The organism is Paenibacillus sp. GM2FR (genome assembly GCF_002803325.1).
In the GTDB taxonomy this organism is placed as follows: domain Bacteria; phylum Bacillota; class Bacilli; order Paenibacillales; family Paenibacillaceae; genus Paenibacillus_AQ; species Paenibacillus_AQ lautus.
The window spans coordinates 57,672-115,342 of the sequence record NZ_MKZM01000008.1; the positions used below are offsets into that span (position 1 = coordinate 57,672).

The following is a 57,671-nucleotide window of genomic DNA, read 5'->3' on the forward strand; positions in this document are numbered from 1 at the left end:
GTGGTGCCGCAGTGTTTAACGGTGAGAACTACGAGTTCAAAGGCTTTCTGGACAATGATGAAACCACGGGCCGCAATATGATGCAAGGAACGGTTAAAACAGCATCATTGGAACTTGTTGTTCAAGGCAAGCAGCTCGTTTATGAGGTCAGGGAATTCAACCGGATCGTTCGCGTTCATCTGGATGACCGGGGACTTCCTGAGTTTCATGTTGAAATTTCGGTCAGAGGCAATATTGGGGAATCAGAGCTGGATGAGAATGAAAACCTACGCGAATTAAACGGAGAAATCAAACGCAAGGCAGAGCAACGGATCAAGCAAATTGCCATGGACGTTATTCTTAAGGCGCAGAACGATTATAAAACCGACTTCCTGGGATTTTGGAAAAAATGCCAAGAGCGTGAATATGGCACATGGATGCGTTATAAGAATGACTGGGACCGTGGTCGAAATATATTTTCGCAATGCAAGATTCATGTGAACGTTGACGCAAAAGTCAGAACCATTGGAACCATTACCGGTACCGAATAGAAAAGAGGGGAAATGATGGACCTTCGCTACGATCTTTTGTTAAATCCGCTTGTAATAATATGCTCGCTGCTGCTCATCATTGTTCCTTTCACCCTGTTCAAAATAAATCAGTATTTGCATAAATATGGTGACCCGCCCTGGAAGCAACCAAAGAAACCGGATTAAAAGTCAATGTTTTAATCAAGAGTGGTCTTTTTTTGGAGAGCTCATTTTTGGTAGAGAAGTGAACGTGATTGAGTCAGGTTCCATATGGAAATAATGATGAGACCATAGACCATATTGGAGGAGCAAGACATGAGGCTTATCCGCAATAAGCGAATTACATACGGATGGCTGATACTGACGATTTTAATTGCCGTTTTGACGCTGCGTCTTGGATGGGTACAACTCGTGATGAAGCATCAGCGGGTTCCCGGCAGCCGGCATACGATGGTAGAGGCATCGCTGATACAGAGGGAGCGGGGCATTGTACTGGATTCCGGTCGCGGACATTTTACGGATCGGAACGGAAAACCGCTCACGGGCAAACTCATCTGGGCAGCCGTGTTGTTTCCTGCTGGCGAGAAGGAACTGAAGAATTCCCATAAACAGTTAGTGAAGCTGGCCCGTATACTGGGAACGAATAAGGATCATTTGATACAGACTTGGGGCAAGTTAAAGGAGCCAGAATTGTGGCATGGAGACAACTCCCTCATTCCTCGTTCCTTAACCAAAGATCAGATAACGCAGATTCAAGAACTTGAACTACCTAAACTCAAGGTTCTTCCTTATGAGCAGCGGTACGGCCATCGCCAATCGGGAATGCAGTGGCTTGGTTTTGTGTCCGGTCAGCGTAAGGAAAGCCTGTTCTTTGACGATGATCCGGAGGTTACCGGAACCAGTGGATTGGAGAAAACGATGGATTCATTGATACGGGGACAAGGGCCGACTATCGTCTATTTTCCGGTTAACAGCACCAATGAAGTCATTCAGGATATCAAGCCGATGGTGAAGGCGCCTGACAATCGGTACTATCCGTTACGGGTAACCACCACGATTGATATCGATATTCAACAAGGGATTGAGGCCATAACGGAGAAAGCGGGCATGAAAGAAGGGGCGGTTGTTGTACTGGATGCCCGAAATGCGGACATCGTGGCCATGGTTTCCAGACCCTTCTACGATCCGGAGCAGATTCACCCGAAGGATGGTCAGTGGGAGAACCGCGGGTTGAAAGCAGCCACGCCAGGGTCCATCTTCAAGTTAGTCACGGCTGCAGCCATACTTGACAATGGGTTAAGCTCTGAAGGTGAACACTTCCATTGTGATGGCGAATACGGTAAGTTCGGAATGTCCTGCTGGAAAAAGGGAGGGCATGGAACGATTGATCTTCGTGAAGGCTTCGCGGAGTCATGCAACGTCGTATTTGCTGTACTTGCGGAGAGATTATCTGCTCAGCAAATGGCGGAGGCGGCCTCCGCGCTGGGTTTCGGGCAAACGGTAGGTTGGAAATCCCAGCAGTTTCTGGGGCTCCGTTCCTTCGCGCCATTGGATCATGAAGAGAAGGGCACGGTGTTTTCCAGTTCTGTGGACGCCTCTGATGCAGGTGTCAGGGTTCAGACAGGCATAGGCCAAAGAGACGCTGCCGTATCCCCGCTGCAAGCTGCTAATGCGATAGTAACGCTCCTTCATGGCGGGGTGAAGACCAAGCCCCGTATTTTACAGCAGATCCGGTATGCTAACGGCCAGTTGCTTCAAGATACGGATCCGCTAAAGGAGCAAACATCAGGAAAGGGGATTTCCCGTGAAACCTCTTCCATCCTGCTCGAGTGGATGAAGGATGTTGTCGAAGAGGGAACTGGCAGCTCATTAAAAAATCGCAAATGGACTCTTGCCGGTAAATCCGGAACGGCTCAGGTAACAGTAAAAGGCCGTCCCCGAAACAACCAGTGGTTTGTCGGGTACGGCCCAGTGGAAAAGCCACGTTATGCCGTGGCTGTATTGGTTGAGAATCGGAGCCCGAACAGCAGCAATCAGGCAACCGACGTATTCGGTCAGGTTTCCGATTTCTTGGCTTCCGTTGAATCGGCCTCCGGCTCTGCGTAAGAGCGGGACATGTCCCAAGGGGACACATCGAATTCTTCGCTCGGCAGCCGGATCCACTGCTTCAGATATCCTTGGGTAAGCAATTCCTTGATGAGAATCAGCAGGATGGGAGCCAGGATCAAACCGGCAACTCCAAAAATGGACAGCGAGATCATCATGAAGGACAGCATCAGAAATGCAGAGGATACGCCGATCGAGTTTCCTGTAATTTTTGGCTCAAGCAGCTGTCTGGAAATCACAACTACGGCAAGCAGTACGATCAAGCCAATGGCAAGCCCGGTGTTGCCGACGATGAACAAATAGGTAATCCACGGAATAAGAATAACGGGAACACCCAGCAGCGGCAGTACATCGAACACAGCGCAGATGAGCGCAACGGACAAGGAATTTCCCGTACCTAATATTAAGAGTCCTATGTATACAATGACAAAGGTAATGCTGACCAGCTTCATCTGGGCTTTTAAATACGAGCCAATCGCCTTGAATACATTTTCCTTGAGGAAAACAAAAGCCGTCTTGAGGGTCTTTGGCGTCTTGTCTTTGGCAATTCTCCGCCAGCTGCCGATCTCAATGCTCAGGAAGAAGGCAAGGATGATCGCAACCCCGAAATTCGCGATGAACGAGGAGAACGACCCCATAAAGCCAACGACATAATGGAAGAACGACTCGGCTGCACCCTGGGCAAAAGTGGTAATGTCCTGAAAATAACCGTTCAGACGGTCGGTCAGATCCGGTGGCAGCGCGTCGAGCTTGGATTGGAGAAACATCAGGCTCTCTGAGAAATGCTTCTGGATCGTTTTGGTATAACCCGGCAAATTATCCTGCAGATTCATGAACTGCGATACGATGAGCGCCCCGGCTCCGAACAGGATGCCCAGGATAACGAGCAGGAAGAGCAGAACGGATATCGCGGCGGCAAACGGTTTTGGCAACCCCCTGCGGTGCAAGAATTTGGAGAAAGGCTCGATAATCAGGAAAACGAGGAAAGATAAAAACACCGGAGCCGCAATTTGGTACAGCTTGCTGAATATGAACATGATCAGGTAAACCGTAAGCACGATTAAACCTATATCGAAGGCGGTTCTCCAATATTTTTTATACAAGGGAAGCATAGTGGGATATCGGCTCCTTTATACTTTATTAATTGATATCATTGTACACGATTTGTGAAAAAAAAGCCTATTTCTTTAAGTGCTATGCTAAAATAATAATAGTGGGTTCATTAGAAAAAGAAATAAAAAGCGGGGAGTAAGCATGCAAACATTACTGCTATGGTTGTTTTACCTTTCATCTTTTTATGCATTCATTCCCGGCATCTTGACCCGGATATTTGGTTTCCGAGTATTTCGCAGGGGAACAGGCTCGAACGACTTCGCCTTAACCTTTGATGATGGTCCTGATCCGTTCTATACACCAAGACTGCTGGATCTTTTGAAGCAGTATAATATGAAGGCGACGTTTTTCCTGGTGGGTTCTCATGCCGAGAAACATCCAGAGGTTGTAAAACGCATTCATAGTGAAGGTCATCTGATCGGGATTCACAACTATGTTCACAAGAGCAATTGGTTCATGCGGCCGGTCACCGTCCGTAAACAAGTCAAGCGCACGGATGATATTATTTACTCCATCACCGGTGAACGTTCGAGTTATTACAGACCGCCATGGGGAATCGTGAATTTATTCGATTTTGCCAAGAATACCGGCTGCCGCATTATCCTATGGTCGTCGATGTTTAATGATTGGCGGAGCAAGATTGGCGCCGACAAGCTAACGCAGCGAATGCTTGCCAAGCTTAGCGGTGGCGAGGTCATGCTCCTTCATGACTGCGGCACGACGATGGGGGCGAACCCCGATGCACCAGAGCAAATGCTGATCGCGTTGGAACGTGTTCTCAAAGTCGCAGAGCAGAAGGGAATGAGAAGCATCCGAATCGACGACATGATGGCGAAGGAAAGCAAAGCGAAAGCGAAGAAGCTGTCTCCTCTCAAGCGTATGATCGTCTCGTTGTGGCTTTTGTGGGAAAAAGGATTTCATGCGGTATTTGCACTCGAAACGGTTACTCCGGCAGATCCGATGCTGCATTTCCGGAAGCGTGCTTTTACCGGTAAAACGGTTGTGATGGAAGATGGCAGCCGGCTTGAAAAGGGAGACCAGGTGCTGGAGCTCCATTTTGATAACAAAAAATTGTTCGAGATCGGCAGCCGCTCCCGTTCGGAAGTACAGCTCGCCATCAAAATGATTCGTGCCGTGCAGAAAGACCTGCCTTCTATGGCTAATATGGTATTGGAACGGCCCGAGTACAAGGATATCAAGGGATTGTATGCTGTAACTATGATTTCACGGGGACCGGAGCAATTCGGATTCCTTGTCATGGATTTACCGCGGGGACTGTTTGCCAGCTCGTCCAGACTTTATCTGAAACTGCTGCTTAGCGTCATCCACCCGAAAGGGCAGGCCCGTCTTAAAGAGGGCAGTCATATTATGGAGCCGAAGATGCTCATGATGCCGGTGGATGTTCTGATCGGGCGTTATGCTGAGAAGAAGAGTCAGCTTCAGCCTCCATCCGAGGAGCAGCAGGAAATACAACAGGAACATGTGGGTGACCTGGCGGTTGCCAGTGCATCGCAGGGCATGTAGTTCATCGAACCGATTTGTTTACTGTCATTATGTATGGATTATCTCTAAGATGTAATTTGGATATAAAAAAGGGGTTATCCTCGCAGGCTTACCAATGCCTGCGAGGGATAACCCCTTTGCTTTGTATGAGTTAGATTTTCAATACGCCGCCTGAGCTGGCGTTCGTCACAAGCTTCGAGTAGCGAGCGAGATAACCGGTCTTTACCTTCGGTTCGAAGTCAACCCATTTGCTGCGGCGTACAGCCATTTCCTCATCGGAAACGTCCAGCAATTGTATGGTCCGGTTATTCAGGTCAAGCTCAATGATATCTCCGTCTTCAACGAAAGCGATAGGTCCGCCTTCTGCCGCTTCCGGCGAGATATGCCCGATGCTGATGCCACGGGAAGCACCGGAGAAGCGTCCGTCTGTGATCAGACCGACTTTAGCTCCAAGCCCCATACCTGCGATCTGGGAGGTCGGCGCCAGCATTTCCGGCATGCCCGGTCCGCCCTTCGGCCCTTCATAACGAATGACAACCACATGACCTTCCTTGACCTTCCCGTTAGCTATACCGCTAAGCGCTTCATCCTGCGAGTTAAAGCAGATGGCAGGCCCTTTATGGTATCCGCCAACCGATGGATCAACGGCACCGACTTTGATGATCGAGCCTTCTGGAGCCAGATTACCATACAGTACTGCGAGACCACCGCGCTCGGAATACGGGGAATCGATCGGATGGATGACGTTCTGATCCTGGATTTCACAGCCCGCTACGTTCTCGGCCAGCGTCTTGCCTGTTACGGTGATGCAATCCCCATGCAGTGCGCCCGGCTTCTTGAGAAGCTCATGCAGAACCGCGCTCACACCGCCCGCCAAGTGTACGTCTTCAATAAAGTAATCCGAAGCTGGAGCCAGCTTGGAGATGTGAGGAACGCGGTCAGCAACTTCATTGATCCGCTCCAGCGGGTAATCGAGACCGGCTTCTTGAGCGAGAGCCAGCGTATGAAGCACCGTGTTGGTGGAGCCGCCCATCGCCATATCCAGCGCAAACGCGTTGTCGATCGCTTCAACGGTAACGATATCACGCGGCTTGAGGTCCATTTTTACGAGCTCCATCAATTGTTTGGCGGATTGTCTAACGAATTCTTTGCGCTCTTCGGCGATGGCAAGAATGGTACCATTGCCTGGGAGAGCCAGACCGAGCGCCTCGGCGAGACAGTTCATGGAGTTGGCGGTAAACATGCCGGAGCAGGATCCGCAGGTTGGACAACCGAATTGTTCCAATTCCAGGAGCTCATCATCATTGATTTTGCCGACCTGGTGAGCGCCCACGCCTTCAAATACGGAGGTCAGGGACAATTTACGGCCTTTGCTGTCCACGCCGGCTTTCATCGGTCCGCCGCTGACAAACACCGTCGGAATATTAACGCGCAGGGCACCCATCAGCATGCCGGGCGTAATTTTGTCACAGTTCGGGATACATACCATACCGTCGAACCAGTGAGCGGATACGACGGTTTCCAAGGAGTCCGCTATGATCTCGCGGCTTGGCAGCGAGTAGCGCATGCCGATATGTCCCATGGCAATTCCGTCATCCACGCCGATGGTGTTGAATTCGAACGGAACGCCGCCGGCCTCACGGATCGCTTCCTTCACGATTTTACCGAATTCCTGTAGATGCACATGACCTGGAACGATGTCGATGTAAGAGTTACATACGGCGATAAACGGTTTGCCGAAATCCTCTTCCTTAACGCCTGCTGCACGCAGAAGGCTGCGGTGCGGCGCGCGGTCAAAGCCTTTTTTGATCATGTCTGAACGCATTTTTTTGGTTGTCATGATGTCGATTTCCCCCCAGATCTATTATAAAATTGTTACGCTTTAGCGCGGTCTTCCGGCAAAGCAGCCGGGTACCTGTAAACAGCGAATAGGTTTTAAATGAGTCTATCACAAAAAGGTAGGTTTTTCTACATGATATTAATAGGAAGCGATGGAAAGAAGCCTGTCGCGATGGCATGTAAAGAGCCTGCTCCCCTAGGGCGGGAACAGGCTTCTTTTTGAGTGATGATGCTATTTCTTGCCGCCTTTGCGGCCAATTTCCTGATAGAATTCACGATTATGATTCCGCGAGGTAGCTTCGCCGCCCTTTTGACCGATCTCCTGGTAAAACTCGCGGCTATGGTTCTTGGACGTCGCTTTGCCGCCTTTTTTGCCGATTTCCTGGTAGAATTCTCGGCTATGCTTTTTCGCGGTCGCTTCGCCGCCAAGACGTCCTGCTTCTTCGCGGGTCATCTTTCGATTGCTGCTGTTTGCCATCACAAATCACTCCTTTACCGTCGTATTTGCTATGCGTATATGTTACTTACCACGGCTTATTTGTCATGAATCAAAACATTCGACTAAAGATTGGTAAATTTCCATATCGGATCGATTTCTGAATCCCAGCGTTAATTCCGTTTAAATCAGAGTTTATTTCATGGTTTAATAAGAGTATGATCAAGAATAGGATAGGGAGGTTTTTTACATTGCCGTTTGTTCAAGTGAAGGGACGAACCGTTCCCTGCAAAGGGATTTTGTTTGATAAAGACGGAACGCTGCTCCATTTCATGGCGCTGTGGGGAGGATGGGCCGATTATGTGCTCAAATTCATGGAGGAACGGCTGGAATTAATGGGAGCCGGCTTCACGCTGCCGAAAGAGCAGGTGCTGGGCACAAATCATGATGCTAACGGGCGGGTGTCGGGTTACGATGTTCAGGGTCCGCTCGCCATGGGCACCGTGGAGGAGACAAACGGGCTGCTAGCCTGGCAGCTGTATGCTGCGGGAATGCCCTGGAACGAGGCAATTATGCAGGTCCATCAAATTACGAAAAATGCCATGTATGAAGTTCGTCAGCAGAAGCCGGCATTCCCGATGCCGGGGCTTGAGAATTTTCTGAAGAAGTGTAGCTTGGCTTCCGTGAAGATGGCCGTGGTTACTTCGGATGATACTTCAAATGCCGTGGAGCAGTTGGAGTGGATGGGGCTTCACTCTTCCTTTACGGCCATTTTGGGAAGAGATCAGGTTCGAAACGGCAAGCCGCACCCGGAAATGACGGAGACTGCATGCCGACTGCTTGGGATTATGCCCGAGGAAGCGGTGGTGATCGGTGACAGCAACGCGGATATGCAAATGGCGAAGCAAGCAGGCGCCGCTCTGGCTGTGGGTTTATTGACAGATGAAGGGGAACCTGTACATCTGACAGATGCCGATGTCGTCATATCCGATTATAATGAATTAGACGTGCACAGGTAGACGTGTTATTTTAAGGGCTGTACGGAGGTGTAAAAGAGTGGAGAACAGGGAAAAAATCGAGCAGTTGGCAACATGGATCGAAGCGAGCGACTACATTGTTTTTTTCGGGGGAGCCGGTACCTCCACGGAGAGCGGGATTCCTGACTTCCGTTCGGCAGCCGGACTATACCAGAGCGAGCACCAATCTCCGTATCCGCCGGAGGTCATGCTCAGCCACACTTTTTTCATGAAGCATCCGGAAGTGTTCTACGACTTTTACCGAAGCAAGATGCTTCACCCGCATGCACAGCCGAACGGCTGTCACCGTCTATTGTCGAGACTGGAACATGACGGTAAGCTGAAGGCGGTGATTACGCAAAATATCGACGGTTTGCATCAGACCGCAGGATGTTCCGAGGTGTTGGAGCTTCATGGCTCTGTGCATCGCAATTATTGCATGGATTGCTCCAGGCACTACAGCCTGCAGGATATTCTGGACATCAAGGAAACCGTCCCGCGCTGCAAGGATTGCGGAGGGCTGGTGAGGCCGGATGTTGTACTGTATGAAGAGGAATTGGACCAGAACATCATCATGCGCTCGATTCAGGAAATATCGACGGCGGATTTATTGATTATTGGCGGGACTTCCCTGACGGTACACCCCGCTGCGAGTTTGATATCCTATTTTCATGGAAGCAAGGTAGCTTTGCTGAATGCAGATCCAACCCCTTACGATCACCGGGCAGGCCTCTTGATTGCGGATCGGATCGGTCAGGTCATGACGCAGGTGGATAAGCTGATCCGTACGTAACGGCGACAGCGGAGGCGTGCTGCTGCATCTATGTCTGTAATCGTTTTCTTGTCAAAGGACGTTCAAACACGTTAAGATGGAATTTAGCAATGGACCTATCACTTAGAGAGGCAGGGATTGCAAGTGACCTATGTGGCTAGTGAAGACCGCTATGAAGGAATGAAGTATAACCGCGTGGGGCGATCCGGATTGAAACTTCCGGCGATCTCCCTTGGATTATGGCATAATTTCGGTGGTGTCGACTCGTATGAAAACGGGCGTAATATGATTACGCGCTCCTTCGATCTGGGCATTACCCACTTCGATCTGGCGAACAATTACGGACCGCCTGCAGGCTCTGCCGAAGAGACGTTCGGTAAAGTTCTCTCAAGGGATCTTAAGGCTTACCGTGATGAAATCGTCATTTCGTCCAAAGCGGGCTATTATATGTGGCCGGGACCCTACGGTGACTTCGGGTCGCGCAAATATCTGGTAGCAAGTCTCGATCAGAGCTTGAAACGAATGGGCCTGGACTACGTCGATATTTTCTATCATCATCGGATGGATCCGGAAACGCCGCTGGAGGAAACCATGGCAGCCCTGGATCATCTTGTTCGTTCAGGCAAGGCGCTTTATGTTGGAGTATCCAATTATTCGCCGGAGAAGACGCGGGAAGCGATATCGATTCTGAAAAGCCTGGGAACTCCGCTGCTCATCCATCAACCAAGCTATTCCATGCTGGATCGCTGGGTGGAGAACGGATTACTGGATTGTCTGGAAGAGAACGGGGTCGGAAGCATCGCATTCACTCCGCTTGCTCAAGGACTCCTCACCAACAAGTATTTGAACGGCGTGCCTGGCGATTCACGCGCCGCAAGCGCATCCGTATTCTTGAACGAAAGCAATATCACGCCCGAGGTGCTGCGCAAGATCAGAGCTTTGAACCAAATCGCCCAAGCGCGGAACCAGAGTCTCGCCCAATTTGCCCTCGCCTGGGTCCTCCGTGGCGGCAGGGTGACATCTGCTTTGATCGGGGCAAGCAAGGTGAGCCAGATCGAAGACAATGTGGCTGCCTTGAACAACCTGGAGTTCTCGAAGGAAGAACTGGATCGCATTGAAGCGATCCTGAAAACGGAAAACGCCTCTTCTGCAGAGGGGTAGATCATGTACCACTAATGAATGGATGCTGAACAGAACATCATAGATACCAACATACATGAATGGAGCGCCTCAGGATGATTACAGACCTGACAGGCGCTCCTTTTTCGTTTAGATCTATCGGGCAGACGATATCGTTAAGTATGTGCGGATGATGAGAGGATATCCTTGCGGTATCGCGTCGGGGATCGGCCGACGAGACGCTTGAACTGACGCGAGAAATAGAGCGGATCGGTGAGCCCGACGGATGCGGAAACCTGCTCGATGGACAAGTCGGGACGTTCGCGCAGCAGCCGCTTGGATTGGTCGATTCTTAATTTAAGCAGATACGTAATCGGAGTCATGCCCGTTTCCTGCTTGAAGATGCGCGACAGGTACGCGCGGTTGTAGCCCAGGCTTGCGCACATTTGTTCAATCGAGACGGGATGAGCGTATTGAGAAGCCATGTAATTGATCATCTGCTTCACCGTACGCTGAACCTGCGGTTCTGCCAGCGTTAAACGGGACGGCCGATCACTCCGATTCATGATCTCAGCCCAGATTAAATGCAGATAACCGATGGCAGCGATATGGGAGCTTTCTTCCCTGGATTGAAAATGGCTTTGAATGAGAGACACATAGCCGGGAATCGGATTGTTCTCCATGAGATGGAGAACAGGCTTATCTTGTGTGAGTCCCGAATGGTATACGCCTTCGCCGGCGTGTTCTCCATCAAAGGCGACCCACCGGTAACGCCAGGGATGGCTCGCATCGGATACATAACTGACAATTTGGCCGGGATGGATCAGGAAGCAGTCGCCGGGGCCGAGCTGATACCTGTCGGTTTCGGTTCGAAATACGCCATGTCCCGACTCGATGATATGCAATAAGTAATGATCGTATATTTTCGGCCCCAATGCATGTTCCGGCCGGGTCTGGCTCTCGCCGGCGAATCGGACGTGGAGCGAACCGCTGCCTTGCTGCGCAGGATTGGAAGCAACAGAATAGGTTGGTTTCATCATTCATTTTCCTTTACAATAAGTTTGGGAAAAAGAGGAACTGCGGGGACATCGTTGATTTTATAAATTCATTGTACCCCCAGAAGTCACATAAATCCATATGTAACGCACAAGATTTCATTATCGGTTAACGAGATTTCCATTATACTGAAGACAGTAAAACTACCATATGTACAGGATGGAGTGATGGGCAGTGACGACGCAACAGCTTATGGAAAGATTTATGGACAAGCACGGTGAGAGCCAGCATAAGGTTCGCATATTTAACGCACCCGGACGCGTGAATCTGATCGGGGAACACTTGGATTACAACGGGGGTTATGTGCTTCCGGCAGCCTTGGAGTTTGGCACAACCTTGATTATCAGACCGCGTGACGATAACAAGGTGAGCTTTTCATCCACCAATATCCCCTATGAACTAACAATCAGCCTGGGTGAGGATTATGGCTACAAAAGCGATCAATGGACGGATTACCCGGTCGGCGTCATAACGGAGCTGAATAAAATCGGCTGCACTCTTAGCAGCGGCTACGACCTGCTCTACCATGGGGATATCCCGAACGGCGCGGGCCTCTCGTCCTCGGCGTCCATCGAAGTGGTCACGGCTTACGCCTTCTTGAAAATGGAAGGCAAGGAGACGGATACGGTGGAGATCGCGAAGCTTTCGCAGCGGGTGGAGAACTTGTTCGTCGGCGTCAACTCCGGCATTATGGATCAATTCGCCGTAGCCAACGGCAAGCAGGATCATGCCATTCTGTTAATGTGCGATACGCTGGAGTATGAGCTGGTGCCTTTCCGGACCGGAGCATACAAAATCGTGATTTCGAATACCAACAAACGGCGCGGACTCGTCGATTCCAAATACAATGAACGCCGCAGCGAGTGCGACCGCGCTTTGGAAATTTTGCAGAAGGAGCTGCCGGCGTTATCGTATCTCGCTCAACTGAATCCGGATCAATTCGTAACCTTGCAGGACAGCATCCGCGATGAAACGGTCCGAAGACGCGCCCAGCATGTCGTCGAGGAAAACCAGCGTGTGCATGATTCCGTGGAGGCCTTGAAGAACGGTGATCTGGAAGCATTCGGACAATACATGAACCAGTCCCATGACTCTTTGCGTTATCTGTACGAAGTTACGGGCGACGAGTTGGATGCGCTGGTGGAAGAAGCTCAGCGGATTCCGGGTACGATCGGTTCCAGAATGACCGGAGCCGGCTTTGGCGGCTGCACGGTATCCCTCGTACACGAGGACGCGGTGGAACGTTTCATCGCGGAAGTGGGACAGCAGTACGAAGCCAGAACGGGACTGAAGCCGGACTTCTACGTATGCGGCGTAGGTCAAGGCGTACATGAAGTGAAGGAGGGCGAATAATATGGCTATTTTAGTGACTGGCGGAGCGGGTTACATCGGTTCTCACACCGTAGCGGAGCTCTTGGAGCAAGGGGAAGAAGTTGTTGTGATCGACAGCCTGGAGACGGGACATCGCGAAGCGCTGCTGGGCGGAAAGCTGTATGTCGGCGATCTGCGCGACAAGGCGCTGCTGAAGCAGTTGTTCTCGGAAAATGAGATTGATGCCGTTATCCATTTTGCCGCGAATTCTCTGGTTGGCGAGAGCATGAAAGATCCGGTGAAATATTACGATAACAACGTATACGGGACGCTGTGCCTGCTGGAAGCCATGAATGAAGCGGGCGTGCGTAAGATCGTCTTCTCGTCAACGGCCGCAACCTACGGCGAGCCTGAGAAGGTGCCGATCGAGGAAACGGACCGGACCCAGCCGACGAACGTGTACGGGGAAACCAAGCTGATGATGGAACGGATGATGTCCTGGTTCGATACCGTGCTTGGGGTGAAGTATGTATCCCTTCGTTACTTTAACGCAGCCGGCTCGCATGCCAGCGGAAAGATCGGCGAGGATCATCGGCCGGAGAGCCATCTGATCCCGCTTGTTCTGCAAACCGCTTTGAAGCAGCGCCCAAGCATCTCGGTGTTTGGCGACGATTACGCAACGCCTGACGGCACGTGTGTCCGTGATTACATTCATGTCAGCGATCTGGCAAATGCGCATCTGCGCGCGGTTGATTACCTCCGCCGCGGGGAATCCAGCAATGTGTTTAATCTCGGGAACGGGCTCGGGTTCTCGGTGAAGGAAGTAATCGAGACATCGAAGCAGGTGACGGGTGCCGATATTCCGGTTGTCATGGAAGCTCGCCGTGCAGGTGACCCTGCGGTATTGGTGGCGTCATCGGATAAAGCGCGAACGGTTCTCGGATGGACGCCATCCAGAACGACGCTTGAGGAGATTATCGAGAGCGCATGGAAGTGGCACAGCAGCCGTCCGGACGGTTACGGTGACAATTAATCCAAGGGGGACGATGAACATGAATGCTGCAACATCAAGTACTCCCGAATCCAAGCAGGTCCTTCATGCGATAGAAATGCTGGTGCGATTTGCGCTTCATAAAGGCCTGATCCAGGCAGCGGATGCGGATTACAGCCGCAATCTGCTGCTGGAGGATTTCGGATTCAGCGAACCGTACGGTGACGAAGTGAACGACCTAATACCGGATGGGCCTCAGGCTATGCTCGATATCCTGATTGATTACGGTGCGGCGCATGGCATGATCCCGGAAAATACAGATACGTACCGGGACTTGCTGGACGCCAAAATCATGGGCCGTCTCATGGCAAGACCTTCGGAAGTGACCGCTCGGTTCCGGACGGTTGAGCATGAGCAGGGGATCGTCGAGGCTACCCGACAATTTTACAATTTGTGCATCGATTCCAACTATATTCGGATGGATCGCGTAGCCAAAAACGAATACTGGCGGCATGCCAGCGCGTACGGCGATATTGAGATTACCATCAATCTATCCAAGCCGGAGAAGAGCCCGAAGGAAATCGCCATGGCCAAACTGCTGCCTCCGCCGATCTATCCGAAGTGCCAGCTCTGCCGGGAGAATGTGGGTTATGCAGGCAGGGTCAATCACCCGGCGCGGCAGAACCTGCGCATTATTCCGCTGGAGTTGAACGGTGAGCCATGGTTCTTCCAATATTCTCCATATGTTTACTATAACGAGCACTGCATTGTATTCCATCATGACCATGTACCGATGAAGCTGACCAAAGCGACGCTTGCCCGCCTTTTGAGCTTCGTCGATGCTTACCCGCACTACTTTCTCGGCTCGAATGCGGATCTTCCGATTGTCGGGGGCTCGATTCTCACGCACGATCATTTTCAAGGGGGACGACATACCTTCCCGATTCAGAAAGCGCCGAAGGTGGCCGGATTTGCGCATGGGGATTACCCGGACGTATCCGTGGCCATCGTGAAGTGGCCGATGTCGGTTATCCGGCTATCCTCTAAGGACCGGGAATGCCTACTTGAATGCGCGAACAGTATATACGAGGGGTGGAAAATCTACAGTGATCCTTCTGCAGACATTGAAGCGTACAGCGAAGTGGACGGAGAGCGGGTCCGCCATAATACGGTGACTCCGATTGCCCGCCGAAATGACGAGGGCATCTATGAGATGGACCTGGTTTTGCGGAACAATCGGACGAATGAGCAATATCCGGAAGGGATCTTCCACCCTCACCGGGAGATGTTCCACATCAAGAAAGAAAACATCGGCTTGATCGAAGTGATGGGACTGGCGATCCTGCCGGGCAGACTCAAGGAAGAGCTGGACCAAATCGCCGAGATTCTGGCGGGGGACGAGGCGCTGTATGCGGACAGCCAGGCCGCTGACCATCCGCTCGCCGTCCACGGCGACTGGATCGAGGAGCTGCGAGGACGGGGGATGAACGCATCCGATAAAGCCGGGGCCACCGAACTGATACGCCGTGAGGTCGGCAGCAAATTCACGACCATTTTGGAGCATGCTGGGGTATATAAACAGACGTCAGAAGGGCAACAGGCATTTCAACGATTCCTGAGCCATATGGGATACGTTCCAGACAGCAGATAGACATTCATTGATGATATATGAGATTAACGATAATTAGGATCATCATTCAAACAGCCGCTCTTTCTGGAGAAGGACGGCTGTTTGTTTTGCATAATGGGAATGGTATAGAATGAAAAAGCATGCACGATAGAATATAGATGCAAACAAGATGCCATGGAGGTAATGTACATGAGACCTTTTGTCTTTCATAATCCGACTCAGTTGATTTTTGGAAAGGACAAGCTGAGTGCTTTAAGTAGTGAAGTGGCCAAATACGGCCGGAACGTATTGCTTGTATATGGTGGCGGCAGCATTAAGCGCAGCGGGCTGTACGACCAGGTTATCGCGTTACTACGGGAAGCAAATGCGGTAGTCACGGAGCTTGCCGGTGTGGAACCGAACCCGCGCCTGTCGACGGTTCATAAGGGTGTGGCATTGTGCCGGGAGCATAACATTGATCTCATTCTGGCCGTTGGCGGCGGAAGCGTCCTTGACTGCTCCAAGGCCATTGCCGTTGGCGCCAAATATGACGGAGATATGTGGGATTTCGTAGAGCGCAAAGCCGCTCCGCAAGCGGGTCTTCCGCTTGGAACGGTGCTTACGATGGCTGCAACGGGATCGGAGATGAACGGAGGCTCCGTTATCACCAATGAAGTAACCCAAGAGAAGATGGGCTGGGGAAGTCCTCATGCGTACCCCGCATTTTCGATTCTGGACCCTGTACATACGTTCTCTCTTCCGCGGGATCAAACGGTGTACGGTATCGTAGATATCATGTCTCACGTGCTGGAGCACTACTTCCACCAAGACACCAACACGCCCGTGCAGGACGGATTCTGCGAAACGATACTTCGTACCGTTATCGATACGGCACCGAAGCTGGTTGAGGATCTGGAGAACTATGAGCACCGCGAGACGATCATGTACTGCGGAACGATGGCGCTCAACGGCATGATCAATATGGGGATGGCCGGTGACTGGGGAACCCATAACATCGAGCACGCGGTATCTGCCGTATACGATATTCCGCATGGCGGCGGACTGGCGATCCTGTTCCCGAATTGGATGAAATATAATCAAAGTGCGGATCCTCAGCGCTTCAAGTCACTTGCCGTGAACGTATTCGAAGTGGACCCGGCAGGAAAAAGCGATGAAGCCATCGGATTGGAAGGAATTGAAGCGCTTCGCAGCTTCTGGACTTCCATCGGTGCGCCTAGCACACTGGGAGCGTACGATATTGACGACAGCCAGATCGAGGCTATGGCCGATAAGGCGATGCGGTTTGGTCCTTTTGGCAACTTCCGCAAGCTGCAGCGTGAAGACGTCGTGGAGATTTATCGGATGTCACTATAAGGGTTGTCCTGTCGTTATATGACAAGGAATAGAATCATTTCAAAGCCTGCCGGCTCATGCCGTGCAGGCTTTTAATTGGGACGTGGAATATAGATATGAAGAGATTTTCATACGTTTGAGGGAAATAATTGAAACTTTAGCAAACATTTTGCCGTATTACTTGTTATACACAGTAAGGAATTCTAGAGGGGGCAATCAACATGGAAGCGTTATATTGGGGCTGTCTAATCGGAGGCGTGATATTTGCCATCGTAACCGTGGTGCTTGGCGACATACTTAGCTCGGCGCTTGACGGATTGTTGGACTTTTTGTCAGTGGATTTTTTCAATCCGGTTGTAATCGCTGGGGGAATCACCGTATTTGGCGGTACCGGAATCATGCTGACGAAATACACGGACTTAGCGGCAGGTGCCCATGTAACGCTGTCTGTCTTAGCGGCTATCGTCATTTCGATTCTCGTCTACTTCGGCTACGTTAAACCGATGGAGAACAGCGAGAACTCGACGGGCTTCTCCATAAAGGAGCTGGCGGGCATGATCGGCATTGTCACCGTACCGCTTCCTGCAGAAGGATTCGGTGAAGTGATGGTTAAGATTGGCGCAGGCAACACAACGCACATCGCGTCTAGCTTTGATCGTCAAAATCTTGCCGCAGGTGTCCGTGTGGTGGTAGTCGACGTTGTTGAGGGTGTCTTGAGAGTGTCCGAACTGGAAGAACGAAAAGGAGAGGATTGATTCAATGCCAGAGTACTTAGTAATTCCGTCGATTGTTGTAGGGGTCATTGTCGTGTTAGGACTTGCGTTCTGGGCTCGTTACAAAACGGTGAGTCCGGATGAAGCGATGATCGTAACCGGTTCTTTTTTGGGAAGCAAAAATTTGTCGGAGGATGAATCCGGCCGCAAAATCAAAATCGTGCGCGGCGGCGGCGCTTTTATACTCCCCGTATTTCAGCGCTCCGAATTTGTATCGCTCTTATCTCATAAGCTGGATGTCATGACACCTGAAGTGTACACGGAGCAAGGCGTTCCGGTTATGGCCGATGGGGTAGCCATCATTAAAGTGGGAAGCTCGATCGAAGACGTGGCAACGGCAGCCGAGCAATTCATGGGCAAGCCGATTGAAGCGCTGAAGGGCGAAGCCCAGGAAGTGCTGGAAGGCCATCTTCGTGCCATTCTCGGCTCCATGACGGTAGAGGAAGTATACCGTAACCGCGACAAGTTCGCGCAGGAGGTTCAGGGTGTGGCTGCAAGAGACCTGAAGAAAATGGGACTTCAGATCGTTTCCTTTACCATTAAGGACGTTCGCGACAAGCATGGATATCTGGAAGCGCTGGGTAAACCGCGGATCGCTACGGTAAAGCGGGATGCCGAGATTGCCGAAGCGGAAGCGATGCGCGACGCGCGGATTCAGAAAGCGCGCGCGGAAGAAGAAGGACAGAAGGCCGAGGTAATTCGCGATACGAATATTGCGGAAGCCGAGAAGGAACGGGAGCTGAAGGTCGCTTCCTTTAAAAAGGAGCAGGATACGGCCAAGGCCGAAGCGGACCAAGCCTATCATATCCAGGAAGCCCGTGCCAGACAAACGGCGGTTGAGGAGCAGATGAAGGTTGAGCTCGTTCGTAAAGAACGCGAAATCGATCTGCAGGAAAAAGAAATCATGATTCGCGAGAAGCAGTACGACGCAGACGTGAAGAAAAAAGCCGAAGCGGATCGCTATGCTGTTGAGCAGGCGGCCGAAGCGGATAGGATCCGCAAGATGCGCGAAGCGGATGCGGTGCAGTACTCCATCGAAACTCAAGCTAAAGCTTCTGCCGAACAGAAGCGCCTGGATGGTCTGGCGGTTGCGGATGCCGAGCGTGCGAAAGGTACGGCCGAAGCCGAAGTCATTCGCCTGCGCGGTCTTGCCGAAGCCGATGCCAAGGAGAAACTCGCCGAAGCATTCCAGAAGTTCGGAGAAGCTGCGGTGCTCGACATCATCGTAAAAATGCTGCCTGAGCTTGCCGGCAAGATTGCGCAGCCAATCTCATCCATCGACAAGCTGACGGTTGTTGATACAGGCAAAGGCGAAGGAGCGGCTCGCGTGAGCAATTATGTGACCGAGCTGATGTCCACGGCGCCTGAAATGCTGAAGAGTGTGTCAGGGATTGATGTGGAAGAACTGATTAAGGGCCTGACGACGAAGAAAGCTGCTCCAGTCCAAAAGCCGGTAGCCGCCCAGCAGGAGCTTGTCCCGGTACCTGTAGCTGTAGAGACAAGTGCTGCGAAGGAAGAATAGAACGAACGGCAAGTAGGATTGGAATAGTGGTCACAGGCAGCGGTACAGCGCTTTGGAGACCTTTGGCAACCACATATGATTTTGCCGCGCTCTTATATTTCTGATAAGATATCCGAGTATACGCGTATGAATCAAAAAGAGGTGCAAACGTGAGCAGCTTACAAGTGGCTAAAGTGTTGAACAATAATGTAATCATAGCGAAGCATCCTCAACATGGCGAGGTTGTTGTTATAGGCAAGGGAATCGGCTTTAACCGGAAGAATAAAGACCGTATTCTAGCCTCCGCTGCCGAGAAGATGTTCATTTTGACCAAACCGGAGGAGCAGGAGCAGTATAAGCAGTTGGTGCCTCACATCGATGAGAAGCTGATTGAGGCGATGAATGACATTATTCTGAATGCTGCCAAATCCAGCGACGCTCCTCTGAATGAGCATATCCACATTGCGTTGACTGATCATATCGCATTTGCCATTAAACGCCATGCCCAAGGTCTCTATATTCATAATCCCTTTTTATACGAAACCAAAGAGATGTATCCTGAGGAGTACGAGATGGCGGAATATGCCGTCCGTACCATCCGGGAGAAGCTTGGGGTGGACTTGGGCCAAGAGGAGATCGGATTCATTGCCCTTCATTTTCACGGTGCGCTTACAAACCAGCACATTTCGGAGGTCCGCAAACATTCGGAGCTGATCGCCGATCTAGTACACACTGTTGAACAGCAGCTGGATTATGTCATCCCGAGGGATACGCTGGACTATTCCCGCCTGTTGACTCACCTCCGGTTTGCCTTGGAGCGGATTCGGCGGGGAGAAGCGGTGAACGAGACGAGTTCATTGGACGGTCTGCTGAAGCGTGAATATCCCGAGACGTATTCCTTGGCATGGAAACTGACGAAGATGATGGAGCAGCGGCTGAAGAAGCCCGTATATCCCGCCGAGGCCGGTTATTTGACCATTCATCTGGAGCGGCTGGTCCAGCGTAAAGAGCAGGGCGAGCAAATGTGAAGATTTTATTAAGTCCCTCACCATGTGGTTGCAACGAAAAATGAACGGTGTTACAATACGAACAGTTAAGAAGCATAAAACTTCAAATCAAACGTGTAACTGATTCGATCAGGCATGAGTATTACAGGAATTTGGTTGTTATTACCCATTTTTGGGTAATCTAATCCATGAGATTAGCCATCCATTTTCCCGTGGTTACTCATGCCTTTTTTTTGATTTGGTTGTTTTATGATGCTCTACATTCAACTTTGTGACCACAACGAGATAGAGGGTGAGAATTTTCATGTTTAAGCGGCTTTTTGGTGTACTGCAAAGGGTCGGTAAAGCTCTGATGCTGCCCGTGGCCATATTGCCGGCGGCCGGACTATTGCTCGGCCTTGGAAATATGCTGGTCAACCCCGATTTCCTGCAATATGCACCGTGGCTTGATGCGGCTTGGGTTCAAGCAGCTGCCACGGTCATGATGAATGCGGGACAAATCGTGTTCACGAATTTATCCTTGCTGTTTGCAGTGGGGGTTGCCGTCGGCTTGGCCGGAGGCGAAGGTGTGGCCGGGCTTGCTGCTATCATCGGTTACCTCGTCATGAACGTTACCATGGGCAGCGTTATAGGTGTGACGCCATCGATGATTGGCACGAATTACGAATATGCCAGCGTGCTTGGCATTCCGACCTTGGCCACCGGGGTATTCGGCGGGATTATTGTAGGTATATTAGCGGCAAGCATGTACCGGAGATTTTTCAAAATAGAGCTTCCGTCTTATCTGGGCTTTTTTGCAGGAAAACGGTTTGTTCCGATTATGACGGCTGCAACGTCCGTTTTGCTTGGTCTGTTAATGGTCTTTATATGGCCTCCGATCCAGTCTGCGCTTAACACTGCATCCCATTTCATGCTGGAACAAAACCTGACGCTGTCCGCTTTTGTGTTCGGCGTTGTGGAACGCGGATTGATCCCGTTCGGTCTGCACCACATTTTCTATTCTCCATTCTGGTTTGAGTTCGGGGAGTATTTGAATCAGGCAGGTCAAATGGTGCGCGGTGATCAAAATATATTCATGGCTCAGCTTCGGGATGGCGTCGAGTTTACGGCAGGCACCTTCATGACGGGTAAGTATCCGTTTATGATGTTTGGTCTTCCTGCCGCTGCGCTTGCTATCTATCATGAAGCGAAACCGGAGAACAAAAAGTTTGTCGCCGGTATTATGGGGTCGGCTGCGCTGACCTCCTTCTTGACGGGGATCACGGAACCGCTTGAGTTCTCCTTCCTGTTCGTTGCACCGATCTTGTTCGCCGTGCATGCGCTGTTCGCAGGTCTATCCTTCATGACCATGCATATTCTGGGTACCAAGATTGGCATGACCTTCTCCGGCGGTCTGATCGACTACATGATATTCGGTGTCATTCCGAACCGGACGCCATGGTGGAATGTACTCATTGTTGGTGCTATCATGGCGGTAATCTATTATTTCGGTTTCCGGTTTGTCATTCGGAAATTCAATCTGAAGACGCCGGGCCGGGAGGACGCTTCCGCACCTGAGTCGGAAACGGGCTCTCAGAGAGCAGGCGGTGACACCAAAAATGATCTGCCGCTTAACATTCTAACTGCGCTTGGAGGCCAGCCTAACATTGCGCATCTGGATGCCTGCATTACCCGGCTACGGGTAGAGGTGAAAGACAAGGGCAATGTCGACAAGGCTAGGCTGAAACAGCTGGGTGCGTCAGGTGTGCTGGAGGTGGGGAATAATATCCAGGCGATATTCGGCACCCGTTCCGATACGATTAAATCGCAAATCCAGGACATTATGTCGGGTATAACACCGACTAACGCATCTAAAGCAGCGGATGTGGAGACGATGCCGACTGCTAAAGAGGAGCAGCAGGCTGGTCAGGACGGAGAAACGCTTGTCATGGAGGAGATCGTATCCCCAGTCGATGGGGAGCTTATGGATATTTCCCATGTGCCTGATCCTGTGTTTGCAGAACGAATGACGGGGGATGGATTTGCGGTATTACCTCATAACGGAACGATCGCTTCTCCTGTTAACGGAACCGTGTTTAACGTATTCCCGAGCAAGCATGCGGTCGGCATTATGTCGGATGGCGGCAAGGAAGTGCTTGTCCATATCGGCGTTAATACCGTTAAGCTGAAGGGGCAAGGATTTGAAGTTCTTGTACAAGAGGGGGATCTGGTATACACGGGACAACCGATCATGCAAGTGGATCTGGATTATGTGAAGGCGAATGCCAAATCGATTATTTCACCTGTGATTTTCTCGAATTTGCCGGAAGGAGCTTCCGTGAAGCTGAACAAGACCGGTGAAGTAAAAAGCGGTGAAAAAGGGATCATCACGATATCGAAACCTTAACTTCACGGTTATCTCAAGGATTCTAAAAAATTAAAATATACGAAAGTAGGATGATGAACATGCAACAAACATTCAGAATTATTGACGAAGATGGAATTCACGCACGTCCGGCAACAGCATTGGTAAATACGGCTAACAAATTCCAGGACACCAATTCATTTGCCGAAGCGAACGGCAGAAAAGTAACGCTGAAATCGATCCTGGGCGTTCTGTCCCTCGGATTGGAGCAAGGTGATACATTGACACTGATCACGGAAGGCGGCAATGAGAGCGAAGCGCTGACAGCACTGCAAGAAGTGATGGTGAACGAAGGGTTAGGCGAGCTTCATGAATAATCTGAAAGGAATCGCGGCTTCCGCTGGCATCGCGATTGCACGTGCATTTACACTGGAGCATCCTGATTACTCGGTTACGGAAAAGCAAGTGACAGACACGGATGCTGAGCTTGCGAAGCTGGATGCGGCGCTGGCTCAGTCCCAGACTGAGCTTGAAGCGATCAAAGCCCGCACGCTTCAGGAGCTCGGGGAGAAGAAGGCTGAGATTTTCGAATCTCACCTTCTCATCCTGAATGATCCGGAATTGATTGAACCAGTTAAAGCGAAAATCGCTTCCGAGTCGGTTAACGCGGAATACGCCTTAAATGAAACGGCAACCCAATTCATTCAAATGTTCGAGAACATGAAGAGTGCCTACTTGCAGGAGCGGGCAGCGGATATGCGCGACGTAACCAAACGTATTCTGAAGCATCTGCTCGGCCTGAATTATGTCAGTCCTTCAGAAATCAGCGAAGAAGTCATCGTGGTTGCAGAGGACCTGACTCCTTCGGATACCGCACAGTTGAACCGTAACTACGTTAAAGGATTCACGACGAATATTGGCGGGCGTACCTCGCATTCTGCCATCATGGCCCGTTCGCTTGAAATTCCGGCTGTCGTCGGAACGAAAAACGTGCTCTCTTCGGTCCAAAACGGGGATTTGATCATCGTTGACGGACTGGAAGGGGACGTCATCATTAATCCTACGGAAGCCATCGTGGCCCAGTACCGTGCGAAGCAGGATGCCTACGCCAAACAGGTCGAGGAATGGAAGAAACTCCGTTCCGAACCGACGGTATCCAAGGACGGGATCCATGTGGAGCTGGCCGCCAATATCGGGACGCCGAACGATGTAACCGGCGTGTTGGAGAATGGCGGAGAAGCGGTAGGGCTGTATCGTACGGAATTCCTGTACATGGGCAGGGATAAACTTCCTTCCGAAGAGATCCAGTATGTCGCCTATAAATCGGTACTGGAGAAAATGGAAGGCAAGCCGGTTGTTGTCCGCACGCTCGATATCGGCGGGGACAAGGAGCTGCCTTATTTGGATCTTCCTAAGGAAATGAATCCGTTCCTGGGATTCCGGGCCGTTAGGTTGTGCCTGGACCGTCAGGATATTTTCAGAACACAGCTTCGGGCACTGCTCCGCGCAAGCGTCCACGGCAATCTGCGAATCATGTTTCCCATGATCGCGACGCTCGGTGAGTTCCGCGAAGCCAAAGCGCTTCTGGAGGAAGAGAAATCCAAGCTGGTAAGCGAAGGCATTCCGGTATCTGAGGAGATCCAGCTCGGGATCATGGTGGAGATTCCATCCACTGCGGTGCTCGCGGATCAGTTTGCCAAAGAGGTTGATTTCTTCAGTATCGGAACGAATGATCTTATCCAGTATACGATGGCGGCTGACCGCATGAATGAACGGGTTGCTTATCTGTATCAACCCTATAATCCGGCGATCCTGCGACTGGTTAAAATGGTCATCGATGCCGCTCACCGCGAAGGCCGCTGGGTTGGTATGTGCGGTGAAATGGCAGGTGACGCCACGGCGATTCCGATTCTCCTTGGTCTCGGGCTGGATGAGTTTAGCATGAGCGCTACATCCATTCTTCCGGCGCGCAGCCAGATCGGGAAGCTGTCCCGCAGTGATATGCAGGCACTTGCTGCCAAAGCGCTTGAAATGGGTACCGCAGAGGAAGTAGTGGCTCTGGTGGAATCCATTGAGGTAACAGGCGAGTAAACGGAAGACGCCTTGAGCGATGTGAGAAATTAATGAAGCACTTCGTTTGTTCTGGGAATCTACCAATCTTTTTCCACGATAGCCATACATTGACAACATCTGTCCATTTGGGCAGATGTTTTTTTTGTCTAAAGAAAGACACCCGGCATATTTGCTAGTATAATAGCCTAAATATATAGTTATTTGGCATCAAACCCAAACCAAAACAGGGCTTTTGGCATATCATGATATATGAAAGCGTTCTACATTCATGTGCTAGAGGTCTGTCTTATGATTCAGGCGCCCATACTAGGAAGTAAATCTACTTATAAGTGACGGTGATGATGACTATGGACATGATCAAGAGCTGTACAAGTGTTAAGCTGGGGGCTACCTACCAAAGAGAAGCAACGGCTTTTCAGGTGTGGGCTCCGGATGCGGTTCATGTGAAACTGGCTTTGTATGAAGGTCCGGGAGAGTATAACGAGCAGGGTCTCGTAACGGATCACGAGAGCGGTACTTTATATTCGATGGAATGTAATAGCGACGGCATATGGTCGGCTGTCATAAACAGGGATCTTCACGGAACCTATTATATGTACCAAATCGAGTCAGCGGACGGCGTCGTTTGTTATGCCGTTGATCCCTATGCAACGGCCGTGTCCGCCAACGGATGCCGCGGCGCGGTTGTTGATCTGGCGAAGAGCAATCCGCCGGGGTGGGAGCAGGATGTTAGACCCACGCTGCTGAAACCTACGGATGCGGTGCTCTATGAGCTTCACGTACGCGATTTCTCGATTCATACCGATTCGGGAATGAAATATAGAGGAAAATACAAGGCATTCACGGAGGGGGGCCTGCGGGATTCCGAAGGGAATACCATTGGACTGGATCATCTTCAAGAATTGGGTGTGACCCATGTGCATCTGCTGCCGGTATTTGATTTTCGAACGGTCAATGAGCTGGATGGCTATGCAACCGGCTGCTTGAGCCGCGAGTATAACTGGGGCTATGATCCGCAGAACTACAATGTTCCTGAAGGTTCGTATGCGACAGACCCTATGGATCCGATGGTGCGCATCCGGGAGCTGAAGGAGATGATTCTGGCTCTGCATGCAAGGGGAATCCGTGTCGTCATGGACGTGGTTTACAACCATACGTATACGGTGGATGACGGTCCGTTTGAACGATTGGCGCCTGGGTATTTCTATCGTAAGGATGGATACGGAAATTTATCGAACGGTTCAGGCGTAGGCAACGAGCTCGCTACGGAGAAGCCGATGGTACGCAAATACATTAAGGATTCCCTAAGGTACTGGGCCGAGGAGTATCATATCGACGGATTTCGGTTTGATCTGATGGCTCTGATCGATACAACAACGATGAAAGAGATTGTAAGCGAGCTGCGGCGTGAAGTGGATCACTCTCTTCTGTTTTATGGTGAGCCCTGGACGGGAGGCTTAAGCCCGTTAACGGAGCAGACCGTCAAAGGAAGCCAGAAGGGTCAAGGCTTCGCTGTATTTAATGATCATTTTCGGCAGGCCATCAAAGGTGACAATGACGGGCGCGGCCCTGGGTTTGCTACGGGCGAACCGTGGTGCGAGGGTGCTATCGTTGAAGGGATGATGGGCTCGATCCATGATTTTGCGCTTCATCCGGAAGAGACGGTCAATTACGTCACCGTGCATGATAATTTGAATCTGTGGGACAAAATTTTAGTGGCACACGGGATGGAGGAACAGGCAGGACTGCTCCGTCTAATGGACGGTAGGCTGGTTAACGGCGGCGATATATGGCAGGCAACCGCTGCATCCAAGCCTTATATCGATATTCCTGATGAAGCTGTGATGTCGGCAGCGCCTGTGCGCCGCAGCTTGCTGGCTAACGGCATTGTACTGCTCTCTCAGGGGATTCCGCTGCTGCATGCCGGCGATGAGCTGCTTCGCACGAAATTTGGCGATCATAACAGCTACCGCAGCGGGGATGCCGTTAATGCCATCCGCTGGTCGAACAAGAAACGATTCAAACCTGTGTTTGATTATTACAAAGGCCTTATTGCCCTGCGCAAAGCCCATCCGGCATTTCGCATGGCGGCAAGAGAAGAGATCGAGAAACATATGGAAGTGCTGCGCAGCAGCGATCGGATTATCGCTTACCGGTTAACGCATCATGCCGCACAAGATAGCTGGGGACAAATTGTAGTGATCGTGAACGGGAATGAGCATGAAATGACGGTTGATCTACCGCCTACCCCTTACCGCTGGAACATCGTAGTGAACGATTGCCAGGCAGGTACAGATACGATCGACACGTTGGACCAGGGAGCTATCGCGGTCCCAGGGCTGTCGCTGATGGTGTTGTACGAGGATCAGACCCAGAAGAAGCAGGGATTGATTACCGTTGAGATCGATTACGAGAGACGTGATCAAGCATATGATGGCTGGAATGTATGGGTGTGGGGAACGGGTGTGCAGGATGGCAGCGTGCCATTCACTAAGGCGGACAGCGGCAAAGCCCGAGCGGTCTTCCATGCAGCTTCCGGAACCAAGCGGGTCGGCTGTATCGTCAGGTTGAATGATTGGGAGGATCGGGAAGGCGAGAAAGACTGGTTTATCGATATTCCGCCAGACGAAACAGAGGTACGGATTTCGCTGCCAAGCTCCAAAGAAAACGGCTCTGCGGGCCAAGAGCAGCGGGATATGGCGAGTTGAGGATTGTATTGTAAAAAAATAAGGAGCCCTCCTTTTGTACTGAAAGGGGGGCTCCCATTATTTATATTTCAAAAGGGGTACCATTCATTACCCACTGGATTGAAATTTAAAACATCTGAAACTCATGATTAGTTAGCAGGTAAATAGGGTAATAATGAGATAGACTTTGTTTTCGATAAAGGAGGATGTCACTCATGTCAAAAGGAAACACAGTTCAACTCCAAGCAGATGTTCGTGATGAGTTTACCCGGGCTTCTCGCCGAGTGCTTCGCGAAAATGGCGGAATCCCTGGCGTAGTATACGGTGCGGGCGAGGAAAGCATCCCCGTTGCTGTTAATTTCAAGGATACGGCCAAGCTGTTCCACACCGGAAGGTCGGAGGTGTTCCAGCTTGATATTCCAGGCTCCGGTAAAATTCCGGTTTTGATTAAGGATATTCAAAAGAGACGCGGCACTGTATCCCATGTGGACTTTCTGCGGATCTCCATGAATAAGCCGGTTCGTGTCAGCATTCCGGTGGATTATCAAGGCACTGCTGCCGGAACGAAATCTGGCGGTATTCTGCAAACCCAGGTGACCGAAATCGAAGTAGAGGGATTGCCAGGCGAGCTGCCTTCTACCCTCGAAGCGGATGTATCCGCTCTGGAGATTGGCGACAAGCTTACGGTTGCAGATATTAAAGTACCGGAAGGTATTACATTACACGCTTCGGATGAGGAGATTCTCGCAACCGTCATCGTGCCTCGTGCCGTTGAGGCTGCAGAGACAGAGGATGAAGCGGACGCTGAGGAAGCGAATGCGGGAGAGACAACCGAAGAGTCATAATATGCACATTAAAAAGGCGCTTGCTTTTTGCTGGTATCCAGCGGAGCAAGCGCCTTTTTGTCAGGGATATTGATAACTCTATTTACCCTTTCGATCATGGATGCCTTTATAACTCATTGGGGCGTCTCCAAAGTATTTGTTCCAAATGGTCAAATATGTTCCGTCCTGCTGCATGGTAGCCAGTGCATTGTCAACGGCGGCCACGAGATCCGGATTCCCTTTGACAAAGGCAGCGGAAATCTCGAACACCTGATCGGCGGATTCGGCGGCAGCGACCGGAAGATCCGGGAACTGCTGCTTCAGGTTGGTCACGGATAACTGGTCCGAAATGACAGCATCCAGGTCTCCATTTGCGAGCTTGTTGGCTGCGTCTGATATATATTTGATCGGGACGATTTCCGCTCCATGCTTCTTGGCCATATCCTTATAGATTCCGGTCGGGTTCAGGCCGACACGCTTGCCCTTGATATCCGAGAAGGTACGGATTTGATCTTCGCCTGAGGAACGCACAAGCAGAACCGGGGTAGAGGATAGATAAGCGACGGAAAAATCATAGAGGGCCCGCCGGTCCGGCCGGTCTTCAATCTGGTTGAATACGGCGTCGTATTTGCCTTCCGTCAGCCCTGACAGCAGATTCTCCCACTCGGTTTCAACGAATTCCGCTCTTAACTCCATATGACGGGCAACCTCTTCAGCGATTTCCACATCGAAACCTGTAAGTCTTCCGCCCGTTCCATGATAACTGAAGGGGGGATAATCCCGTTCCGTTGCAATTCGCAGCGTTCCGCGTTCCACAGCATTCCGAAGCAGGAAGCCGGTGTTCACCCGGTAAGGGTTTACGCCCATGTTGGGGGTTGGCACCCGGTCATTGCTGTCAGGCGTGCATCCGGTAAGTATAATTGACCCGATCAGTGTGAGTAAACAGGCAAAACTAATCCAACGTATCGATATTGTTCCGCGCATGACTCCAGAAACCATCCTTTCTTTATTCACGGTCCTTCGAGGCCCATTTCGTAAAGTTAGGATGTCCCAAAGGATGGTTCGTATATTCGTGAAATGTCGGTACCCGGCAAGAACTTAGGGGCGATAATCCAATTTAAGAGGAAAATGGACGGAAAAGAGACTGTGCTTCCTCTGCCTGCAGCAGCAGCGGACATGCACAGCCTCTTTTCGTTAGATTGGGTTGAAGCTTAGGTTGACATGGTTTTGATCCAGCGCTTTATGATCCTTAACGGGCCATCCATCCGCCATCAACACAAAGTACATGTCCGTTCATATAATCCGAAGCGGCGGAAGCGAGGAATACGGCTGGTCCGCCAATATCCTCGGGTTTACCCCAGCGTCCGGCAGGGATACGGTCCGTAATGGAAGTGCGCCGTTCCTCATCCTGACGGATGGCTGCCGTATTATCGGTTTCGATATAACCGGGAGCAATGCCGTTCACCTGGATGCCGCTGGCTGCCCATTCATTGGCCAAAGCTTTCGTGAGACCGGCAACCCCATGCTTGCTTGCTGTATATCCGGGTACGTTGATTCCGCCTTGGTAGGACAGCATGGAGCAAATGTTAATGATTTTGCCGCTGCCGCGTTCAATCATATGTCTTCCGGCCAATTGGGACAGTAAGAATACGGTGTTCAGATTCAAGTCAATCACGTCCAGCCAATCCTGCGTGCCATGATCCTTGGCCGGTGTCCGCCGGATAATGCCGGCATTATTGACGAGAATGTCCACGTGCCCCGTTAGCTCCAGCGCTTGGTCAAACGTCGGCTGGAGCTTGCTCTGGTCGCTTAGATCGACCTGGATTTCGGAAGCTTTTCTACCGAGTGAAGTGATGGCATTTATCGTTTCGGCGCTTGTATTCATGGACACGGCAACGATATCCGCACCGGCTTCGGCTAAAGCTATCGCGATGCCTTGCCCCAGTCCTCTGGCGGAACCGGTGACAATTGCCGTTTTGCCTGATAAATCAAACCTGTTCATGCTCCGTAAATCCCCTCTCATTTGCTCTCTATTAGAATAAGTATGAAGCTAGGCCGGTCTTTGAGTTTCATGCGTCGTGCGTTTACAGCATGGTAACGCCGGCCCCATCATATTGTTTGACCGTCTCGGGAGACAGTCCCGCATCGGTAATGATGCCGCTGATCTCCTGCAGGGATGAAAAAGTCCTTAATGCCGTTTGCCCGAATTTATGATGGTCGACAACGGCATAAACCTCCAGCGAGGTTTCGATTAATGCCCGTTTGAAAGGGATCAGGTCCCCGGTATATACGGACAATCCATGATTAAGATGGACACCCGTGGCGGATATGAATGCTTTTTGAATGTTCAGCTGCGTTACATACGATACGCCTTCGGGGCCTGCGAGCATGTTCCGGACCCGGTAGCCCCCCGGAACGACCAAACGGATATGATTCTTGGTCGCCAGTTCGCTGATGATATAGACATCGTTCGTAATGACTGTTAAGGGCACGTCCTCCAGCCTCCGGGCGATCTCCAGCGTGGTGCTGCCTCCGTCTAAGGCAATGATGTCGTCGGTATGGATATGCTTCAGCGCTTTCAGGGCGATTTCGGTCTTTTCATTCGGGTTCTTGGCAAGCGGTTCTTTGGATGGCAGGATGCCGAATTGATCGCTGTGCGCAAGCACAGCTCCGCCATGCACACGAACAATTAGACCCTGTTCCTCCAGCTTGGTCAGATCCTCCCGAATGGTTTTTCCGGTCACTTGAAGCTGCTGGCTTAGATCGGCGACAGTCACTTCTTTATGGGTTAGAAGGTACTCCATTATTTTTTCGTAGCGTCGTAACGGGTTCATATGAATCTCAACTCTTCCGTGGGTTAATGGATAATCCCCTCTATTTTAAATCTTTCATGGACACCGGGTCCATATCATCATAACGTTTATTATCTCCGGCCATGCCCCAGATAAAGGTATAGTTGCTTGTGCCTACGCCGCTATGGATCGACCAGCTTGGCGAAATCACGGCTTGTTCATTGCGCATGACGATGTGCCGCGTTTCATTAGGCTCGCCCATCAGATGGATGACAACCGCTTCTTCCGGTAAATCAAAATAGAGATAAGCTTCCATGCGTCTTGGATGCGTATGGGCAGGCATCGTGTTCCACATGTTTCCTTCTTTCAGCAGGGTCATTCCCATGACAAGCTGGGCGCTCTCAATGCCTTTTTGATGGATGAAACGATAGATCACGCGATCATTGGAATTTTTGATATCGCCCAATGCGCTGGAATCGGCTTCCTCCAAAGTGGCTTTGGCTGTCGGGAAAGATTGGTGCGCCGGGGCAGAATTCAAATAGAATTTGGCCGGATGGGTTGGATCCGTGCTTTTAAAAATAACCTCTTCGGTGCCCATGCCAACGTACAAGCATTCTTTGTTGTTCAGCTCATGCTCCGCACCGTCAACGAGTACGGTACCGTGTCCGCCAATATTGATAATGCCAAGCTCACGGCGTTCCAGGAAAGAGGAAACACCCAGCTCTTTCAGGTCCGTTTCCAGTTTAACCTGTTCTCGAACGGGGGCTGCGCCACCGATAATCAAACGATCTTCATGCGTCAGGACAAGCTCCAGCTTGTCAGGCGTAAACAGGACAGGGATATGGAATTCCTTGCGGAGTCTTTCTGTGTCAAATTGTTTCACTTCGTTGGGGTGTGAGGCATAACGTCTTTCCATTTTCATTCATCTCCTCATAATTCTATTTTTAATGAATTTATAATGTTCATATAAGTACAAATTACTCCATTTACGTTCATATTACAAGAGATAAAATAAAAATGAACAAGAATTATACCTGGTGAACATCGTGCTGACTTCATGTATATCTGACTGAACTTGGAGCGGAAGGGGAAGAATTAGCATTAGATGGGAATGGGGCAGGCTGTCCCGAAATGATCCCCCAGCGAGGTAGCCATGAAGTAAACAAGGTACAACTAGGAGATGGATAGCCTAATGAAAAGAATGTTGATTATCGCAGCAGCTGTGCTTGCAGTGACCGGTTCTCAAAATACGGCAGACGTTCCGCATTATCCTTTTCATCAAACCAGGGAGCAGGAAGTCTGGATGAGGTCCGAGGATGAACGCGATCAGTCCTGGGTCAATATTGCCCACCGGGGGGCATCGGGGTATGCCCCGGAAAATACGATGGCTTCTTTTGGTAAAGCATTTGATATGGGAGCGGATATGCTGGAACTGGATGTCCAATTGAGCAAGGATGGACAGGTCGTTGTGATTCACGATTCCACCGTTGAGCGAACCACTGATGGGCAAGGAGAAGTAGGAGATTTAACCTTCGAGGAGCTGCGTATGCTGGATGCAGGTTCATGGTACGATTCGGCATTTAAAGGAGAAGTCATTCCTGCATTAGCGGAGGTGCTTGAGCATTTCGCAGGACGAATCGGTTTGTTGATCGAATTGAAATCTCCCTCCCTTTACCCGGGCATCGAGCAAAAGGTCGCAGACGATTTGAATAGGTACAACATCGGCGCTGATGGTGGCGTGAGGTATAAGGACCTGATCATCGTGCAGTCAGCAGATACGGACTCGCTGCTTCGGTTCCGCAAGCTGATGCCCGATATCCCGCTGGGCGTTATCATCACCAGTGCGGGCGACTTATCCAAGCAGCGGCTGGAAGATATGAAGGCCTATGCGGAGTATGTGAATGTATCGATGAGGCTGGTATCCAAAGGACTGGTTCAAAAGATACATCAATCCGGGATGAAAACGATGGTCTGGACCATCCGGGATATGCTGCAAATTCCGTATGTGCTTCAAATTAATGTGGATGGGATTATTACGGATTATCCGGACCGGGTGCCGATATCGATTTCGAACAGGAAAATGATCAGATAAATTGCGCAGCGGTGTTGACAACCTTTTGAGGATAAAAGGTTGTCTTATTTATGTTAGTTAAAATAACAAAATTGTCCGGATTCAAAGTAAGTTGAGGGGATTATTTTATAACTATGTTATATAACATTACACAAACTACGGGTTGACACGACATTTCTATAAATAATAAATAAAATAATGTCATAATTATTGACATAGGAAATAAAAGGCAACTATAATGTGGAATAACGAACAGAGAAGTTAGGTTGCAAAAGAAATGTTCGGAAACAGAAAAAAGGGAGTTGGGAGCGAATGAAGAAACAAAGCGTGATCGTTAAAGGATGGGCCTCATTTGTTTTATGTGCAATTTTGATGTCAGGCTGCGTGACGGAAAAGGAAGCCGCCCCAACCGCCGGAGCGGATAACGGCAGCCCGCCGGTAGAAACCGCAGGCGATTCGATTAAGGTCGGTATTCTTCACTCCCTCAGCGGAACGATGGCCATCAGCGAGGTATCGGTTAAGGATGCGGAGATGCTTGCCATCGAAGAAATCAATGCGGCAGGCGGCGTGCTCGGCAAGCAGATCGAACCCGTGATTGAGGACGGTGCCTCGGATTGGCCGACTTTCGCGGAGAAGGCGGGCAAACTGCTGCAGCAGGATAAGGTTGCCGCCGTATTCGGAGGGTGGACCTCCGCCAGCCGGAAAGCCATGCTCCCTGTTTTCGAACAGAATAACGGCCTTTTATTTTATCCGGTCCAATATGAGGGGTTGGAATCCTCCCCCAACATTTTCTATACGGGCGCAACAACCAATCAGCAGATCGTGCCTTCGGTGTCTTGGCTGCTGGAGAACCGCGGCAAAAAAATATTCCTCCTCGGATCCGATTATGTGTTTCCGAGAACGGCCAACAAGATCATCAAGGCCCAGCTGACGGCCGAGGGCGGCGAACTGGCTGGCGAGGAATACACGCCGCTGGGCCATACCGATTTCAGCACGATTATAGCCAAGATCAAAGAGGCGAAGCCCGATATCGTTTATAACACGCTGAACGGCGACAGCAATGTTGCCTTCTTCAAGCAGCTGAAGGATGCGGGCATTACTTCCAAAGATATGACCACGCTGTCCGTCAGCGTTGCGGAGGAGGAAATCCGCGGCATCGGCGCCGATATACTGGAGGGTCATCTGGCAGCCTGGAACTATTATCAGTCTACCGACACTCCGGAGAACAAGGCATTTGTTGACAAATACAAAGCAAAATACGGCGCTGACCGCGTGACGGCTGACCCGATCGAAGCGGGATATACCGCGGTGTACTTATGGAAGGCTGCGGTGGAGAAAGCAGGAACAACGGAGGTGGCTAAGGTGAAGGAAGCGGCAAAAGGCATTGAATTCGCCGCTCCGGAAGGAAAAGTAACCATTGATGGCGAGAATCAGCACATTCATAAAACGGTGCGCATCGGCGAGATGCAGGCGGACGGGCAATTTAAGGAGCTCTGGAATTCGGGAGAACCCGTTAAACCGGATCCCTATCTGAAAACCTATGATTGGGCGAAGGGATTAAGCGGAGAATAAAGCTTCATCTCATGCATAGATGGCCCTCGGGCTTTTTCGTGAAAGGAGGTTCACCCCAGATGGAAATGACGATCCTGCAAGTGTTTAACGGACTCAGCGTCAGCTCGATCCTGTTATTGATTGCTCTTGGCTTGGCGGTGACGTTCGGCTTGATGAATGTCATTAATATGGCCCATGGCGAGCTGATCATGATCGGTGCTTACTCCACGTACGTCACCCAAGGCTTGTTCACTGCGTATATGCCGAAATCCTGGTTCGACACCTATTTCATTGCAGCTTTGCTTGTATCTTTCTTGGTTGCAGCCGCCGTTGGCTGGCTGCTTGAAATGGTTCTCATACGCCATCTGTACGGCAGGCCACTGGACAGTTTGCTCGCCACATGGGGCGTCGGGATGATGCTGCAGCAAATCGCAAGGTTTATCTTCGGCGCACCCAACGTGGCCGTAACCAGTCCCTCTTGGCTGAACGGCGGGCTTGCGATCACCCCAAGCATCGTCCTTCCTTACAAGCGGCTGTTCATTATCCTATTGGTGGCCGCCGTTCTGACGGCCATGTATTTCTATATTTACAGAACGGTTCAAGGCCGAAGAATGCGGGCGGTCATGCAGAACCGCAGCATGGCCGGGTGTCTCGGCATTTCAACCCGGCGTGTGGACGGCCTCACGTTTGCGATCGGCTCGGGCATTGCCGGTATTGCCGGCTGCGCGTTGACGCTGCTCGGCCCGATCGGTCCTTCGATCGGCACCTACTATATCGTCGATGCTTTCATGGTGGTGGTGCTTGGCGGCGTTGGAAAGTTGATCGGCACGGTTGCCGGGGCGCTGGGCATCGGCGTGTTCAATACGCTGTTTGAGACCTACACTTCGGCATCTATCGGCAAAGTGCTGGTATTCGCCTGCATCGTGGCTTTCTTGCAGTGGAAGCCACGCGGGCTTGTTGCGCTACGAACACGCAGCCTGGATTAGAGAGGAGGGGATGATATGGTGCTGAAATGGTTGACAGGAACCCCCGGCAGCCGATCGAAACGGATTTTGTGGAGCGTTGTGCTGCTTCTGATGTGTATGGCGCCTTTGTTCACGACCCCTTTTCGCCTCGGATTGCTGACCAAATTTCTGGCTTTGGCGATCCTGGCGGTCGGGCTGGACCTGATCTGGGGCTATGGCGGCATTCTAAGTCTGGGGCACGGCGTGTTCTTTGGATTAGGCGCTTATGCCATGGCCATGTATTTGAAGCTGGACGCCAGCGGCTCGTCTCTGCCTGATTTTATGGGATGGAGTGGGGTAACGTCTCTCCCTTGGTTCTGGGAGCCTTTCCGATCGTTCCCCGCGGCCTTGATACTCGGAATGCTGCTTCCGGCCTTGCTCGCGTTAATCCTCGGATTTTTTACGTTCCGCAATCGGATCGTTGGCGTGTATTTTACGATCCTGACGCAGGCCCTGGTCATGATCGTGGTTACGCTGTTTGTAGGCAAGCAGGAGTGGACGGGTGGCACGAACGGGCTTACGGGATACAACTCCATATTGGGTTTTAATCTGAATGCTCCGTCAACGAAAATCGGATTGTATTTTGTTACACTGGCCGCTCTGGCAGGAGCCTATATTCTGTGCAGAAGAATTGTGAACAGCAGGGTGGGTCAGGTGCTGGAAGCATCAAGAGATGGAGAGAACCGGGTGCGGTTTCTGGGATTTGACCCTTCCCGTTACAAGACCTTTGCCTTTGCCGTATCGGGCGGTCTGGCCGGCCTTGCAGGCATGCTGTTTGTCCTTCAGGTCGGCATTATTTCACCGTCGATGATGGGCATCGTCCCGTCCATTGAAATGGTGCTCTGGGTTGCTCTCGGCGGCAGGGGAACGCTGATCGGCGCGATTATTGGCGCCGTGCTGCTGAACGCGGCCAAGACCGGGATCAGCGAGGCTTATCCGGAAGGATGGCTGCTCGTATTGGGTGCTTTGTTTGTCATCGTTGTTGTGTTGATGCCGAAAGGCTTGATCGGATTGTGGAGCAAGGTGGTTTCGTCATTATCCAAAAGAGGAGGGACTGTCCATGCAGCCGTACGCAAAGAGAGCTGATATGCCGCTCGCCGTCCATGGAGAAGTCAGAGACATCGGTATTTCCCCTATCGTGCTGTCCGCGGAGAACATGACGGTCACGTTTGGCGGGTTTGTGGCGGTAAACGGCATGAATCTGGCGCTGCGCCAGCATGAGCTGCATTTTCTGATCGGCCCGAACGGCGCGGGAAAAACCACGATGCTGGACGTGATCTGCGGGAAGACAAAGCCTGCTGCAGGAAGGGTGCTGCTCGGAGACGGCCTTGAGATCACGAGAAAGCGGGAGTATGAAATCGCTCGTCTCGGCGTGGGCCGAAAATTTCAAGCGCCATCGATATTTCCTAATCTGAGCGTCAAAGAAAACCTGGAGCTGACGGTCGATCCCGATCGAAGCGTGTTCCGGGCGCTGAAGGCCAGGAGAAATCGGTGCACCACGTTCGAGATGAAGAAGGTTCTGGAGTTGATCGGGCTGCCCGATCGGCTTCACGTTCGGGCAGGCTCTCTGTCGCATGGGGAGAAGCAATGGCTGGAGATCGGCATGCTGCTTCTTCAGAAGCCGCGGCTTCTGCTTCTCGATGAGCCGGTAGCCGGGATGACGGACGAGGAGACGATGAAGACCGGTGAGCTCCTCCAGCGTATCGCCAAGGAATGCTCCGTCGTTGTGGTTGAGCACGACATGGAGTTTGTGCGCTCTTTTGCCGCCAAGGTTACCGTGATGCATGAAGGGAAGCTGCTGAAGGAAGGCTCCATGCAGGAGATTCAGCGCGATCCGCTGGTAGCCGAGGTTTATCTGGGAAGAAGGAGGGAGGCGAATGCTCAAGCTGCAGGGCATTGAATCGGGCTACGGGGAGAGTCCCGTCCTGCGCGGCGTATCCATGGTTGTCGACCCGGCGAAGGTCGTGTGTCTGGTAGGGCGCAACGGCGTCGGGAAAACCACACTGATGCGGACCTTAACCGGGCAGCTGAAAATCCGGCAGGGGCGGATGACTCTTGGCGAGCAGGAGGTTACCGGCTGGGATTCCGTAAAAAGGGCGAGAGGCGGCATCGGGTATGTCCCGCAAGGGCGCGAGATTTTTCCTCAGCTTACAGTGAAGGAGAATCTGCTGCTCGGACTTGAGCCATGCGTGCCGAGGAGGAAGGCATTTCCGGAGGATGTGTTAGCCCTGTTTCCAGTACTGCCGCAAATGTACCACCGTCAGGGCGGCGATTTAAGCGGCGGACAGCAGCAGCAGCTCGCCTTCGCGAGGGCGCTTGCTTCCCGGCCCAAGGTGCTGCTGCTCGATGAGCCGACCGAAGGAATCCAGCCTTCCATCGTAGAGGAAATTCAAGACGTCATCCGGGGCATCAAAGCCAAAGGGGAAACGTCGGTCATTCTGGTGGAGCAGAGCATCGAGTTCGTCCGGAGCGTGGCCGACTATATCTATGTCATGGATAAAGGCACAATTGTCGCCGAAGGGGTACAAGATGCCATCGATATGGAGCAATTCGAGCATTATTTGACGGTATGAAGTTTATTTATACGGGTAAATATCGTGTATTAGAGAACGAAGCAACATATGAAACGCTGATGATAGAGGGTTGTCTCTGAATGGGTTCGTTTTTTCACCTGCGGAGACAGCTCTTTTTTTTATTTTGATCTTGCTATTTTGGAGGCGCGGGGTTAGAATGTGAGTGATTCAACTTGTACGTACATGTAATTATAGATCGCTTGTTTTATTATATAGGTATGTACAAGTTAGTGAGCAAGCATTCATACAGGAGGCGTTATGATTATGAATTTGAAACCGCATTCTTTTTGGTTCGTCACCGGAAGCCAGCACTTGTATGGCCCCGAAACGCTGGAGCAGGTCGCTGAGCATTCCCGCATCGTGGCAACGGAGTTTGACAAAGATCCTGTATTTTCGTATCCCATTGTGTTCAAGCCAATCGTAACCACACCCGATGAAATATACAACCTGATTCTTGAGGCCAACAACGATGAGTCCTGCGCAGGCATTATGACCTGGATGCACACCTTCTCCCCAGCCAAAATGTGGATCGCGGGCCTATCCCAATTGCAGAAGCCGCTTCTTCATTTCCATACCCAATTCAACCGGGATATCCCTTGGGAAACGATTGATATGGACTTTATGAATTTGAACCAGTCCGCGCACGGTGACCGGGAGTATGGTCATATCGGCGCCCGTCTCGGTATTGCCCGCAAGGTCGTCGTGGGCCATTGGGAAGACGGGGAGGTTCGCGACAGCATAGCAGGCTGGATGCGGACTGCCGCAGCCTATGCCGAAAGCCGCAGGCTGAAGGTGGCTCGCTTCGGTGATAATATGCGCCAGGTGGCGGTAACCGAAGGGGATAAAGTGGAGGCGCAAATCAAGCTTGGCTGGTCCGTCAACGGTTATGGCATTGGCGATCTTGTGCAGTCCATGAATGAAGTCGGCGATGAGGAGGTAAAAGCGCTCCTGAACGAATATGCCGAGTTATATTCGATAACCAAGGAAGGGCTTAGCGACGGTCCTGTGCGCGATTCGATTGCGTATCAAGCCCGGATCGAGATTGCGCTGCGTCGTTTTCTGGAGGAAGGCGGCTTCGGCGCATTCACGACGACGTTCGAGGATCTGCATGGAATGAAGCAGCTTCCGGGACTCGCCGTACAGCGTCTGATGGAGTCCGGCTACGGTTTCGGCGGGGAAGGGGACTGGAAAACCGCTGCCCTGACACGCGTATTGAAGGTGCTTGCGGGGAATAAAAGTACTTCTTTCATGGAGGACTACACCTACCATTTCGAGCCGGGGAATCATATGATTCTTGGATCGCACATGCTGGAGGTATGTCCGACCATCGCACTGGATAAACCGACGCTGGAGGTACATCCGCTCGGCATTGGAGGCAAGGGAGATCCGGCACGACTCGTGTTTAACGGCCAGGACGGCCCGGCCGTCAATGCTTCCCTGGTTGATCTGGGCCACCGCTTCAGACTGCTGGTGAATGTGGTGGATGGCGTCAAGGTCGAGCAGCCGATGCCGAAGCTGCCGGTAGCCCGCGTGCTGTGGAAACCGCAGCCATCGCTTCGCGAATCTGCGGAAGCGTGGATTTTGGCCGGCGGAGCGCACCACACCGTTCTCTCTTATGCCATGACGGCTGAGCATTTGAGCGATTGGGCGGAGATGGTTGGCATTGAAGCGGTCGTTATCGATAAGGATACAACGATACCGCGCTTCAAGAACGAGCTCCGCTGGAGCGAAGCCGCGTATCGTCTGCGGTAACTGGTTCTGTCGGCATTCCCCTGGCCTGTGTTACAATAGCGAGATAACTTAGGATTGCAAGGGATCCTAACATAATGAGTGCGTGAGGCTAGAGGTGAATGATGAATAATAGACGGATACCCAAATATATTGTATTAAAAAACGAACTGCTCTCCTGGTTTGAATCCGGCCGGCTACAAGCGGGCAAACAGGTTCCTTCGGAGCATGAAATCGCCGACCAGTTCGGCGTAAGCCGCCAGACGGTCCGCCAAACCTTCGGCGAGCTGGAGAAGGAAGGCTGGCTGGAACGGATTCAGGGCAAAGGGACGTTCGCTAGAAATCCCGAGCGGCGGGAGAGCGAGCAGGTTAAGACGATCGGCATCATGACTACGTACATCTCGGATTATATCTTCCCGCATATCGTTCGGGGAGCGGAGGCGGAGCTGCGCAGCAAGGGATACCGCCTGCTGCTCTCCAGTACCGACAACAACAAGGAAAAGGAGATGGAGAGTCTTCAGCTCATGACCAGCCAGCCGCTCAGCGGGCTGATTATCGAGCCGACCAAGAGTGCGGAGGGCAACCCGAATCTGACGTATTTCCTGTCCCTGCAGGAGAAGGGAATTCCGTTTTTGATGATTAATGAGAAGTATCGGGAGCTGGAATGTCCTTGTCTGAAGCTTGACGATGAGCTTGGCGGCTACAAGGCCACACGTCATTTGATCGAGAACGGGCACCTGGCGATAGCCGGATTTTTCAAACGGGACGATCTTCAGGGCGTGAACCGGCTGAAAGGCTTCCTGCGTGCGCATCGCGAGGCGGGAATTCCCGTTTCGCCGGAGCGGGTGGTTACGTATACCACGGAACAGAAGGGAAGTTTTCCGTATGATCAGGCCGTCCAATTGCTGAAGCAGCCGGATGAGCAGCGACCGACGGGGGTTGTATGCTATAACGACGAGCTGGCTGTGTTTTTGGCGGAGGCTGCCGGGCAATGCGGGCTGCAAATTCCGCAGGATGTGTCCATGGTCGGCTTTGATGATTCGACGCTAGCCGTTGCTTCAGGTGTGAAGCTGACAACGATGACCCACCCGAAGACAGAGATGGGAATCATGGCAGCCAGACAATTGATCAGCATGATTGAACATCATACCGTTATAGAGGATACGGTGTTTCAACCGGAGCTGGTGGAGAGAGAATCGGTGAAGAAACGGTAGAGGATAAGGGAGCTGAAGGTCCGAAATATCGGACCCTTGCTTGCCAACTTGTACGTACAACTATATTTTTCAAATATAGAGAGGAGCGGTTGTTCATGTTGGAGGATTTAAAGCAGCAGGTGCTGGAGGCGAATCTGGACCTTCCGAAGCACGGACTCGTTACCTTTACATGGGGAAATGTAAGCGGCATCGACCGTGAACGGGGACTGTTTGTCATTAAGCCAAGCGGCGTGCCTTACGAGGATTTAAAAGCGGACGACATGGTCGTGCTGGATTTGAAGGGAAATGTCGTTGAAGGGAATTTGCGACCTTCCTCCGATACTCCGACTCATCTGGTGCTGTATCAGAACTTTAAAGAGATCGGCGGGATTGTGCATACCCACTCTCCATGGGGAACGAGCTGGGCTCAAGCCGGACGTGCGCTTCCTGCCTACGGAACGACGCACGCCGATTATTTTTACGGAGAGATTCCGGTTACGCGGCCCATGACTCGCGATGAAATCGAGGGAGCCTACGAGCTGGAGACGGGCAACGTCATTGTCGAGCGATTTGCTGACCTGGATCCGAACATGGTGCCCGGGGTGCTTGTCCATTCGCATGCGCCGTTCGTGTGGGGCAAGGATGCGCATAACGCGGTTCATAATGCGGTCGTGTTGGAGGAGTGCGCCAAGATTGCAGCCCGGATGCAGCAGATTAATCCGGAAACCGAACCGATGGATCAGACGCTGCTGGATCGCCATTTTTTGCGGAAGCATGGCGTTAATGCCTATTACGGTCAAAAGTAACACTTGTATTCATCATTCATGATTTCATCTGTAGGAGGAAATGAGATGGGGAATAAATACACCATTGGTGTCGATTACGGAACACAGTCCGGGCGTGCGGTGTTGGTTAATCTGGCTGACGGGCAGGAAGTAGCGGATCATGTTACACCTTACCGGCATCATGTCATCGATGAGTTTTTGCCGGGTACCGGGAAGAAGCTGGAGCACGACTGGGCGCTTCAGCATCCGGGAGATTATCTGGAGGTTCTGAAGGCATCTGTACCTGCTGTCATCCAACAATCCGGGATTGACCCGGCGGACGTGATTGGCATCGGCATTGATTTTACGGCCTGCACCATGCTGCCCGTTGACGAGCTTGGGGAGCCGCTCTGCTTCCATCCGGAGCTGGCCGACCAGCCGCACAGCTGGGTGAAGCTGTGGAAGCATCATGCCGCCCAGCCGGAAGCAGACAAGATCAACGCGATTGCCGCCGAGCGTGGAGAAGCCTTTTTGCCCCGTTATGGCGGAAAGATTTCATCGGAATGGATGATCGCAAAGGTCTGGCAGATTCTTGACGAGGCACCGGCGATCTATGAACGTGCGGACAGGTTCCTGGAAGCTACCGATTGGGTCATTTCCCAAATGACCGGGCAGATTGTCCGTAACAGCTGTACGGCTGGTTACAAGGCGATATGGCATAAACAAGACGGATATCCAAGCAGGGAATATTTTAAAGCGCTGGATCCCCGGTTGGAGGATCTGGCCGATACGAAGCTGCGCGGAGAGGTCCGTCCCCTCGGGAGCAGCGCAGGCGGTCTGACGGAAAAGATGGCGGAGATGATGGGCTTAACGCCAGGGATTGCCGTGGCCGTCGGCAACGTTGACGCTCATGCTGCGGTGCCTGCGGTTGGTGTCGTCACACCGGGCAAGCTGGTTATGGCGATGGGCACATCGATCTGCCATATGCTGCTCGGTACGGAAGAGAAGCAGGTTGAAGGGATGTGCGGTGTCGTCGAGGACGGGATCATTCCCGGATTATACGGTTATGAAGCAGGGCAATCGGCAGTAGGCGATATTTTTGAATGGTACGTTGAGGAAGCGCTTCCCGCGTATGTAAAAGAAGCTGCGTCCGAGGAAGGAATCGGGGTACACCAATGGCTTGAGCGGGAAGCGGCTGCGTACAAGCCGGGTCAAACCGGTCTGCTTGCGCTGGATTGGTGGAACGGCAACCGTTCCGTGTTGGTGGATACGGATCTGACCGGGCTGATGTTAGGGATGACCCTGTTGACAAAGCCGCAGGAAATTTACCGCACCTTGCTTGAGGCGACCGCATTCGGCACGCGCAAAATCGTGGACGCCTTTCACGAGAACGGCGTGGCTGTGGATGTCTTGTATGCATGCGGCGGACTACCGCAGAAGAACCGTCTCTTGATGCAGATTTATGCGGATGTTACCAATCGTGAAATTGTGGTGGCTGATTCCAAACAGACGCCGGCGCTTGGAGCCGCGATGTTCGCCGCAGTTGCAGCGGGTCAGGCGCAAGGCGGGTATGATTCGATTATCGATGCTGCCGAGAAGATGGCGCGGGTGAAGGAAGAGACCTTCAAGCCAATTCCGGAGCATGTAGAAGTATATGAGCAGCTGTATCAGGAGTACAGCAAGCTGCATGACTATTTTGGCCGGGGCGAAAACGACGTGATGAAGCGGCTAAAGCGGATTAAACAAACGGCAGAATAGCCCCTGGCACTAGAAGCTTGAATAAACACAGCAGGATGGGATGAAGGGGAGGAACAGCATGACGGATTACTTGAACGATGCAAAAGGTTTAATGAGCCGGATAAGGGTAGTCCAGCCCGGGTTCCGCGGACTTGAAACCATGGTGCTTCAGCCTGGCGCTATGCTTGACGTGCCTCCGTATCTTAAACGGCAGGGCCTTGGTTCACCAATCGTTGTTGCGGATGCGAATACGTATGAAGCAGCGGGTCAAAAGCTGGTGGAGATCCTGGAAACCGATGGTCAGAAGCCCCAGCTGTGCCTGATTCAGCCTGATGAGCAAGGCGATGTTGTGGCGGATGAACGCTCATTGATGCAGCTGTTTATCGAAGTGGAGCCTGAAGGGACAGGATGCTTAATCGCTGTGGGTTCCGGGACCATTCATGACATTACCCGCTTTGTGAGTCACCGGAGCGGCAAACCGTTCATCTCGGTCCCTACGGCACCTTCGGTCGACGGCTTTACTTCGGCGGGCGCGCCGATCGTGGTCCGGGGAGTCAAGCAAACCTTTGCGGCTACGGCCCCGATCGCGATATTCGCGGATCCGGACATTCTTGTGAAGGCACCGCAGCCGCTGGTAGCGGCAGGCTTTGGCGATATGCTCGGCAAATATACCTCCCTGCTGGATTGGAAATTCTCTTCGACCACGGCCGGCGAGCCTTATGATGATCAAGTGGCGGCCATTACGGAGAAGGCGCTCCAAGCTTGCATTGAGCATGTAGAGGCGATCGGCCAGCGCACGGAGGAAGGGATTCGCATTCTGATGACGGCTTTGATCGAATCGGGTATCGCGATGCTGCTGTTCGGACAGTCCCACCCTGCCTCCGGGGCGGAACATCATCTGTCGCATTACTGGGAGATGGAGTACTTGCGCCGCGGCAACCGGGCGCTGCTGCATGGTGCCAAAGTGGGGGTAGCCTGCAGCGAAATATCGAGTCTTTATCACGATGCGGCTGATAAGGGAGTGTATCCTAATGCCGAGCCTATACATTGGGAGACATATAGAGAGCAGGTTCGAGAATGGCTGCGCAAGGTCCCTTCGAAGGAGAAGATTGCCGAGCTGCTGCGACAAGCCGGAGGTCCGTCCACCCTGCAGGAGCTTGGCATTGATGACGTGCTGTTCCGGGAGAGCCTGCGGGAGGCGCACACGCTGCGCGATCGCCATACCATCTTGAGGGCTCTGAACGAGGGTAATGTTGGGTAGAAAAGACGGAACGGTGCATGGAAGTGGATACATCATAAACTGAAATCGTCCAAGAAAACAGTGGAATTGTCATTTTTGTTTTTTTAATAAGAAATATCGTTGCATCCAAGCAAAAGGGACTCTTTATGATCGAATGATCATGGAGAGCCCCTTTTTGTTGAATTCCTATGTGTCCCGTGTGTCTCAAAGTACTCAAACAGACGAATCAAAATAAATCGATTCTTGTTGGCGTGAGGCTTGTAATCCAGCGATACCCGCCATATCAAGACATTTCCTCTTATCCTTCCTTCACATCATACAGCACGCGAGCTAACAGGTCCTGGCTGTAGTTGCCGAAATGTTTGCCGTAAATGGTTAAGCCCCGTTTATTAACAGATCGCTCGTTAACGGCGATCCTGAAGGTGAGCTCGCTCTTGTAATCAAGCTGAATCTGGTCCAGACCGACATCCGAGATGCGGCATCCATCGATAAAGCTGCCTTCCTTATTAATTCGAATAAGCTTCAGCATGCCGTATTGGTTCAAGTGGGGCGGCCACCATTCGGGGTTGAAGGTACCGCGTTTGTCCCCGAAATCCCCCGGACTTGTCCAGCTGCCAATCTCGATCCCGTTTACGTAAAAGAAAATGTCCGATGGGTAATTGTCGCAATGTCCCGGCGCTTCAGAGCCAAGCTCTAAGGAGAATTGAATCTCGCGGAACGATTGGTTGGACTTCAAATAATTCGGAATCCGGTATTCCAGGAATCCTTCGGTAAGCCAGATGATCTCCGAGTTGATCCGTTCCGGATCGGCGAAATAGCGCGGATCGTCAAAATCTCCGATGATACTGTCCTTGGTCGCAAGCCCGCAGGTCGGGATCGCTTGGTAATCGCTGTAATGGCCAACCTGAATTTCCACCTCGTACAAGTTATCAATATCCTTGCTGCGAAGATCAACCATCAAGGTATCTTTGTTCAGGTAGCAGATCTTCTGAATGCCATGCTTCCCGCCCGTGGTATTGATTTCGATCAGGCCGCTATCTTCCAGTTTCTTGATATGCATAGTGATAGCGCCATTGCTGAGGTTCAGCCTGTTGGCGAGGTCGTTGAGGTTCAGACTTTGATTCTTGGCCAGCAGCTCCAGAATTTGAATGCGAATTTCCGAGCTGAGCGCTTTAAAGATATCAAGCCCGCTCATTAAATCTTTAATGTAGATCATCTTATCTCGAACCTTCTTCCGATTAAAGGATTTATATAACGATGGTATAGGTAAAGAGGTTTATTTCAAATAATTATAAATCAATCTGTGCGCTAAATAAAGATGTCATCTAATTCTTCGAAAAATTCACAGATAAAATAAGAATTTGAATACTGAAAATCATTTTATTTGAAATTATTATGAAAGGAATAACTCAGAAAACAGAAGAAAATTGTTTTTCAGACCAGAATTAAGTGCCTTTTCAGTTGAAAAATCAATTCATTTCTAATTTATATAAATCATTTTATATTTGTATATTTACAGAGTGTGCTTCATATGATATTTTATATTTGAAAACGAATTCATTCAATGTTATTTGAATTGATTCATAATTATATCAACGGAAGGTGAAGGACTTGGCAGCTGAGAAATTGAAAGCACGAATGATCGTGGATAAGTCGTTTCGGATCGCGCAAGTTGATAACCGTATTTATGGCTCGTTCATTGAACATCTAGGCCGCGCTGTATATGGCGGGATTTACGAGCCCGGCCATGAAACTGCGGATGCAGGTGGTTTTCGTAACGACGTGAAGGAATTGATCAAGGAACTGGATGTCCCGATTATAAGATATCCCGGCGGGAATTTTGTATCAGGCTATAACTGGGAAGATGGCGTAGGTCCTGTAGCCGAACGGCCGAAACGGCTGGAACTGGCCTGGAGGACGCTGGAGCCGAACGATGTTGGCACAAATGAGTTTATTTCCTGGGCTAAGGAAGTGGGCTCTGACGTTATGATGGCCGTGAACCTCGGTACTCGTGGGATCGACGCCGCCAGAAATCTGCTGGAATACACGAATCATCCCGGAGGTACATACTGGAGCGATCTAAGGCGCAGTCATGGCTATGAACAACCGCACAAGATCAAGACCTGGTGCCTTGGCAACGAGATGGACGGACCTTGGCAGATCGGACACAAGACCTCGATTGAATACGGCCGGCTTGCGCTGGAGACGGCAAAAGCCATGCGGCTTGTCGACCCGACCATCGAACTGGTTTCATGCGGAAGCTCGAGCACGGGGATGCCGACATTCCCTGAATGGGAAGCCGTGACGCTGGATCATACGTACGAGGCGGTTGATTACATATCGCTGCATCAATATTACGGTAACCGTGATAACGATACCGCCAACTATCTGGCCCTTTCTCTGGATATGGATCACTTTATTCATACGGTCAAATCCACTTGTGATTACATCAAGGCCAAGAAACGCAGCAAAAAGACAATGTATCTCAGCTTCGACGAGTGGAATGTCTGGTATCATTCCAATGACGCCGACAGACAGATTGATCCATGGAGCATCGCTCCGCCTCAGCTGGAGGATGTGTATAATTTCGAGGATGCGATTCTTGTCGGCAGCATGCTGATTACCTTCCTGCGCCACGCAGACCGGGTGAAGATGGCTTGCCTGGCACAGCTCGTAAACGTCATTGCGCCGATTATGACCGAGAACGGCGGTCGTTCATGGAAGCAGACCATCTTTTATCCGTATCTTCACGCTTCGAAATATGGCCGTGGCGTATCGCTGCTGCCGATTGTCGAGTCACCGAAGTATGATTCCAAGGATTTTACCGATGTTCCGTATCTGGACAGCGCGGTCGTTCATAACGAAGAGGATGAAGAAATTACGATTTTTGCCGTGAACCGTCATCTGGAGGAAGCATTGGAGCTGGAATGCGATGTGCGCAGCTTTGAAGGCTACCGGCTGCTGGAGCATATCGTGATGGAGCACGAGGATCTGAAAGCGGTGAATACCGCATCCGAGGAGAGAGTGAAACCTCATCATCAGGGCGGGGCTAAACTCGATAACGGTATGGTTACCGCAAGGCTGGCCAAGGCATCATGGAACGTTATTCGCTTGAAAAAAGCTTAAGGAAAAACAGGGGGCAGTCCTCACCATGGACTGCCCCATCTCCCAAACTCATATCAAATTACACCTAATATGAAAGCGCTTTATTTCTGGAGGGATAGCAGAAGTACCGATTTTTGAAGTGTAGGTTTGTATGAACGAAAATTAGGGGAGGTCCAGTAGGATGATGAAAAAATGGATGGTTGTATTCATGGTGTTATGTATGACGTTGTTTCTGTGGGGGTGCGGTAAATCGAACAATGCCGGCGGTGAAACCTCGGTTCTGGATGGAGGGGCCGGGGAAAGCGCTACGGAGCTGTCTTATTGGACGTTTGTCGAGCTGCATGGACAGCATTTCGAGAAAATGCTGGGCAAGTGGAATGCCGAGAATCCCGAACGCCAGATTAAGCTGAATGTGACGGTCATGCCGTATGACGACATGCATAACAAATTATCCATCGCGGTTCAATCGGGGACGGGGGCACCCGACATTGCGGATATCGAGCTTGGGAAATTTCCGGATTTCCTGTCCGGCACGCCGCAGCTGGAACCGCTCAATGACGTCATTGATCCATTCCGTGACACCATCGTTAAATCCCGAATTGACCTATACAGCAAGGAAGATGTGAATTACGGCATCCCGACCCATGTGGGTGCATCCGTTGCCTTTTATAATACCGAGATTTTGGAGGAGGCCGGCGTTAACTATCAGGATATCGTGACTTGGGAGGACTTTAAGCAGGCCGGTATCCAGGTATATGAAAAAACAGGCAAGTACATGGGAACAGCCGATACAAGCGCAGCCTGGCAAGCCTCCATGCTATTGGCGCAGCAAGGCGCGGATCTGACGGATGAATCCGGCAATCCGATCGTGAATTCGGAAGCGATGGTGAAGGCCATGACGCTGCTCAAGGACTTGCAGGATAACAATGTCATAGCAACCATTGCCGGCGGCCAGCCTGATACCGAAGAAGCCTATGGAGAGTTTAATGCAGGAAATTACGCTACGGCCTTCATGCCGCTGTGGCAAATGTCCAGATACACCAACTACATGTCCGACTTGTCCGGGAAAATAGCCATTGCGCCGATTCCGGTCATTGAAGAAGGAATGCCGAGATCGGTTGGCGGCGGCGGCACCGGCACGGTCGTTACCAAGACCGCAAAAGACGTACAGCTGGCGAAAGACTTTCTGGCATTTGCCAAGCTGTCCCTGGATGCCAATAAAGAGATCTGGAACACGCTTGGATTCGATCCGGTCAATATGGACGTTTGGGATATGAAGGATGTTACGCACAATGCCGAGAATCAGTTCGTCAAGTATTTTGTCAATAACCCGTTTGATGTCTTGAATGAGATCCGGGATGAAATCCGCTTAATCAAATCGACCTCCGCATCACCTACCATCAACAACGTTCTGTGCACTACGACCTTCAACGAGATTTTTGAGGATGGCAAGGACATTACCGAAGCTTTGAACGATGCCCAGAAACAAATCGAACAGGAATTAAAATGACACTCGCTCATAGGGTACCAAAACAAAGAGCTGCTCATGGACCGTTAATGAGCGGCTCTCATTAAAGGAGTAGAATCATGATTAAAAAATTTCTGTACTCGCAAAAGGTTGCTCCTTACGTGTTTGTTCTGCCGTTTATTCTGGTGTTCCTTATATTCTGGGTATTACCGCTGGGCAGCTCGTTTGGCATGAGCTTTCAGAAGACGCAGCTGGGGCAGGAAGCGGATTGGATCGGTTTAGCTAATTACGGAAAGCTGATGGGGGACGGCGTCTTTCTGAAGGCGGTCACGAACAGCGCGATTTACATGATCCTGACGCTCCTGATCCTGATTCCGTTTCCGATGCTGTTCGCGGTCCTGATTAACAATAAGTTTATGTGGGGAAGAGAGTTTTTTAAATCGTCCTTTTTCTTCCCGGCACTGACGTCGGTTGTTGTCGCAGGCACCATATTTCGGCTGATGTTCGGCGAGATGGAAGGTTCACTCATCAACAGTCTACTAGGATGGTTCGGGATCGACCCAGTGAAGTTTCTGAAGGGACAGGTTACCGGTTTTATTGCTTTGGTGGCTCTTGCCACATGGCGGTGGACGGGAGTCAATATGCTCTATTTTTTATCGGGGCTCAAAAACATCCCGGGCGAATATTATGAAGCGGCATCCATCGACGGGGCCTCGGCCTTTCAGAAATTCACCAAAATCACGATGCCTTTGTTGAAGCCAACCACGATTTACGTGTTAACGATCAGCATTTATGCGGGGCTTGCCATGTTTATTGAGAGCATGATGCTCTGGAACGGCAACAACTCCCCGAAAAATATCGGCCTCACCATTGTCGGTTACTTGTACCGTCAAGGCATTGAGAAGAACAATCTGGGTTATGCGGCCGCTGTAGGGATCGTGCTGCTGGCGATTACCATGATCATTAATCTTACACAGCTGACACTCTCCGGCATGTTCAAGAAGGAGGATTGAGAATGAGAAGAGAAACGCTGATCAAAATCATCCTCTTCATTTTATTCTCCATACTTTGCTTTCTGATCCTGGTGCCTTTTTATGCCGTCACCATCGCTTCCTTTAAACCCGGGGAGGATTTGATCCGGTATGGGCTGAATTTGAAATTTGACCTGACGGTGATGAGCCTGGACAATTTCACATACCTGTTTACGGGCGATCATTCATACTTTATGTGGTTTTTTAACTCTTTGCTCCTCACGGTGGTTCAGGTTACGTTAACCCTGCTGGTCAGCGCAACCGTTGCCTATGGGTTTGCAGCCTATGATTTCATCGGCAAGAACTTCTTGTTTATCTGCGTGCTTCTGATTATGATGGTTCCTTTTGAAATTCTTCTTCTTCCGTTATACTCCCTGACGTACAACCTTGGCCTTATGAATTCATACTCGGCGATTGTGCTGCCGGGAATCGCAAGCGCAGCTACGATCTTTTTCTTCAGGCAGTATTTAAGAGGGGTTCCAAAAGAAATGATTGCGGCAGGGCGGGTGGACGGCGCGACGGAATATGGAATTTATGTGCGGCTGATCTTGCCTGTGATGAAGCCATCCTTCGCTGCCATGGCGATCCTGAACGGCATGAACAGCTGGAACAATTTTCTGTGGCCGTTCATGGTGCTCAGCGACGATAGCAAGTATACCCTTCCGATCGGATTAAAGACGCTCTTGACCCCTTACGGGAACAACTATGATTTATTGATTGTCGGCTCCTTCTTCTCGATCATTCCGATCTTTATTTTGTTCATGGCCTTCCAGAAGTATTTTATCGACGGGATGACAGCGGGGGCGGTGAAAGGATGACCGCTCGGTCGATAGGAAGGGCCTGACCTTGCAGGCGGCACCTTAAATCCATTATGATACAAAGAAAACCTGCGTGTTTTCATGTTTGATATGATGAATGAGGTGACCGTATCGTGCATCCTGTAACTCGGGCTCTATTATGGATTGGCGGCGCTCTGATCGTGATTGGGCTGCTCTGGCCTGTCATTGGACGATTTGTCGGCCGGCTGCCGGGCGACATCGTGGTGGATAAACCCCATGTCAAAATTTATTTCCCGATCGTAACCTGCCTCGTCATCAGCGTGGTGGGCTCGTTGATTCTGTTTCTGATCCAGCAGTTTCGTAAATAGCAGGGATTTCATAAAAAAACGTCTATCGACGTACTTTCTCAGAAGACGGGATGTTTTTCTTGCGATATCAGGAAGGCCTAAGCTTCGGAGTCTATACTTTCTGATATCTTAAAAAAACCGGCCGGCTAGGGTGAACCCTTAGCCGGCCTGTTTACATGGAAAGAGAAGCTTACTTCTGAATGATGGTAATCTCGGCATTCGGATCCAGGTTTCTCACGATGGATTTGAACCTGGGCATCTCCAGAATGTGAACCCGATAAACCAGCTGCGTCGAACCGATGGTGTCACCGTCATGCGTAGAGTCATCTTTAGCGTTAGCAGTTTGGGATTCATACCCCATGATGGTTTTCATGCTCTGCCTGATTTCCGCTGTGCTTACGCTGCGAATCCGGACCTCTCGTTTAAGCGGAAGGCTTGAAGTCGTAATACGTCCGGTCTCCAGCGCCATCAGGCATGCGATCGCAGAGTACATCGCTCGTTCCCACCCGAGAAGCAGCCCTGCCAATGTCAGTACGAATGAATTGACCATGACATGGATGTACGGCAGCTTTAGGCGGGTTAGCAGATGCGATAGCTGCTGCGGAATCTTGGGCATTTGCAGTGTGTCCAGGACAACGCCGTAACGAAGGCCGATACCGATGCCCAGCCCAAGGAAAATGCCGCCGATGCCTGCACTCCCGATGTTGCTGTCGATGAGTGCGGGAACCGGAAAGAACAGGATCGAGCATATGGAAAACGTAAGCAGCCCGACGGTGGCAATGACGGCTTTTTCCCGGTTGGACCTACGGTAGACCAGCAGGAGCAGAGGCAGGTTTAATGCAAACAGAAACATGCCCGTATGAAGCCCCGTCAGATGCGAAGCGAGCGCAGAGATTCCCGTTACGCCGCCCGCGATGATGCCGCTAGGAACTAGAAATAAATCTAAACCGAACGCCGCGATCAGGCCTCCGATGGCAGCCATGCTCATCCTTCTTCGTGTACTTGCCTTACTTACGGCCTCTTGTGGACCGTTCGTTACCCGAACCGGGGCTTGAACCATAGGCAATGTACCCTCCTTTATCCGCTGGCACTTTCATCCTTTAGCTTCGGTTTAACCGGTTTCTTCTCCTTATGATCTTTAAATCTAAATATTTTGTTTAAGAAGTTATAGACGTGCTTGGACTCCTTGGTCAGCAGCGGTCCGAGTATAGCTAGTATCAGCACATACAAGGCTGCAAACGGCTGGATGAAGGTTGCAAGTCCGCCCGCTTTACCCATATTAGCGAGAATAATGGAGAATTCCCCGCGGGATACGATGGTCAGACCGATATTGGAGGATGCTTTGGAGGACAATCCTGCACTGCGTCCTGCAAGCATACCTGCAATAAAGTTACCAAGGAGCGTGATGACAACGGCGATCAGCGATAACCACACAGCTCCGCCAAGCTCGGAAGGTACAATCGTTAAACCGAAGCTAAAGAAGAATATGGCTCCAAAGAAATCACGGAATGGTAAAATCAAATGCTCAATGCGTTCTCGATGCTCCGTCTCAGCCAGGACGAGCCCGACGAGCAGAGCGCCGATGGCCTCGGCAACATGAATCGTTTCGGCGAATCCTGCGAGCAGGAACAACGCGCCAAAAACAACCAAGGCAAACAATTCGTTAGACCGTATATTTAATACCTTATTCAGAAGCGGTACGGCTTTACGGCCAATAATGAGGACAAGCAGCATAAATCCGAGAGCGATCACCGCAGATATCAGTACTCCGCCCAGTGATGATGATCCGCTTAATACGAGGCCGGAGAGAATAGAGATATATACAGCCAGGAATACATCCTCGAACATGATAATACCGAGAATCATTTCAGTTTCGGGATTCGCCGTTCTTTTCAGGTCAACCAGCACCTTGGCTACGATAGCGCTTGAGGAGATGGTGGTTATTCCCGCAACAATGAGTGTTTCCGCCACGGGGAATCCGGAAAAGATCCCGATCATCAGCCCAAGCGTAAAGTTAATGGCAATATAGATGCTGCCACCAACAACGATGGACTTCCCTGATTTGATTAACCGGCCGACCGAGAATTCGAGGCCAAGATAGAACAGAAGGAACAGTACGCCGATTCGACCCATAAAGTCGATGAACGGAGCACTTTCTATAAAACGAAAATCGAATGATCCAAAATGAAAAGCATGAGGCCCTACCGACATCCCTATCAGAATATAGAAAGGGACGACGGAAAACCGGAGTTTAGCCGATAGCAACCCCGCCAAGGCGATCAGAGCAATCGCCAGTCCAACTTCTAAAACCAAATGATCCATTCATCAACCACGTCCGTTCATCAAGATTTGTTTAAATAGCCGCTGTTGTTGACGCTCACCGACAACGACGAGTGTCGAGTCCGGTGTAATGATAACGTCAGGTCCGGGATTGATTTGTTTACTGTTTTTATCAACTGTCGCAATGATGGTTGCGCCTGAGGCTTGGCGTACGCCCAAATCACCAATCGATTTACCTGCCCCGTAATAGTGGGGCTCGATGCGGTACCATTCGATAATCAATTCGTCCAGTGCCATGTCGATGGTTTCCAGCGCCTTAGGTTTATAAGTGAGACCGCCAACGATGGCAGCAATTTGGCGAGCCTCATCATCATCCAGGGAAATCATGGAGATGCTTTCGTCCGGATCGTCATGTTCATAATGGTACATTTCACGGCGGCCGTCGTCATGAATGATAATGACCAGTTTATCGCCACCGCGGGTATCGATGACGAACTTCTTACCAATTCCGGGCAAATCTGTTTCGCGAACATGCATAGGTTAAAATCCTCCTAAAAATACACTTTTAGTTTTTTTTGCAGACCGATCACACGGATATCAAAAATATACGAAGCCAAATAAAACAATCCATTCAGGATGAAATTGCACCGTTTTTAATAAACCTATGTGCATACGTCAATCATCACAGGTTGAGGGTAGGGTTGCATGAGAGATGAAAAATTGGCGAATTTAAGAAACCGCAGTCAGTTTGAATGCGAAAAAGGGGAGGATACTATACGAACTTCGATGTGTATTTAATGGGGAATAGTAATAAAAGCCGGAGCCGAAGCGGAATGATCGGCCGATACGGCAGACGTGTTTTGGGAGCCTGCAGCATAAGAACGGCCGACATCAATAAGAACAGCGGCAAGGTATTGCCGGCTGCCTTAAGTTTGGAGAGAATTTGAGAGTGTTTCAGAACAGCCGCTTTCAGATGATGGTCGTGCTTGTATACATACCGCTCATCATGGGTTTCGCTGCTGTAGTACTCCTGGACGGGAATGTAAAGGGCAAATGCCGTAACCAGAACAAGTACCAGCATCCAAAGAATTCTTGCTGTTTTTAAGAAACGGTTCACGGTTACTCCCCCTTCGTCCCAAGCTTCTATGTTAATCATAACATAAAAATAATCGTTCTCAAAATGAGAACGATAAATTATTTTTGAACACTTTTACAGATCAATTTCATTTTTTACATTATATTGAAGCGAGACTTGTCTTACTTTTTGCGAAGTTTATCGTAATTTTCCGTATCGGGATTGATATCAACTTTCGATTCATCTTTATCTTCCAAAATGCCAAGGACCAGATCGTCGAGTTTATCGGTTGCGGCTTGATTCGGACGGTCGGGCTCGGGAATAGGGTCTACGCCGGGGAACTGTCCGTCATATTCAGGTTTCTTTTTGCTCATTAGGGTCTCATTCCTTTCTGGCAATATTTTGGCACAAAAGGTTTCGTTATATGTAACGAATAAACGCGGGGGGTGAAAATGAAACAAGGCAAGCGATCATCAACATGGTAACCGTCTTCCTTCTATATTAGGTAACTCCTATATGTCCATCTGCTATATAAGAAATATGCTAGAATGTAGTGGAGGAATATTATACCAGGGGGTAATGTTAGATATGAAGAAAAAAATGCTGTGCTGCACCATCGCTTTATTACTTGTGTCAGGCTCGGTCGTTTCGGCTCATCCGGGAAGAACAGATGCCAACGGAGGGCATACCTGCCGTACCAATTGTGAACGCTGGGGTCTGTCCTATGGCGAGTACCATTATCATAACGGCGGAGGAAGCTCTTCAGGCAGCAAGTCATCTTCATCCACGCCTAAGGCCAAATCATCGAAGAATAGTACAACAAAATCCACTGTGCCGAAGCCGGCAGCTCCGGCCTATGCCAAGTCCGGACTTAAAGTTTACGTTAACGGCAGCGTGGTGAAGTTTGAGAGTGAGCCGTTAGTGTATAACAACATCAATTTGGTACCGCTGCGGGAAATCGCTGAAGGAATGGGAGCCGAGGTTACCTGGAATCGCGAAGCTGCCACCATTGGCGTGCAAAGAGGCAATCATAAAATAACACTTACGATGGGCAGCAAAACCGTCTATTACAACGGCAAGTCGGAAACCGTTACGGTCGCTCCCAAAGTGATCGACGGCGTGACTTATGTTCCGATTCAGGTGTTTGCAAGGGGCCTTGGTGCTGGCGTGAACTATACCGATCATGATAAAATTCTTAGAATCTCCTTATAGGAATAAAATAAATACTCCTTCAAACGGGTGAACAGAGAGGGGAGAGCATACTTGAGTTTTTTTGATAAATTTAAGGCAGGTGTGTCCGACGCCGGAAACAAAGCCAAAACACTGGTGGAGATCAATCGGTTAAAGCTGCAAAACAACGGTAAAAAAAGCGACATCGATGAGCAGCTTCTGGAAATCGGCAAGGTTGAATTTGCTTCAACCGAAGCTGGGAAGTGGCCGCCTGATCAGGAGAGTATTCAGAGCTACGTGGCCAAGATTCATCAATTGAATTTTGAAATCGAACAAAATCTGCTTCATATCGCCAATCTTACGGATGAAAAGGTATGCAGAGGCTGTGGGAACAGCTCCGCTATGAACGCTAAGTTCTGTGCCCACTGTGGCCGTACGTTCGAGGTGATTCAAGTGCAATCGGAAGAGGAGCGCAAAGAGGTTCCGCTGCTGAAGGATGGCGGCGACCAAGAGGAACCGAAGTAGCGTTGTTCTAATTGACCTGATGTTAGGATGAATGTTTTTGCTAAAGATCGAGCCGCCCCTGGTTTGGGAATGACCGGGGGCGGCTCTTTTTCTTTTTGTCCCGGGTGAAGGAAGCCGCAAATCATTACAGAATGATTTATAAAGGTGATCTTACTCGCCATAAATCGTTATATAGTAATATTAGCTTACTAGCTGAGGGAGTGAGGACATATGCCGATGAACAAGGCCTGTAATGATGAGTTTTTTCAACATGGGAATCGAAAGGTGTCAAGGCTGCTTAAAGGTAACGTTCTATTGCTTCCCGTTTGTGTATTTCTGCTGCTCCTTGCTGCTGGGTGTAACAGTACAGGCCCTAAGGATGACCATCCGCTGGAGAATCAACCGAAAAGCGCATCCATCAGCATCGTCATTTCCAGTCTCGGGATGACGTTCCCTGCCGGGATGGACGAGAATGACAATCCGTATCTGAATTACATTGAAGAGCGCACGGGGCTTGAGATCGGAGTTAATCTTCCGCCGCCTGAGGTATACAACGAGAAGCTGGATGTCATTATGTCCTCGGGCAACTTGCCGGATATGCTTCATACGTATGAACCAGTTTGGTTCGACAATTATGTCAAGCAAAAGGCATTTATGCCGCTGGATGAGTTAATCGACAAGTATGGTCCCCATCTAAAGGAGAAGATTCCGCCGGAGGTTTGGGATCGGGTTCGATATGGCGGTAAAATCTACGCGGTTCCGAGCTTGAATGAGGTGACTGGGGCAGAGCTGATGTATGTCCGAAAGGATTGGCTTGATCGGCTTGGCCTGGAGCCGCCCGAAACACTGGACGAATATTACGAAGTCATCCGCGCCTTTACGCTCGATGATCCGGACGGCAACGGCGTGCAGGATACGATCGGCCTTACCCTGACATCGAAATTAGGCAGGTCTTCCCCGTTCTTCGGCGCCTTCGGAACGCAGCGGAATACATGGTTTGAACGGGACGGGCAGCTGGTGAACGGAAGCATTCTGCCTGAAACGAAGGAAACCCTCGCGTTTTTTGCCAAGCTGTATCAGGAGAAGCTGCTCGATCGGGAGTTTCCTTTAAACCTGCAAAATAATCTGTTCGAGAAGATAGAAAATGGCACGGTGGGCCTCTTCTCCGCAGCATGGTACGACACGCGGGGGCCGATTGCGGCCAATATGAGCAAAGACCCGGAGGCTGTATGGATGCCGCTTCCGTATCCCACGGGACCGGACGGATTTAAAGGGGTAGAAGGCAAGGATATTATCCGCGGTTACAATGTCATTCCC

The 57,671-nt window shown here is 50.8% G+C and carries 50 protein-coding genes and 1 pseudogene (2 of these 51 cut by a window edge); 37 read left to right on the forward strand and 14 right to left on the reverse strand.

What is annotated here, in order from left to right; genetic code table 11:
* Together PAEVO_RS00385 and PAEVO_RS00390 are read left to right on the forward strand one after the other, a co-directional pair.
* On the forward strand, window positions 1-530 hold the 3' portion of the coding sequence (locus PAEVO_RS00385) for a Ger(x)C family spore germination protein (protein WP_100535787.1). The gene continues 622 nt to the left of window position 1, outside the view; 530 of the gene's 1,152 nt are visible here — the last part of the coding sequence; its start codon lies off the left edge, out of view; its stop codon occupies window positions 528-530.
* Between the two features lie 294 nt (window positions 531-824).
* On the forward strand, window positions 825-2,615 hold the full coding sequence (locus tag PAEVO_RS00390; RefSeq protein ID WP_100535788.1) for a peptidoglycan D,D-transpeptidase FtsI family protein: 1,791 nt from the start codon (window positions 825-827) through the stop codon (window positions 2,613-2,615).
* On the opposite strand, the gene PAEVO_RS00395 is transcribed toward PAEVO_RS00390, so the two are convergent.
* A complete protein-coding gene (locus PAEVO_RS00395) occupies window positions 2,564-3,727 on the reverse strand; it encodes an AI-2E family transporter (protein WP_100535789.1) in 1,164 nt (387 codons plus the stop codon). The two genes, PAEVO_RS00390 and PAEVO_RS00395, sit on opposite strands and share 52 nt — an antisense overlap.
* 142 nt (window positions 3,728-3,869) lie before the next feature.
* Here PAEVO_RS00395 and PAEVO_RS00400 point away from each other — a divergent pair, with 142 nt between their 5' ends.
* A complete protein-coding gene (locus tag PAEVO_RS00400; RefSeq protein WP_100535790.1) occupies window positions 3,870-5,252 on the forward strand; it encodes a polysaccharide deacetylase family protein in 1,383 nt (460 codons plus the stop codon).
* A gap of 130 nt (window positions 5,253-5,382) precedes the next feature.
* Here the strand turns inward: PAEVO_RS00400 and ilvD are convergent, their stop codons facing one another.
* Window positions 5,383-7,071 (reverse strand): dihydroxy-acid dehydratase, encoded by a 1,689-nt coding sequence (gene ilvD / locus PAEVO_RS00405; protein WP_100535791.1) that lies wholly within the window; start codon window positions 7,069-7,071, stop codon window positions 5,383-5,385.
* Between the two features lie 237 nt (window positions 7,072-7,308).
* A pseudogene (locus PAEVO_RS00410) lies at window positions 7,309-7,548 on the reverse strand (KGG domain-containing protein); the annotation flags it as partial.
* 209 nt (window positions 7,549-7,757) lie between these two features.
* Between PAEVO_RS00410 and PAEVO_RS00415 the strand changes: the two are divergent.
* The 3 genes from PAEVO_RS00415 to mgrA all read left to right on the forward strand — a co-directional run bounded on the left by PAEVO_RS00415 (window position 7,758) and on the right by mgrA (window position 10,455).
* Entirely contained in the window at window positions 7,758-8,525 is a 768-nt protein-coding gene (locus PAEVO_RS00415; protein ID WP_100535793.1) for an HAD family hydrolase, read from the forward strand.
* 37 nt (window positions 8,526-8,562) lie between these two features.
* Window positions 8,563-9,315: an NAD-dependent protein deacylase gene (locus PAEVO_RS00420; RefSeq protein ID WP_100535794.1), complete on the forward strand. Its 753-nt coding sequence runs from the start codon at window positions 8,563-8,565 to the stop codon at window positions 9,313-9,315.
* 123 nt (window positions 9,316-9,438) lie between these two features.
* Window positions 9,439-10,455 carry an L-glyceraldehyde 3-phosphate reductase gene (gene mgrA, locus PAEVO_RS00425; RefSeq protein WP_100539274.1) on the forward strand — a complete coding sequence of 339 codons (1,017 nt, stop codon included), beginning with the start codon at window positions 9,439-9,441 and terminating at the stop codon, window positions 10,453-10,455.
* A gap of 134 nt (window positions 10,456-10,589) precedes the next feature.
* On the opposite strand, the gene PAEVO_RS00430 is transcribed toward mgrA, so the two are convergent.
* The gene (locus PAEVO_RS00430) at window positions 10,590-11,453 is read right to left on the reverse strand and encodes an AraC family transcriptional regulator (protein WP_100535795.1); all 864 of its coding nucleotides are present in this window, start codon (window positions 11,451-11,453) and stop codon (window positions 10,590-10,592) included.
* 208 nt (window positions 11,454-11,661) lie between these two features.
* On the opposite strand from PAEVO_RS00430, the gene PAEVO_RS00435 reads away from it, so the two are divergent.
* From PAEVO_RS00435 to PAEVO_RS00490, 12 genes are all read left to right on the forward strand, one after another.
* Window positions 11,662-12,822 (forward strand): galactokinase, encoded by a 1,161-nt coding sequence (locus PAEVO_RS00435; protein WP_481856476.1) that lies wholly within the window; start codon window positions 11,662-11,664, stop codon window positions 12,820-12,822.
* 1 nt (window position 12,823) lies between these two features.
* Window positions 12,824-13,813, forward strand: coding sequence for a UDP-glucose 4-epimerase GalE (gene galE, locus PAEVO_RS00440; protein ID WP_100535797.1), 990 nt, complete (start codon window positions 12,824-12,826; stop codon window positions 13,811-13,813).
* A 19-nt stretch (window positions 13,814-13,832) separates the two neighbouring features.
* Window positions 13,833-15,422, forward strand: coding sequence for a UDP-glucose--hexose-1-phosphate uridylyltransferase (locus PAEVO_RS00445; RefSeq protein WP_100535798.1), 1,590 nt, complete (start codon window positions 13,833-13,835; stop codon window positions 15,420-15,422).
* A gap of 168 nt (window positions 15,423-15,590) precedes the next feature.
* Complete coding sequence (locus PAEVO_RS00450; RefSeq protein WP_100535799.1) at window positions 15,591-16,754, forward strand: iron-containing alcohol dehydrogenase; 1,164 nt, start codon at window positions 15,591-15,593, stop codon at window positions 16,752-16,754.
* A 200-nt stretch (window positions 16,755-16,954) separates the two neighbouring features.
* Complete coding sequence (locus PAEVO_RS00455; RefSeq protein ID WP_100535800.1) at window positions 16,955-17,488, forward strand: NfeD family membrane protein; 534 nt, start codon at window positions 16,955-16,957, stop codon at window positions 17,486-17,488.
* A gap of 4 nt (window positions 17,489-17,492) precedes the next feature.
* Window positions 17,493-19,028 (forward strand): flotillin family protein, encoded by a 1,536-nt coding sequence (locus PAEVO_RS00460; RefSeq protein WP_100535801.1) that lies wholly within the window; start codon window positions 17,493-17,495, stop codon window positions 19,026-19,028.
* 149 nt (window positions 19,029-19,177) lie between these two features.
* Entirely contained in the window at window positions 19,178-20,035 is an 858-nt protein-coding gene (gene glcT, locus PAEVO_RS00465; protein ID WP_100535802.1) for a glucose PTS transporter transcription antiterminator GlcT, read from the forward strand.
* A 283-nt stretch (window positions 20,036-20,318) separates the two neighbouring features.
* Window positions 20,319-22,400, forward strand: a complete 2,082-nt coding sequence (gene ptsG, locus PAEVO_RS00470; protein ID WP_100535803.1) for a glucose-specific PTS transporter subunit IIBC — start codon at window positions 20,319-20,321, stop codon at window positions 22,398-22,400.
* A 59-nt stretch (window positions 22,401-22,459) separates the two neighbouring features.
* Window positions 22,460-22,735, forward strand: a complete 276-nt coding sequence (locus PAEVO_RS00475; RefSeq protein ID WP_100535804.1) for an HPr family phosphocarrier protein — start codon at window positions 22,460-22,462, stop codon at window positions 22,733-22,735.
* Window positions 22,728-24,449: a phosphoenolpyruvate--protein phosphotransferase gene (ptsP, locus tag PAEVO_RS00480; RefSeq protein WP_100535805.1), complete on the forward strand. Its 1,722-nt coding sequence runs from the start codon at window positions 22,728-22,730 to the stop codon at window positions 24,447-24,449. Before PAEVO_RS00475 ends, ptsP begins: the two co-directional genes overlap by 8 nt.
* A 329-nt stretch (window positions 24,450-24,778) precedes the next feature.
* A complete protein-coding gene (gene pulA / locus PAEVO_RS00485; RefSeq protein ID WP_481856491.1) occupies window positions 24,779-27,139 on the forward strand; it encodes a type I pullulanase in 2,361 nt (786 codons plus the stop codon).
* Window positions 27,140-27,333: 194 nt separating this feature from the next.
* Complete coding sequence (locus PAEVO_RS00490; RefSeq protein ID WP_100535806.1) at window positions 27,334-27,963, forward strand: 50S ribosomal protein L25; 630 nt, start codon at window positions 27,334-27,336, stop codon at window positions 27,961-27,963.
* A gap of 78 nt (window positions 27,964-28,041) precedes the next feature.
* Here PAEVO_RS00490 and PAEVO_RS00495 read toward each other — a convergent pair whose 3' ends face one another.
* The 4 genes from PAEVO_RS00495 to kduI all read right to left on the reverse strand — a co-directional run bounded on the left by PAEVO_RS00495 (window position 28,042) and on the right by kduI (window position 31,650).
* Window positions 28,042-28,926, reverse strand: a complete 885-nt coding sequence (locus tag PAEVO_RS00495; protein WP_100535807.1) for a transporter substrate-binding domain-containing protein — start codon at window positions 28,924-28,926, stop codon at window positions 28,042-28,044.
* Between the two features lie 265 nt (window positions 28,927-29,191).
* On the reverse strand, window positions 29,192-29,944 hold the full coding sequence (gene kduD / locus PAEVO_RS00500) for a 2-dehydro-3-deoxy-D-gluconate 5-dehydrogenase KduD (protein WP_100535808.1): 753 nt from the start codon (window positions 29,942-29,944) through the stop codon (window positions 29,192-29,194).
* Window positions 29,945-30,026: 82 nt separating this feature from the next.
* A complete protein-coding gene (locus PAEVO_RS00505) occupies window positions 30,027-30,776 on the reverse strand; it encodes a DeoR/GlpR family DNA-binding transcription regulator (protein WP_100535809.1) in 750 nt (249 codons plus the stop codon).
* A 40-nt stretch (window positions 30,777-30,816) separates the two neighbouring features.
* Entirely contained in the window at window positions 30,817-31,650 is an 834-nt protein-coding gene (gene kduI, locus PAEVO_RS00510; RefSeq protein ID WP_100535810.1) for a 5-dehydro-4-deoxy-D-glucuronate isomerase, read from the reverse strand.
* 276 nt (window positions 31,651-31,926) lie between these two features.
* Between kduI and PAEVO_RS00515 the strand changes: the two genes are divergently transcribed.
* The 11 genes from PAEVO_RS00515 (at window position 31,927) to PAEVO_RS00565 (ending at window position 44,616) form a co-directional block, all read left to right on the forward strand.
* The gene (locus PAEVO_RS00515) at window positions 31,927-32,826 is read left to right on the forward strand and encodes a glycerophosphodiester phosphodiesterase (RefSeq protein WP_243390602.1); all 900 of its coding nucleotides are present in this window, start codon (window positions 31,927-31,929) and stop codon (window positions 32,824-32,826) included.
* Between the two features lie 291 nt (window positions 32,827-33,117).
* Entirely contained in the window at window positions 33,118-34,377 is a 1,260-nt protein-coding gene (gene urtA / locus PAEVO_RS00520; RefSeq protein WP_100535812.1) for an urea ABC transporter substrate-binding protein, read from the forward strand.
* Between the two features lie 59 nt (window positions 34,378-34,436).
* A complete protein-coding gene (gene urtB, locus PAEVO_RS00525) occupies window positions 34,437-35,342 on the forward strand; it encodes an urea ABC transporter permease subunit UrtB (protein WP_100535813.1) in 906 nt (301 codons plus the stop codon).
* A 15-nt stretch (window positions 35,343-35,357) separates the two neighbouring features.
* The gene (gene urtC, locus PAEVO_RS00530) at window positions 35,358-36,446 is read left to right on the forward strand and encodes an urea ABC transporter permease subunit UrtC (RefSeq protein ID WP_100535814.1); all 1,089 of its coding nucleotides are present in this window, start codon (window positions 35,358-35,360) and stop codon (window positions 36,444-36,446) included.
* On the forward strand, window positions 36,421-37,260 hold the full coding sequence (urtD, locus tag PAEVO_RS00535; protein WP_100535815.1) for an urea ABC transporter ATP-binding protein UrtD: 840 nt from the start codon (window positions 36,421-36,423) through the stop codon (window positions 37,258-37,260). The genes urtC and urtD overlap by 26 nt, the downstream gene beginning before the upstream one ends.
* Window positions 37,238-37,933 (forward strand): urea ABC transporter ATP-binding subunit UrtE, encoded by a 696-nt coding sequence (gene urtE / locus PAEVO_RS00540; RefSeq protein WP_100535816.1) that lies wholly within the window; start codon window positions 37,238-37,240, stop codon window positions 37,931-37,933. The genes urtD and urtE overlap by 23 nt, the downstream gene beginning before the upstream one ends.
* Before the next feature lie 264 nt (window positions 37,934-38,197).
* On the forward strand, window positions 38,198-39,685 hold the full coding sequence (araA, locus tag PAEVO_RS00545) for an L-arabinose isomerase (RefSeq protein ID WP_100535817.1): 1,488 nt from the start codon (window positions 38,198-38,200) through the stop codon (window positions 39,683-39,685).
* A 101-nt stretch (window positions 39,686-39,786) separates the two neighbouring features.
* Complete coding sequence (locus PAEVO_RS00550; protein ID WP_207797433.1) at window positions 39,787-40,875, forward strand: GntR family transcriptional regulator; 1,089 nt, start codon at window positions 39,787-39,789, stop codon at window positions 40,873-40,875.
* 95 nt (window positions 40,876-40,970) lie between these two features.
* The gene (gene araD / locus PAEVO_RS00555) at window positions 40,971-41,660 is read left to right on the forward strand and encodes an L-ribulose-5-phosphate 4-epimerase (RefSeq protein WP_100535819.1); all 690 of its coding nucleotides are present in this window, start codon (window positions 40,971-40,973) and stop codon (window positions 41,658-41,660) included.
* 45 nt (window positions 41,661-41,705) lie between these two features.
* Window positions 41,706-43,376: a ribulokinase gene (locus PAEVO_RS00560; RefSeq protein ID WP_100535820.1), complete on the forward strand. Its 1,671-nt coding sequence runs from the start codon at window positions 41,706-41,708 to the stop codon at window positions 43,374-43,376.
* 58 nt (window positions 43,377-43,434) lie between these two features.
* Entirely contained in the window at window positions 43,435-44,616 is a 1,182-nt protein-coding gene (locus PAEVO_RS00565; protein ID WP_100535821.1) for a sn-glycerol-1-phosphate dehydrogenase, read from the forward strand.
* A gap of 277 nt (window positions 44,617-44,893) precedes the next feature.
* On the opposite strand, the gene PAEVO_RS00570 is transcribed toward PAEVO_RS00565, so the two are convergent.
* On the reverse strand, window positions 44,894-45,811 hold the full coding sequence (locus PAEVO_RS00570) for an ArsR/SmtB family transcription factor (protein WP_100535822.1): 918 nt from the start codon (window positions 45,809-45,811) through the stop codon (window positions 44,894-44,896).
* Between the two features lie 422 nt (window positions 45,812-46,233).
* On the opposite strand from PAEVO_RS00570, the gene arfA reads away from it, so the two are divergent.
* From arfA to PAEVO_RS00595, 5 genes are all read left to right on the forward strand, one after another.
* Window positions 46,234-47,721, forward strand: a complete 1,488-nt coding sequence (gene arfA / locus PAEVO_RS00575; RefSeq protein WP_207797490.1) for an arabinosylfuranosidase ArfA — start codon at window positions 46,234-46,236, stop codon at window positions 47,719-47,721.
* 160 nt (window positions 47,722-47,881) lie between these two features.
* Entirely contained in the window at window positions 47,882-49,210 is a 1,329-nt protein-coding gene (locus tag PAEVO_RS00580) for an ABC transporter substrate-binding protein (protein ID WP_100535824.1), read from the forward strand.
* Window positions 49,211-49,287: 77 nt separating this feature from the next.
* Window positions 49,288-50,181, forward strand: coding sequence for a carbohydrate ABC transporter permease (locus PAEVO_RS00585; protein ID WP_098742633.1), 894 nt, complete (start codon window positions 49,288-49,290; stop codon window positions 50,179-50,181).
* Window positions 50,182-50,183: 2 nt separating this feature from the next.
* Complete coding sequence (locus tag PAEVO_RS00590; RefSeq protein ID WP_100535825.1) at window positions 50,184-51,017, forward strand: carbohydrate ABC transporter permease; 834 nt, start codon at window positions 50,184-50,186, stop codon at window positions 51,015-51,017.
* A gap of 113 nt (window positions 51,018-51,130) precedes the next feature.
* Window positions 51,131-51,346, forward strand: a complete 216-nt coding sequence (locus PAEVO_RS00595) for a DUF2905 domain-containing protein (RefSeq protein ID WP_071223055.1) — start codon at window positions 51,131-51,133, stop codon at window positions 51,344-51,346.
* 169 nt (window positions 51,347-51,515) lie between these two features.
* On the opposite strand, the gene PAEVO_RS00600 is transcribed toward PAEVO_RS00595, so the two are convergent.
* The 5 genes from PAEVO_RS00600 to PAEVO_RS00620 form a co-directional block, all read right to left on the reverse strand.
* The gene (locus PAEVO_RS00600; RefSeq protein ID WP_100535826.1) at window positions 51,516-52,385 is read right to left on the reverse strand and encodes a YitT family protein; all 870 of its coding nucleotides are present in this window, start codon (window positions 52,383-52,385) and stop codon (window positions 51,516-51,518) included.
* A gap of 17 nt (window positions 52,386-52,402) precedes the next feature.
* Window positions 52,403-53,647, reverse strand: a complete 1,245-nt coding sequence (locus PAEVO_RS00605) for a cation:proton antiporter (RefSeq protein ID WP_100535827.1) — start codon at window positions 53,645-53,647, stop codon at window positions 52,403-52,405.
* A 3-nt stretch (window positions 53,648-53,650) separates the two neighbouring features.
* Window positions 53,651-54,142 (reverse strand): cation:proton antiporter regulatory subunit, encoded by a 492-nt coding sequence (locus tag PAEVO_RS00610; RefSeq protein ID WP_100535828.1) that lies wholly within the window; start codon window positions 54,140-54,142, stop codon window positions 53,651-53,653.
* Window positions 54,143-54,377: 235 nt separating this feature from the next.
* A complete protein-coding gene (locus tag PAEVO_RS00615; protein WP_243390603.1) occupies window positions 54,378-54,761 on the reverse strand; it encodes a hypothetical protein in 384 nt (127 codons plus the stop codon).
* Window positions 54,762-54,862: 101 nt separating this feature from the next.
* Window positions 54,863-55,054, reverse strand: coding sequence for a hypothetical protein (locus PAEVO_RS00620; protein WP_100535830.1), 192 nt, complete (start codon window positions 55,052-55,054; stop codon window positions 54,863-54,865).
* Window positions 55,055-55,268: 214 nt separating this feature from the next.
* On the opposite strand from PAEVO_RS00620, the gene PAEVO_RS00625 reads away from it, so the two are divergent.
* The 3 genes from PAEVO_RS00625 to PAEVO_RS00635 form a co-directional block, all read left to right on the forward strand.
* Window positions 55,269-55,892: a copper amine oxidase N-terminal domain-containing protein gene (locus PAEVO_RS00625; protein ID WP_100535831.1), complete on the forward strand. Its 624-nt coding sequence runs from the start codon at window positions 55,269-55,271 to the stop codon at window positions 55,890-55,892.
* 51 nt (window positions 55,893-55,943) lie between these two features.
* Window positions 55,944-56,375: a zinc ribbon domain-containing protein gene (locus PAEVO_RS00630; protein ID WP_100535832.1), complete on the forward strand. Its 432-nt coding sequence runs from the start codon at window positions 55,944-55,946 to the stop codon at window positions 56,373-56,375.
* Window positions 56,376-56,585: 210 nt separating this feature from the next.
* On the forward strand, window positions 56,586-57,671 hold the 5' portion of the coding sequence (locus tag PAEVO_RS00635; RefSeq protein WP_100535833.1) for an extracellular solute-binding protein. The gene runs 471 nt beyond the window's last position; 1,086 of the gene's 1,557 nt are visible here — the first part of the coding sequence; the start codon lies at window positions 56,586-56,588; its stop codon lies off the right edge, out of view.

What these genes read in the sequence shown, in the direction of transcription:
- arfA (WP_207797490.1), top strand. Translation starts at nt 46,234, where the DNA reads ATGATCGTGGATAAGTCGTTTCGGATCGCGCAAGTTGATAACCGTATT.
- ptsP (WP_100535805.1), top strand. Translation starts at nt 22,728, where the DNA reads ATGAATAATCTGAAAGGAATCGCGGCTTCCGCTGGCATCGCGATTGCA.
- PAEVO_RS00430 (WP_100535795.1), bottom strand. Translation starts at nt 11,453, where the DNA reads ATGATGAAACCAACCTATTCTGTTGCTTCCAATCCTGCGCAGCAAGGC.
- urtC (WP_100535814.1), top strand. Translation starts at nt 35,358, where the DNA reads ATGGTGCTGAAATGGTTGACAGGAACCCCCGGCAGCCGATCGAAACGG.
- PAEVO_RS00395 (WP_100535789.1), bottom strand. Translation starts at nt 3,727, where the DNA reads ATGCTTCCCTTGTATAAAAAATATTGGAGAACCGCCTTCGATATAGGT.
- ilvD (WP_100535791.1), bottom strand. Translation starts at nt 7,071, where the DNA reads ATGACAACCAAAAAAATGCGTTCAGACATGATCAAAAAAGGCTTTGAC.
- ptsG (WP_100535803.1), top strand. Translation starts at nt 20,319, where the DNA reads ATGTTTAAGCGGCTTTTTGGTGTACTGCAAAGGGTCGGTAAAGCTCTG.
- PAEVO_RS00505 (WP_100535809.1), bottom strand. Translation starts at nt 30,776, where the DNA reads ATGAACCCGTTACGACGCTACGAAAAAATAATGGAGTACCTTCTAACC.
- PAEVO_RS00455 (WP_100535800.1), top strand. Translation starts at nt 16,955, where the DNA reads ATGGAAGCGTTATATTGGGGCTGTCTAATCGGAGGCGTGATATTTGCC.
- PAEVO_RS00585 (WP_098742633.1), top strand. Translation starts at nt 49,288, where the DNA reads ATGATTAAAAAATTTCTGTACTCGCAAAAGGTTGCTCCTTACGTGTTT.
- PAEVO_RS00490 (WP_100535806.1), top strand. Translation starts at nt 27,334, where the DNA reads ATGTCAAAAGGAAACACAGTTCAACTCCAAGCAGATGTTCGTGATGAG.
- PAEVO_RS00390 (WP_100535788.1), top strand. Translation starts at nt 825, where the DNA reads ATGAGGCTTATCCGCAATAAGCGAATTACATACGGATGGCTGATACTG.
- PAEVO_RS00565 (WP_100535821.1), top strand. Translation starts at nt 43,435, where the DNA reads ATGACGGATTACTTGAACGATGCAAAAGGTTTAATGAGCCGGATAAGG.
- PAEVO_RS00475 (WP_100535804.1), top strand. Translation starts at nt 22,460, where the DNA reads ATGCAACAAACATTCAGAATTATTGACGAAGATGGAATTCACGCACGT.
- PAEVO_RS00590 (WP_100535825.1), top strand. Translation starts at nt 50,184, where the DNA reads ATGAGAAGAGAAACGCTGATCAAAATCATCCTCTTCATTTTATTCTCC.
- PAEVO_RS00435 (WP_481856476.1), top strand. Translation starts at nt 11,662, where the DNA reads ATGGAAAGATTTATGGACAAGCACGGTGAGAGCCAGCATAAGGTTCGC.
- araA (WP_100535817.1), top strand. Translation starts at nt 38,198, where the DNA reads ATGAATTTGAAACCGCATTCTTTTTGGTTCGTCACCGGAAGCCAGCAC.
- araD (WP_100535819.1), top strand. Translation starts at nt 40,971, where the DNA reads ATGTTGGAGGATTTAAAGCAGCAGGTGCTGGAGGCGAATCTGGACCTT.
- PAEVO_RS00570 (WP_100535822.1), bottom strand. Translation starts at nt 45,811, where the DNA reads ATGATCTACATTAAAGATTTAATGAGCGGGCTTGATATCTTTAAAGCG.
- PAEVO_RS00400 (WP_100535790.1), top strand. Translation starts at nt 3,870, where the DNA reads ATGCAAACATTACTGCTATGGTTGTTTTACCTTTCATCTTTTTATGCA.
- PAEVO_RS00615 (WP_243390603.1), bottom strand. Translation starts at nt 54,761, where the DNA reads ATGATTAACATAGAAGCTTGGGACGAAGGGGGAGTAACCGTGAACCGT.
- PAEVO_RS00625 (WP_100535831.1), top strand. Translation starts at nt 55,269, where the DNA reads ATGAAGAAAAAAATGCTGTGCTGCACCATCGCTTTATTACTTGTGTCA.
- PAEVO_RS00515 (WP_243390602.1), top strand. Translation starts at nt 31,927, where the DNA reads ATGAAAAGAATGTTGATTATCGCAGCAGCTGTGCTTGCAGTGACCGGT.
- PAEVO_RS00620 (WP_100535830.1), bottom strand. Translation starts at nt 55,054, where the DNA reads ATGAGCAAAAAGAAACCTGAATATGACGGACAGTTCCCCGGCGTAGAC.
- PAEVO_RS00550 (WP_207797433.1), top strand. Translation starts at nt 39,787, where the DNA reads ATGAATAATAGACGGATACCCAAATATATTGTATTAAAAAACGAACTG.
- PAEVO_RS00610 (WP_100535828.1), bottom strand. Translation starts at nt 54,142, where the DNA reads ATGCATGTTCGCGAAACAGATTTGCCCGGAATTGGTAAGAAGTTCGTC.
- PAEVO_RS00580 (WP_100535824.1), top strand. Translation starts at nt 47,882, where the DNA reads ATGATGAAAAAATGGATGGTTGTATTCATGGTGTTATGTATGACGTTG.
- PAEVO_RS00605 (WP_100535827.1), bottom strand. Translation starts at nt 53,647, where the DNA reads ATGGATCATTTGGTTTTAGAAGTTGGACTGGCGATTGCTCTGATCGCC.
- PAEVO_RS00560 (WP_100535820.1), top strand. Translation starts at nt 41,706, where the DNA reads ATGGGGAATAAATACACCATTGGTGTCGATTACGGAACACAGTCCGGG.
- PAEVO_RS00600 (WP_100535826.1), bottom strand. Translation starts at nt 52,385, where the DNA reads ATGGTTCAAGCCCCGGTTCGGGTAACGAACGGTCCACAAGAGGCCGTA.
- PAEVO_RS00495 (WP_100535807.1), bottom strand. Translation starts at nt 28,926, where the DNA reads ATGCGCGGAACAATATCGATACGTTGGATTAGTTTTGCCTGTTTACTC.
- kduD (WP_100535808.1), bottom strand. Translation starts at nt 29,944, where the DNA reads ATGAACAGGTTTGATTTATCAGGCAAAACGGCAATTGTCACCGGTTCC.
- PAEVO_RS00460 (WP_100535801.1), top strand. Translation starts at nt 17,493, where the DNA reads ATGCCAGAGTACTTAGTAATTCCGTCGATTGTTGTAGGGGTCATTGTC.
- PAEVO_RS00450 (WP_100535799.1), top strand. Translation starts at nt 15,591, where the DNA reads ATGAGACCTTTTGTCTTTCATAATCCGACTCAGTTGATTTTTGGAAAG.
- PAEVO_RS00445 (WP_100535798.1), top strand. Translation starts at nt 13,833, where the DNA reads ATGAATGCTGCAACATCAAGTACTCCCGAATCCAAGCAGGTCCTTCAT.
- urtA (WP_100535812.1), top strand. Translation starts at nt 33,118, where the DNA reads ATGAAGAAACAAAGCGTGATCGTTAAAGGATGGGCCTCATTTGTTTTA.
- urtE (WP_100535816.1), top strand. Translation starts at nt 37,238, where the DNA reads ATGCTCAAGCTGCAGGGCATTGAATCGGGCTACGGGGAGAGTCCCGTC.
- kduI (WP_100535810.1), bottom strand. Translation starts at nt 31,650, where the DNA reads ATGGAAAGACGTTATGCCTCACACCCCAACGAAGTGAAACAATTTGAC.
- urtB (WP_100535813.1), top strand. Translation starts at nt 34,437, where the DNA reads ATGGAAATGACGATCCTGCAAGTGTTTAACGGACTCAGCGTCAGCTCG.
- urtD (WP_100535815.1), top strand. Translation starts at nt 36,421, where the DNA reads ATGCAGCCGTACGCAAAGAGAGCTGATATGCCGCTCGCCGTCCATGGA.
- galE (WP_100535797.1), top strand. Translation starts at nt 12,824, where the DNA reads ATGGCTATTTTAGTGACTGGCGGAGCGGGTTACATCGGTTCTCACACC.
- pulA (WP_481856491.1), top strand. Translation starts at nt 24,779, where the DNA reads ATGGACATGATCAAGAGCTGTACAAGTGTTAAGCTGGGGGCTACCTAC.